This is a genomic window from Myroides sp. C1519, from assembly GCF_038039755.1.
GTDB lineage: Bacteria > Bacteroidota > Bacteroidia > Flavobacteriales > Flavobacteriaceae > Flavobacterium > Flavobacterium phaeum_A.
In genome coordinates, this window is the sequence record NZ_JBBPHM010000002.1 from 1 (window position 1) to 57,671 (window position 57,671).

Consider the following 57,671-nt stretch of genomic DNA (forward strand, 5'->3'; position numbering starts at 1 on the left):
TAGAATACATGCCTGTCACGCATGGGGTCGCGGGTTCGAGTCCCGTCCAGACCGCCAGTAAAAAAGGAGCCTCTCACGTAGTTGAGAGGCTTTTTTTGCCCTCTAATAATTACTTATTTGAGGACTTAAAATTTAGTTGTGTTGTTAAGTGCGTAAGCACTAAGGTTTAGTAGTTAGACCAATGAAAAGCTTTCCTAGTGCGGGAGAGCTTTTTTTATGTGGTATAATTATTTTATTTAGTAATAGAGAAGCATTAATCCGTTTGGATTGATGCTTTTTTTGTTTGTAAGAATTAAAAAAGGGTATTCAATTAGAATACCCTTTTGTTTATTATTTATCGATCTTGTTTACTATTAGATTGTCCATTGTAAAGTATAAAGCGGTATTAGGACCATTTTTACCTTTATCGGTTGTTTCTAAGAAGAATACTAAGTATTTTACTTTTCCTAAAGGAGAAAGGTCTACAGTGTTCCAATTTGTATTAATTTCATTTATACCGTCTCTGAAGTCTACAAAGTAATGCGTTACTGGTTGTTCAGATGTAAGCTTTTTATTTTCATCTGCACCATAGATATGAATAGCAAAGAAATCACCTTTTTTGAAAGCACTTGCATAAGCGTCTCCTTCTAAGATACCATAGTATGGCCAAGGACTAATAGCGAAGTCTGCACTAACAGCGTTGTATTCATTGTTGTCATCTTCTAATGTAACAACAGAAGAGAATCTATCAACAGCAAAGGGTTTGCTTGGATCTAACAGTTTTACATTGGGTTTATGATCTGCATAAGATACTAAGAAAGGTGTTCCTTTTCCTGCTACACCTCCTTGTGGCATAGTTCCCCATTGGTTTTCTAACCAGCCATCTCCTTTTAATTGATTGCTATTATCAGTACTGTTCGATACTGTGAACCCCATCCAAGTGTAGTAATCAGGGAAACCAAGGTGTTTAAAGTTAAAGATTCCACTTTTTAAAACAGCATCTTCTGTATAGGTGTCCTTCCATATTTTACCCCCTGTAGTTACTTGTCCATCGGATAAGTTAAAATCAGATAGATCTAATTTTACATAATTGTAATCATAGCTTTTAGTAACTACTACCTCATAAGTATAATATTTATACGAATTACCATTTTGTTCAGATAACACTAAGTTATAAGTACCTGGTTTATTAAAGGTATGTTTAAGTACTTGTTGTAATGACAGTACTTGTTGCGTTGTATTATTAGTCCATTTGTAAATAGCATTTACATTATTAACTTCAGGATTAATGGTTACTTCTTCAAAAGTTATTGCTTGAACACTTCCATTAAAGGTTGGTGTTGAATAAGGAGCACTATCATCGTTAGAGCAACTTGTAAATGTTGTAGATGTTAATAAAGTTAATCCTATGAAAAGGAAAGAACTTAGTTTAAAAAAATGTTTTTTCACGTTTGTTGAATAATTTATTGTTTGTTGGCTATCATATTTAGAGTGATAGTTTTTTGTTATATGACAGAATAGAACTAATGCTATTATAGGTCATTGCGCAAATATATTATTTTATCAACAAGTTTTTTACTTAGTAAATTAAATTATAAACATCTTGAATATGGGGTATAAGTAAAGTGATAGAGGAGTATAGAAATGAAAAAAGCAATCTATTATAGATTGCTTTTTTATTTTGATTGTTGCTTAAATTATTTTTTAGGTAATTTATGAGCTACTAATTTGTTTATTGTAAAGTAAGCAGGGGTATTGATTCCGTAATCTCCTTTATCAGAAGAATCAGCGTAGAATACTAAATATTTAGCTTCTCCAAGTTTAGAAAGTTCTACTGTTTGCCAATCTTTATTTATAGTGCCAACTCCTTTAGTAAAATCAACTAAATATTTTACGATTGGTTTTTCATTAATAACTTCTTTATTTTCATTTAAAGCAAAAATGTGAATGTTGTAAAAGTCACCTTCTTTAAATTTCTTACCATATCCATCACCTTCAGTTACTGAATAGTAAGTGTAAGGATTAATTGCAATAGATAGTTCTTCAGGTAAAAATTTTTGAGCTAAATCTTTAGCATCTGTTAGTTCAATTACTGTTAGTGTATTATCAATGTCAATTACAGTTCCTTTTTTAATATCAGTAGGCACTGTTTGCGTATTTGCAACGATAAAAGGATTGAAAATTTCTTTACCTTCTTTATTTTTAGATACTGTGTTAGCCATTGTACCATACATATTAGTAGCAAAAGCTTCTTTTTGATTTTCCTTATCTGTACTATTAGAAACAGTGAATCCTGACCAATAGTTTACTCCGTCATAATTAGAAACTAAGTGGTTGAAAATAAAAGGAGAAGTTTCAAGTTTTGTATTTGCTGTAAATGTATTACTCCAAATAGAGCCATCTACTGTAGGAAGTGTTAATTCTATTTTTGATAAATCTAAAACACTATGTAGTTCTTTTCCATAAGATACGGTTGTTGTATAAGAATACATTTCAACTACATCCCCTTTAGTTGTTTTAAGAGATATTCTATAAGTTCCTGGTTTATTGATTTTATACTCTAATACTGGTGCAGTAGAAATAAACTTTTGAGTAGTATTATCGAACCAAGAAAATTTAGTATCTACAGGATCAATTTTAGGATCAATTGTAAAAGGTTTTCTTGCGTCTTGTTTTAATTTAGTGTCATGAATTTCAATAGTAGTATTCGCTGAATCATCGTTAGAACAACTTGTTACAAGTGGTGCAGTTAAGCTTAGTCCTAAAAAGAATAAGAAACTCGTGCGTAAGAATCTGTTTTTCATCGTAAATAAATTTTGTATGTGTATTTTAATGGTGCAAAATTAGTAATTTTTTTGGTTAATATTTTTAAAATTTAGCATTTAAAACAAAAAGACAATACGTGTCATTTTGTTTTTATTAAAAATAGTAACATTTTTTAACAAAAAAGCCTTAGTGTAAATACTAAGGCTTTTTGTTTTATTTGTTTGGGATAAATTCTTTGGTAGAATGTAAGTTTACTATTCCACCAAATTCGGTAGACACTTCTCCTAACCATCCTGCTTGTTGACTTACTCCAGTATATACTTTTATAAAATTTATATGTGGTAATTTTACAGGATTACCTTTTTTATCAACAGCCCAACTAATATCTATGGTGCTATTTTTATTATCATTAGGTAGATTATCTGCATATCCGTACTCATAAGAAGGTAATTTCCAGTGACTATTAGTTCCTTGAATCGCGTGATCAGGAAGTTTAGTCCCTTTAAAAGATATAGATTGTTCCTTTACCCATTCAGGGAAATAACTTTGTGTATGATAGTTTAGTTTTGGTTTCCACCCCTTATTTCCTTGGTTGTCCGACCATTCTACATATTCCTCGAAGTCCCCTGTTTTATTATCTTTATCTTTTTCAGGTTTATAGTATGTAATTTCGTAATTCTGGATCGTACCCATTAATGAATGTCCACTTCCTTTAATTTCATACCACTCATCTTCATTAGGAATTCCATCTCCATTTTTGTCATAAGCTACCATAATTATTCCTGGTTCAGCGTTATTTTCAAAAGCGTTTCCTAAAACTCTAAAATCGCGAAAGCCTTCTACATTTAAGATAGGAGAATCAAACCCTACAACAATATAACCACCGAATGCACCTAAGCTTACTACAGAAGGGTTTTTACCTGAGACATAATTCAATGCCTTTTTTATCATATCCTGCTCTGTATCTCCAGGTTCATATTTAGGTAATTTGTTTGTAAATTGCCCGTAAGCAGGTTTAAATTCAAACACTTTAGTAACGTGACTAAAGTTTGTGACAGGAGCTGTAGGATTAATTGGTACAGAAGGATCTGTTGGAGGAAGAATAGTGTTGTTTGAATCATCACTACTTGAGCAACCACTTGTTGCAAGGACAACAAGTGATAAGCTAAGTATTATTTTACTTTTTAATAACATAAATTAGTTTGTTTTTGTTTTTCTATCTTGTAGGAATAGAAGTTCCTTCTAAATGTAAGTCAATAGCACCACTTACTTCAGTAGAAGTTTCTCCTAACCAGCCAGCTTCTTGATTTAATCCAGTGTAAACTTTAATAAAATCAATTCCTGGTAAGTTTACTTTTTTACCATCTTTATCTACTGCCCAAGAAATATCAATTGCTGATTCGTCATCTTTATTCGGAGCATTATCAGCATATCCATAATCAAAGCTATATAATACCCAATAATTTCCTTGACCACTCTCATCAATTGCATTATTTGGCAATAAGGTTCCTTTAAAAGTGATCTTATCATCTTTTACCCATTCTGGGAAATAGCTTTGCTGATGGAAAGTATTCTTGGGTTTATACCCTTTGTTCCCTTGATTATCTTCCCATCTCATATACTCTAAATCTGTAGCCCAAGTAAGAGCCGGATCTTTTACAGGTTCTTTATTTGCTTCAGGTCTATAGAAAGTGATTTCATAATCCTTTACTGTTTTTGGTTTTGAGTGCTCACTTCCTGCGATTTCATACCATTCATCTTCATCAGGAACACCATTACCATTTTTATCATAAGCAACCATTATCACACCTGGTTCACAACTACCACCTCTTCCACTTGCACCTGCATTAGGGTTTGCATTTGCCCAAAAAGCATTTCCTAAAACTCTAAAATCTCGTTTTCCTGGTACATTTACAACTGTGTGATCAAAACCAAATACAACATAACCACCAAAACCACCTAAGCTAATCATACTTGGTTTTGGTACAGCGATTGCTTTTTCCGCTTTTTCAATCATTATTTCTTTAGTATCTCCCTCTTCGTATTTAGGTAATTTATTTGTAAACTGCCCATATGAAGGTAAGAAATCATATATTTTAAAAATATGATTTTTATAAGCTTCTTTTTCTTTCTCTATTTTAATATCAAAACTGTGAGTTATTTGGTTATTATCGTCTTGTACTTGTACGATTAGATTATAACGTCCTTCTTTTAAAGTAACAAAATATAAGTCATTATCATTACTGATAACTGAGTCTTTAGCTATATTATTGAAACCAATAACTTTCCACGTTACTTTTGGTGAAGTGAATTTTTCAAGATTAGGAATAATCGCAATTGATTGACTTCGGTCTGTGGCATATTCTCCAGATAGTTTTAAATCAGAAGATTCTACTGGAATAACTGGTTTTTCTGGAGCTACTGTAAAAGGAGTTCCATCGTCATTTGAACAACTAAAAAAGAATAAACCTCCAAGGCATATTGCAGCTAATGAGGATAATCTTAATTACTTTTTTTTCATAATTTATATAAGTTGGTTTATTTTTTAATAAAGGCAAAGTGTGCAGGTATATTACCTCCAGTAGTTCGCCATTTTAGTTTTCCTTCAGGGGAATAACAATATACAAATCCAGTACCCACATAATCTTGGGCATCTGTCATATATATATCCTTAGTTTCTGGGTTTACTGCAATTCCATAAGGGATTAATATTTGTCTATCTGTCCCATCCGTTATAATGTTATCTGTGATAATTTGCTTCGTATTTGTATTTAAAATACCATATGAAATAGTATTCTGACCCGTATTGTGTTTATATGACGTTGCGTAATAATACAATTTATCATCATCAATTGTCATATTAGAAATAGGGATGTCTAACTTTTGTTTGACTTTGTCTGTATTAGAGTCAATTACATATAAACTTGGTTCTTCATTGTAATAATCACCACGTGAGCTTACGTATATATCACCATTGCGGTCCATTTGCATACGGTGTAAGTTAATTCCTACATCTATTTTTTTGATTTCAGTAAACGTAGTTAAATCTACTACAGATACAGTAGTGTCGTAGTTTGGTACTCTATATCCACCAGAGTTAGCTACATATAGTTTATTACCTTTTATAACCATTTCCTCAGGTTGGTAACCTACCACTACTTTACGTGTAACCTCTAAGGATAAAGTGTCTATTTCAGCAACAAAGCCAATTTCTGCATTCGGGTTGATTTCAACTTTTCCCGAATAAGAACTCACGTAAGCCTTACCGTCTTTAAATTTTAAATAGCGACAGTTTGGAACGTGAATTTGTTTGATATGTTTTCCTGTTTCAACATCAAATACTTCTACAAAGTTTGAAACGTTTATCGTAGCATAAACCTTCTTACCATAGATTTGGATGTCATTTCCAACATCTCCTAATTCTTTAGTAATGTTAGGGTTTCTCTCAGAAAATATATCTCGTGTATAAACTCCACTATCATATTCAAATAAGTCAATTGAAGCTCTATTCATACCCATATTCCCTTCGTTTAACAGATAGAAACCTCTGTATTGGTCTGAAGGAGTAGGGATAGAAACAGTAGAGCTGTCCGATAAGAATATCATTTCATCTTTTCTACAACTCGTTAATAGAATCAAAGAAAAAAGGAGTAAGTATATATTTTTTAATCTCATAATTCAAAGTTTAAAGTAAAACGAAAGTTGCGCCCTGGCATAGGGAAGTTAGTTACAACTTCATAATATTGATTCGCTATATTGTTAGCTTCTATAGATGCTTTAAAACGGTAGTTATTCCATTTAAAGCTTTTTTGCAATGATAAATCGTGTGTGTACCAAGGTTGTATCTCATTGCGTTTAATGTTGTTTTTATTACCGTTATAACGTTTTCCAACATAGATAAAGCTATAGTTAAATGCCCAATCTTTATAGTCTAATGACACAATTGAAGACCCCGAATGCCAAGGAGCATAAGGAATTTGGTCACCATAATACGAAGGTTGTCCAAATAGGGTAGTACTTTTGTCTTTAGCAACGGTATATTCGTACGTTAGATTTACACCAAGTGTTAGGTCGTCTATAATATTAACTGTTGTTCCTGCCGAAGATTCAATACCGTAGTTTTCAACCTTACCTAAGTTTGTCATCATCCAACGCATCATACTTGAGGTAGGAGAAGCAATGATTTTATCTGTGATATTCGCATAATAAGACTCTACAGATAAATGTACTTCATCAAAGAAACGTGTGTTTAATGGTTTGCTATAAGTAAAACCTACGTTGAATTGTCTTGATACTTCAGGTCGTAAATTAGACGTACCCAATTGTGTATAATACAGATCATTAAAAGTAGGTAGCCTAAAGATGTATTTGTAGAAAGCGTGAACTATAAAGTCTTCACTATCCCAAGGTTTATAGCTCAAGAATAGAGAAGGAGCCCATACAGAACGGTCAGGAGCTTGTAGGTTATGGCGTACTTTTTCTTTAGTAAATGTTCCAAGAATATTCCCTTGAGCTTTTACCTTTCCAAGATTAACAGATGTGGCTAATGATGTCAAGAAAGTATATCTCTCAGGATAAGAAAACAATGTTCCTTGTCCTTTTCGCGTAGCATTTAGTTTGTTGTATTGAATGTCAGTAGCCAAAGATACCTCCCAAATATCGGTTATTTTGTAAAGGTGAGCTGCCGATATATACCAGTCTTGTTGGTAAAAAGTATTGTCGAATTGTGGGTTATACGTAACCTCTTCACCTTCAAAACCTACTGTTTTACGAGATTTATAATGCATCAAATCATAAGCAAACTTCCCTTTTAATAAAAAAGAGTATTTATCAGTTACAAAGCGTGTCCACTCTGCCTGTGCCATAAAGTTTTTGTCTCCTTGGCGTTCATTGATGTTTTCTGTTTCAATAGTAGTATCACTCTTTTTAATCACCGCACCAGGTAATCCTCTGTCTGATTGGTAGTAATACACATTTGCTTGCCAAGTATTCTTATCGTTTTTACCATACCAAGCGTTTTCAATTCGATAAGCTTCAATGTCACTGTTAAGTCTGTGTCCAATTGTATCATAAGCAACCGAACCATTTATGTTGAGTTTTTTTTGTCTGAATTTATAATCCCCATTAGAGTAAATGTACTCAGCACTAATACTGGTACTCACATTGTCATTTACTTTGTATTCCGTTCTAACAGAAGGGTTCACTAACTGAATAGACCCTGCTTTGTACTTAGCAGAAAAGTTATAATCTTTTCCCTCTTTAAAGACAGGTTTTTTAGTTTGAATATAGACAGTAGAAGCAGAAGCGTATTCCTTTGCAGATTGAAAAATAGCACTGCGTTGTCCGTTGTATAGTTTTACAGCTTCTACATTATCTAAAGAGAATTTACCTAAATCTACAATACCATTTTGTGCATTTCCAATTTGAACACCATTGTAAAAAACACCTACGTGATGCGTACCCATATTGCGGACATCCACTGTTTTTAGTCCACCCATTCCTCCATAGTCTTTGATTTTGATACCCGCAAAATAGCGTAAAGCATCAGCAACACTATGGCTGTTTAATCTTTCAAGTTGTTCTCCTTGTAAAGTTTGTACAGGAATAAGGTCTTTAAAAACTTCTTTTTCAATTACAATCTCATTCAGAGAAGTAATCGTATCTTGTTTTTGTTGTGCGAATAGGGAAGTTCCTATCAAACAACATATTCCTAAAGGGAGTAGTTTTAAGTTCATAGTTTAGTCAGCTAACAAAGTTGATGGAAAAGGGAAGAAAGAAACGCATCTAACCTATCGTTAGCAATAAACGAAGAAGTGCGTTCGCTGTTTTATACCCGAAAACATCAAACAATTAAGATAAAACGGCAGGTATTCTGACTTACTCAAAAACAAACATCCTTCCCATTATACAGAGACAACAGTGGATAACGCGGTTTGTTTTCTGGACGAGTTTACAGCAGCGGGTCTGTTTAGGATTTACACCTAATTCCCTTTTAATATCTCGAAAGACAACCATAGTATCGGTTACAAATATATATAAAATAATATCTTAAAAAAGTAATTTAAACAGCATAGTATCAGAATGCTATACTTTTATTAGGGATATCTCGGAATAATTATAGAATTGTAAAAAAGTCTTTATGTTTTTTCTGTGTGTTAATCGCTTGTTTATTGGTCGGAATATCCCAAGTTGGATATACGCGCATACCTCTTTTACCTTGCTTATTGGCTGAAGAAATAATGTTTAAGGTGGCCAATACATTTTTTGGGAAGATAAAATAACCTTTGTTGTTGTTTTCAACACAAGAAATAATCATAAAATCAAAGTCGTCAGCAATGTGATAAGGTTCTGTAATCCCGTGTTCATTCCTTTTCCAGATAGCTACAAAAAGTCCTGTTTTCTTGGGTGTAACCTTAGCTTCTCGGTAAATTATCTTGTAGTTGTTGATTGAAAAAGAACAAGCATTATACTCATTACTTTCAGGGAATAAACAATAATTGGTTACAAAAGAAGCTGTTTGTAATTCTGAAAAATTATTTAATAAAGGAATAAATTGTTCCAACATTTTGATTTTTGTGTAAATATATTTCAAATGAATTGTTTTCTTTGCAAAATCAAATAAATTAAAATCACGCCAATGTTATCAAAACCAAGATTAGCATTATTAATAGGAATCGTGTGTATTTCGATTTTTCCTGTTATCGTAAAATTAGACTTGACACCGCCTCTAATTTCAGCATTTTATCGAATGGCTATTGCAGCTGTATTTGTAGTGCCTTACGCCTTATTTACAAAGCAAATGAAGCTGTACGATTTAAAAACGATGATGCTAATTGTGTTATGTGGTTTTTTCTTTGGTGCAGATATAGGCGTTTGGAACTTTGCTATTCAAGGGTCAACAGCTACTCAAGCTACTTTGCTAACTAATCTTGCACCCGTTTGGGTAGGAATAGGAAGTTATTTCTTCTTGAGTTCAAAACCAAGTATTAATTTTTGGATAGGAACCGTATTTGCTATTACAGGAATGGTTGTTTTAGTTGGTGTAGATGTGTTTATGGACTTGTCTTTTGACTTGCCATTTGCCTTTGGAATTTTGTCAGGTATCTTATATGCGTGTTATATTTTATTCAGTAAAAAGGTTTTAGAAAAAGTAGAGATTATACCATTTATGTCATACAGTTTATTGGTTTCTTCAATCTTTTTAGGAATCACAAACTTTGCAATGGGGTCAGAGTTTTCTGGGTTCAGTAGTATGGGATGGTTAACATTAGTTGTGCAAGGAATTGTATGTCAGTTAATCGCTTGGTTCCTGTTAAGCTTTGCAACAAAGCATATGCGAGCAACGAGAGTTTCACTAAGTTTATTGAGTCAAGCTTTATTAGCAGCCTTTTTAGCTTGGATGTTCTTAAATGAAGAGATTACAATGCAGATGATTTATGGAGGAGCAATTATTCTATTTGGAATTGGGATAACATTTGTTGAAAAGCCAATTATTGGAGGAAAAAAAGAAGTGAGTTTGAAATAGTAAATCACCTGTTAAGAATAAAAAAAAACGTCGTATTAGTGATAATACGACGTTTTTTTTTAGAACCATATACTGGCATTCTTCCAAATTATGCTAATTCCAAGGGCTACAAATACAATAGAAACAACTATTTTCATAAAAGTTGATACTAAAAAACCAAGGAAAGAACCAGAAGCAGCTTTCAGTGCTCGGTTGATATTTTTATAGTCAAATAATAACTCACCTAAAAGTGCCCCAACAAAAGGTCCGATTATAAAACCAAAAGGAATTGGAGCAATTAAACCAACAACCAAACCGATGTTAGTGCCCCATATTCCGTAGGATGAGCCACCAAAACGCTTTGTCCCCTGTGCAGGAATAACGTAGTCTAAAATTGAAATTGCGATGGTAATAACACAAGTAATCCACAAGATATAGTGATTTATTTCAACACCTGTTGTTAGATATAAACACAGTATTCCAAACCAACTTAGGGGTAATCCAGGTAGGGCAGGAAGCACACTTCCGACCACTCCGCCTGCTAATAAAACAAGTGCAACGATTAATAGTAAATATTCCATTCGTATTTTTTGTATTTTTGAGAAATAAAGGTACAATAATCCAAGCTATGAAAAAATCACTGATGTTTATCTTTTTACTGGTTTTAACTGTTTCCTGTCAATTGAAATACAATCAATTGCCAGATGAGGAAGTGTTGCTAAAAGAAGAATTAGATAAAATTGATTGGACTAAAGTTGATACATATCCGACAGTAGATTTGTGTGATTCTTTGTTAGATGACAAGTCTAAAAGGGATTGTTTCTTTTCTTTTATTACCCAGAATTTGCAAGTTCGTTTTAATGCAGATACTATTGAGGGTAATTTTACTCAGCTTGACACCTTAAAAATATTAGTAACAGTTAAGACAGATTCACAGGTAGACTTTGAATTATATGATTTGCCGGAAACGCTAATAGAACAGACAAAAACAATTAATAAGTTCTTACACGAACAAGGGCAAGTATTTTCAGTAGTTCATCCAGCTGTAAAAAGAGGCGTACCAGTTACAAGTCAATTTATTATTCCTGTTGTTTTAAATAAACAATAGTTGTCTTTAAAATAATCTTGGAATTGCGTGTAACGTTATAAATCAGCTTCTTCTTTTTGCTTTACTCTATAAGTCATCACAAATATACTACCGATGCTGATAGGCAATACAATGTTTAGTAACCAAATTAATGTTGCGACCAACGCTACTACCCATTGATTAACTCCTAAAGCGGTGAAAATAAACATAGCAATACTACCTTTTACAGCAAACTCTAAAAACTGAAAGTTAGGAAGTGATGATGCCATTAAATAGATAGCAGAAACTGCACATAACAATTCAAAATAAGGAATGTCAACACCTAATAAGTAGTATAAAATCACATATTGGTGGGTAAAAGAAGCATAGCGAAAGAATGCTAAGATTAAGTTTTTACGATGTTTCTGACGAGGGATTTCATTTATCATTTCGATAAGTGATTTAATAGAGTACCCTTTTATCGTAAAATGACGCAGTGAAAACAAGATTAAAATTACAGTTGCAATTACAGCATAGGCAATAAACAAATAGTAATTCGGAATTATTTCGTGGAATTGATTAAGAATACTTAGTCCTATTAATCCAAATACAATGGCATAAATGACTTGAACGCCATTACAGATCATATTTAAAAAGATAACTCTACTTGCGTCTTTTTTCTCAAAATACAATGCCTTTCCTGCATATTCACCAATACCATTAGGGGTAAAAATACCCAAAGTAAGCGCACTTAACACTTGCTTAGTTGCTTGCCAAACGCTAACTGGTTTGATTAATGATGAGAGATTCTGCCATTTTAAAATTTCAATAAAGCGATTAGAAAAAGTCAAACACGCTAAAATAAAAAGAGCAAAGTAGTTTTCTTTTTTAGCGATTACCTCTAACAACACTTTAAAATCAAGGGTTTTATCATTTGATAATTGATTGTAGATATAATAAAAAGCAGAAGCAACAACTAATATTTTAATTAGAAGTACGAGATATTGCTTAGTTTTGTCTGATAGAATTTTCATCACTGCAAAATAAGATAATATTTTGTTGGGCAGGGATATAAAAGTGTAAAAAAATATTAAATTGACAGTAGATAGAATCATATTAGGTATTGACCCTGGAACCACTATTATGGGGTTTGGGTTGATTAGAGTGGTAAATAAGAAGATGGAGTTTATACAGTTGAATGAGTTGCTATTATCCAAGTATGAGGATCGCTATACGCGTTTGAAGCTTATTTTTGAACGTACAATTGAATTAATAGAAACACATTTGCCAGATGAAATTGCTATTGAAGCACCCTTCTTAGGAAAAAACCCACAATCAATGTTGAAGTTAGGTAGAGCACAAGGTGTTGCAATGGCAGCTGCTTTGTCTCGCAATATTCCTGTTACAGAATACGAGCCTAAGAAAATCAAGATGGCTATTACTGGAAATGGTAACGCAAGTAAAGAACAAGTGGCAAAAATGTTACAACAGTTGTTGGGTTTAAAAGAGTTGCCTAAAAATTTAGATAGTACAGATGGTCTTGCCGCTGCGGTTTGTCATTTCTATAATTCAAATAAGATTGTAACTGGAAAAAGTTATTCTGGATGGGATGCATTCATCAAACAAAATCAAGACCGAGTTAAAAAGTAATGGCAGGTATATATATTCACATTCCCTTTTGCAAGCAAGCTTGTCACTATTGTGACTTTCACTTTTCTACTTCCTTAAAGAAGAAAGAAGAGATGTTGCAAAGTTTGAAACAGGAGTTAGTACTTCGAAAAGAGGAATTGCACAATGAGGTGGTAGAAACCATTTACTTTGGAGGAGGAACCCCAAGTATTTTGGAGGTAGATGAAATAAACGATTTGATACAAGCAGTTTATAACTTGTTTCCCGTTTCAGATAATCCCGAAATAACATTAGAGGCAAATCCTGACGATTTAGACTATACTACAATTCACAAGTTGGCAGCGTCTAAAGTAAATCGCTTAAGCATCGGTATTCAGTCTTTTGGAGAAGAAGACCTGAAAATGATGAATCGTGCACACAATTCTTTAGAGGCTATAAGCTGTTTAGATGAAGCAGTTAAGCATTTTGACAATATTTCTATTGATCTTATCTATGGTATTCCTAATATGAGCAATGAACGTTGGTTGGTTAATGTTCAGCGTATTCTTGATTTGGGAATTCCACATATTTCTTGTTATGCGTTGACAGTTGAAGAACGTACAGCATTGAATAAATTAATCAAAAAAGGTGTAATTCCAAGTCCGAAAGAAGAAGTAGCACATAATCACTTTATGTTGCTAATTGAGACGTTGCGCAAGAATGGCTATATTCATTATGAACTATCCAATTTTGCTAAGCCAGGCTATTATTCAAAGAATAACTCTGCTTATTGGTTGGGTAAAAAGTATTTAGGGATAGGACCGTCTGCTCATAGTTTTGACGGCGTACACCGCAGTTGGAATATCGCTAACAATCCGTTGTACATAAAAGATATCCAATCAGGAAAACTTCCTTTAGAGGTTGAAGAGTTGTCTCTTTCTGATCGCTATAATGAGTATATTATGACTGGATTACGCACGATATGGGGTGTTGATGTTAACCGCGTACACCGTGATTTTGGTCAAGATTTCTATGATTACCTAATACAAGAATCAACTCATTTTATTGCAGATGGCCTAATGCATCGCGAGGGAGATGTACTGACGATTACTGATAAAGGAAAATTCTTAAGTGACGGTATTGCATCTGATTTATTTTGGTTAGATTTGAAATAAAACCGTGATAGCAAGTATAACCTTATCCGATTGCGTATATCAAATTGACTTATCACAGCCAATAGATATATCTATTCCTCTTGTTAATACAGAAAGCAATCCAATTGCGTGGTATTTAGAGAAACCCGATATTTCTCCAGTTGAAATGGGTGATTGGATCGGCAAGGTGAGCGAGGGTAATTCGTCTACGAATTTTAATAATATTACTTTTAATCCTCACGCACACGGTACACATACAGAATGTTTGGGACATATTACTAAAGCTTTTTATAGTGTAAACGACAGTTTAAAAGAGTTTTTCTTTTTTGGGCAGTTAGTTACGATTGAGCCTGAATTACAAGCAAACGGCGACTTTGTAATTACGTTAGAGCAAGTAAAAAAAGTGTGGATTGAACAAGGTCAGAAAGCAATTGTTTTTAGAACATTACCCAATTTAAAAGAAAAAAAATCAGCGAAATATTCACATACGAATCCGCCTTACTTATCGTGGGAAGTATGTGTTTTTTTAAGAGCGAAAGGTGTTGAACATTTATTAATTGATTTGCCAAGTGTGGACAAGGAAAAGGATGAAGGAAAATTACTTGCACACAAAGCATTTTGGAATGTAACGAATGTAAGTCAATTAAATGAGGATGCTCGTTTAAATGCAACTATTACAGAGATGATTTATGTAGCTAATGAGGTAGAAGATGGCTTTTACTTTTTGAACCTGCAGATAGCTTCTTTTGTCAATGATGCCTCACCAAGTAAGCCTGTTTTATATCAACTAATCAAGTAATTTATGGATATTGGAGTTATTTATGACTATTGTTTACACAAAAAAGGGGTAACAGAGGACTTTCCGTTTGATGAAGAAGTACTTACTTTTAAGGTAGGAGGTAAAATATTCTTATTGCTTAATCTTAAGAAGTGGGAGGAAGGAGAGCACAGTTTAAATCTTAAGTGTAATCCTGATCGTGCAGAAGAACTAAGAGGAGAATACACTGAGATTACACCAGGTTACCACATGAGTAAGAAACATTGGAATACCATTGCAGTTAGAGGCTCAGTTAATTGGGTGTTTTTAAAAGAGTTGATAGACCATTCGTATGACTTGGTATTTCAGGGACTAACAAAGAAAATGAAAGAAGAGATTTTAAAGTAAATAAAAAAAGAGAAACTAATCATTAGTTTCTCTTTTTTTATGTGAGAAAAATGGAGTGATTTTTACTTTTTTTGACTCTTTTTTTAGTAAAATAGTGGTTAATAATTACGGTTTTTGTTTAAAAAAGCTTTTTTGTCGCTGTTTTTTCCTTTGAAAAAATGTAATTATTAGTGATGTGTAAACCTGTGGTAGGCCTTATGTTTATTGAGGTTATAGTGTTTTTTTTGTTGTAATTTTGATGTAGATATCATTTACTTTTATAAAGAGATTCTCTGACTTATGTGGGACAATCCTCCGAGAATACTGGGATATAGGGTGTTTTGTCGGAGGATTGTCGGAGAATCCTCAGATTAGTGTCTATGTATTCTGATTTTAAGCTATTGTTTGAAAATAAGAAAGTCTTTGTTTTATTAGGATAAGAGAGAGCTTTTATAAGTTTTACATATCTTTTTAATATGTTAATGTTTCTTGATGTTAGTAATGCTTTATTTTTTATTACTTAAACAGTTATAGCTAACAAAAAACGCCTTGAGAACTCTCAAAGCGTTTTAGTATTGATAGTTAAGGCTATTATCTATTAGTTTTCTTGGTCTATTTTTACTTGAATTTTAATTGGTATTGTGAATTGACTTCTAACTTTTCTACCTTTTAGCTCAGCAGGAGACCATTTAGGCATTGTTTTTAAAATTTGGATTACTTGTTGTCCAATACCATGACCTGGATCTCTGACAACACTTGCATCATAAATAGAACCATCTGCTTCCACGATAAATTGTACAATAGTCATTATAGTTGAATCTGTTATTCCTTTAGGCGTAACAAATTTTGAAATAAAGTCATTGTTAAAGGCATTCATTCCTCCTGGATATTCTGCACGTTTCTCTACTGCTACAAAAACTTCGTTGTCATAAGATTGTGAAGTAGAGGATTGTTTTTTTACTTCTTGTGCTTGTACCGTTGCTACACCAGCTGTTAAGAAAAGGGCAGTAGCAGTAAAGATTGCAAATGCATTTCTATACGGATTGTTTTTCTTTGTAATCATAATAAAACGTTTTTTGGTTAGGTTAAAATTGAATGAATTAGATAAATTAAGTTCACTCTGATTATAAGTTTGGTTTAATAATAGTTGTAAATATTCGTTGGCTTCATCTTTGGAATTGATACTTCCCTGATCAGCTAAGAATTCATGATTTAAAGCAATGCTGTTTTTGTATATGTAAAAAAGTGGGTGAAACCAAAACAATATTTTTAGTACTTCTATGAATAGAATATCATATGTATGTTTTTGTTTAACGTGTATTTGTTCGTGTATTATAATCTTGTTGTCTTTTGATAAGTCTGTTGTTTCTGGCAGGTAAATACATTTGTTGAACGTAAATGGGTTGCTAAGTTTTGAATGTAAAATGTACTTAAATGAATCATTATAAACTACTTTACCTGTTTGCCTTAGTTTTTTAAATTTTAGAAGACTTACGATCATTGTTATGAATGCAATAGTTCCTCCCAGTATGTAAATCCCCAAAAGAACTGTACTTAATTGAATATTGTTATGTTCTTGTTTTGTTTGATTTGGAGAAATGATTACTTCTGTTAACTCGTGCAGTTTAGTATTAATTACTGAAATATTACTTTGTACAGGTAAAGTGATTAATGGAATCACTAAAGCAAGTATTAAGGAGAAAAGAAGATAAAACCTCTTGAATTTATGTGCTTTCGTATCTTCGAGTAATAACTTGTAAACCACTAATGCAATAGAAAGTAGAATAGTTATTTTGGTTAAGTAAAGTATCATAATTTATTTGGTTTTGAGTTGGTCGTCTACTATTTTTTTTAATTCTTCTAATTCCTTTTTACTCATTTTACTTTTTTTAGTAAAAAAAGAAGCGAATTTTAAAGCTGAGTTTTCAAAGAAGTTTTCTACGATGGCATTGATATGATTTTCAAAATAGTCTTCTTTTGCAATTATAGGTGAGTATTCTCTTGAGTTACCATAGGTTTTGTATTTTATAAATCCCTTGTCTGTCAATCGCTTCAATAAGGTTGATATTGTTGTTTGTGCGGGTTTTGGTTCAGGGTATTTATCAATTATATCTTTAGCAAAAGCTTTTTTTGCTTCCCATATATATTCCATTAATTGTTCTTCTGTTTGTGGCAGTTTGATCATAATTATAGTTTTGTATGATGTTCTAATATTCCTTTTTTGTAATGTTTTACATCAGTTAGTTTTCCTTTTTTATCATAAAAGAACCAAGAACCAAAGTAGTAATAGTGTAATTGTTTGTCTGTTTTTTCAAACTTGGTTTGTCCTTTTATTTTTACTTTTCGATTTGGATAGTATTCAGTAGTGATAGCAATGCCATTTTTAAATAATTCTTTTTTATAAAGTACTCCATCATATTTGTAGCGCCAGGTTCCTTTTTGAAAACCATCGTTATTATACCTACCTCTATGAATATCTTTTTTATTATCTATGCTTGTTTTAAATACCCAACGACCTATTTTTTCACCATTTCGTTTTTGGTTGATTTTACAAGAACTAAAGAGAAGTAAAAAGATTAATACGATTGTGGAATGAATAAATCGAGTCTTCATATCTATAGTTGTAAATGTTGCTCTACAAATATAGAATAGTTTTTTGAAACAACTATTTTTTTAAGAAAAATAATGTTAAAATATATTCTTGTTTTAATGGTTTGTAATTTTTATTATTGTAATAAATAGTTATTTTTACTTTAATAAAAATTTTATAGTTATAATATGGATTATTTTGTAAGTGATAATAATATTTCTGTTTCAATAAATGATGTTATAAAGGAAGCAAAAGATTTTGTGTGGTTGATTTCGCCTTATATAAAATTACATCATACATTGAAATCTGCTTTAAACGATTTAAAAGAAAAGCCTAATATTAAATTGGTTGTTGTTTTTGGTAAAAATGAAGAAGATTTCACTAAAAGTTTTTCATCTGATGAAATAGAATACTTTATGTCTTTACCTAATATCCAAATATATTATGAACCTCGTTTGCATGCTAAATATTATGCAAATGAGAGAAGAGGATTGTTAACTTCTATGAATTTATATGCATTTTCCCAAAACGAGAATAAGGAGGTGGGAGTTTTTTTAGATAATTCAGATTTTAAATGTGCTAAAGGTTATTTTGAAGGTTTAATTCGCGATGCTTCTTTAGTATATCATAATGAGTCAAAATTTACAGAAGCAGGGATCTTTAATAAAAGTAAATATATTAAGTCTGAAATAAAATGTAATAAATTACTTGGGATAATAAAAGACTCAGGTTCTATAAATAGTAAGCAAGAGAGTTATTCTAATGATGTAAAGAAGGAAAGAGGTAAAGATAATAGGAAAGTAGAATTTGGTTATTGTATTCGAACAGGTGTTAGAATTGAGTTGAATTATAAAAAGCCTTTTTCTGAAGAAGCTTATAAAAGTTGGCTTAAGTTTCAAAATGAAGAATATAAGGAGAAATATTGTCATTTTTCTGGAGAGGAGTCTTTTGGAGAAACAAGTTTTAAAAAGCCAATTTTAAAGAAACATTGGAGTAAAGTTCCAAAATAATAAAGAGAATGAGAGTGTCCTTTTGGGGCGACCTCATTCTCTTTGTTTATATCAAGTAATTACCCGTGTATTTGTTCACTATTTCCGTAGCTTTGAATAAGTTCTCCTTCAAAGTCTAACCATTCTTTCCAACGTTTATCAACATCAACTTTTTCAGTATATTTTTTCGCAAACTTCAGGAAAGTAGTGTAATGATTTGCTTCAGAAACCATTAAGTCGTAGTAAAACTTTGCTAACTCTTGGTCTTCGATGTTCTGAGATAATGTTCTAAAACGTTCACAACTTCTCGCTTCAATCATCGCAGCAAATAATAATCTGTCTATAAAAGCGTCATTGCGACTACCATCTTTTTTACAGAACTTACTTAGTTTGTTGACATAGTCATCTTTGCGTTCTCGACCTAAAGTATAACCACGTTTTTTAATGATATCGTGTACCATTTTGAAATGTTCCATTTCTTCAATAGCAATATCAGTCATAGCGGTTACTAAATCCTCATGTTCTGAATTATAAGCAATAATCGTAATTGCATTGCTTGCAGCTTTTTGTTCACACCAGCAGTGGTCTGTTAAAATTTCTTCTAAATTACCTTCTGCAATATTAGCCCAACGAGGGTCCGTTAATAATTTTAATCCAAGCATAATTCCTTTTCGTTTTATGCAAAAATAACAATAATTAGATAGATTAAAAATGAGTCTATTACATTTGTGAGAATGCTTATTTTTGTGGTATGGAAAAGGTATTTCAAAATAAACGAATCGTTGTTATTGGTCAGGTTTGGCCTGAATCTAAATCATCTGCTGCAGGAAAGCGAATGTTGCAATTATTAGCTTGTTTTAACCAGTGGGGTATGGATATTTACTTTAGTAGTGCTGCTAAGAAGAGTAACTATAGTGATGATCTGTCTGCGTTGGGAGTTACAGAGTTTGAGATATGGTTGAATGATGAACGTACAGATGAAGCTTTGAAATCTTTGAATCCTGATATTGTTATGTTCGACCGGTTTATGATTGAAGAGCAGTTCGGTTGGCGTGTTGCAGAGCAATTTCCTTCTGCAATGACTGTGTTGGATACAGAAGACCTACATTTCTTGCGCTATGCGAGACAAGAGTTGATTAAAAAAGCGGTTGGAAGTTTAGATGATTATCTTTATTCAGAGCGTACAAAAAGGGAGTTAGCGAGTATAATGCGTTGTGATTTGACTTTGTTGATTTCTAACTATGAAGAGGAGTTGTTAACACAAACATTTGGCATAAGCGATAAATTATTATTGACGTTACCTTTTTTAGAAGATGAGATTACAGCAGAAGAAAAGTCGAATTGGAAAACTTTTGACAACAGAGAGGGCTTTGTTTTTATTGGTAATTTTATTCATGAACCCAATTGGCAGACGGTACTTCGGTTGAAGAAAGAAGTATGGCCTTTGTTGCGCAAGCGATTGCCTAAGGTAAATATGCATATTTATGGAGCCTATCCTTCTCCCAAAGTATTACAATTACACAATGAAAAGGAGCGTTTTCTTGTTCACGGTAGAGCAGAAGATGCTTTGGAGGTAATTAGTGATGCAAGAGTTATGTTGGCTCCGATTACATTTGGAGCGGGAATAAAAGGGAAGTTTGTAGATGCTATTCAAGTGGGAACACCTTCTATTACCACTTCTGTAGGAGTGGAATCAATGAAAGGAGAATTGCCTTGGTGTGGTTTTGTCTGCGATGAGGTTGAGGAAATGGTTGAAAAAGCAGTTTTATTGTATTCAGATGAGTCGGTATGGAAGGACAAGCAGAATTTAGGTGAATCAATCTTACTAACGAATTACGACAAGAAACAGTACGGTGAATTGTTTCTAAAGCGATTAGTAGATTGCTATACGAATCTTGAGAAGCATAGACGTAGTAATTTTTTAGGACAAGTATTTAAGCACCATAGTGCACAAAGTTCTAAGTTTTTTGGTATGTGGATAGAGGCAAAGAATAAAAAATAAAAAAAGGCGAGTTAATTAACTAACTCGCCTTTTGTATTGTAGTGAACTACTATTTTACCATTTCAGTGTAATATTTGTAGAACAAAGGAATAGTTTCAATACCTTTTAAGTAGTTGAATACTCCGAAGTGCTCGTCTGGAGAGTGGATAGCATCTGTATCTAATCCGAATCCCATCATAATAGACTTAGAACCTAATTCTTCTTCAAACAAAGCTACAATTGGAATAGAACCTCCTGAACGCACTGGAATTGGTGTAACACCAAAAGTGTGTTCATAAGCTTTAGCAGCAGCTTTATATCCAACAGAGTCGATAGGAGTTACATATCCTTGTCCTCCGTGGTGAGGTTTAACCTCTACACGTACACCAGCAGGAGCAATGCTCTCGAAGTGTTTTTTGAACAATTCAGTGATTTCTTCCCATTCTTGGTTAGGTACTAAACGCATTGATATTTTTGCGAATGCTTTACTTGCGATAACAGTTTTAGCTCCTTCACCAGTATAACCTCCCCAAATACCGTTTACGTCTAAAGTAGGACGGATAGAGTTACGTTCGTTTGTAGTATATCCTGCTTCACCATAAACATCCTCGATGTCTAATTTCTTTTTGTAGTCATCTAAAGAGAAAGGACGTTTAGCCATTTCATCTCTTTCTTCGCGAGAAAGTTCTTCTACTTTGTCATAGAAACCAGGAACTGTGATATGGTTGTTTTCATCGTGTAATGAAGCAATCATCTTAGTTAATACGTTGATTGGGTTTGCAACCGCACCACCATATAAACCAGAGTGAAGATCTCTATTAGGACCAGTTACTTCTACTTCTACATAGCTTAAACCTCTTAAACCTGTAGTAATAGAAGGTTGCTCGTTAGAAATCATTCCAGTATCAGAGATTAAGATAACGTCGTTTTTAAGTTTCTCTTGGTTTCTTTTCACAAACCAGCTTAAACTTACAGAACCAACTTCTTCTTCTCCTTCAATCATGAATTTCACGTTACAAGGTAAAGCATTGTTAGCGATCATATATTCAAACGCTTTTACGTGCATAAACATTTGACCTTTGTCATCACAAGCTCCACGAGCGAAGATAGCTCCTTCTGGGTGTATGTCTGTTTTTTTGATTACTGGTTCGAATGGAGGAGATGTCCATAATTCGATTGGATCTGCCGGTTGTACGTCGTAGTGACCGTAAACTAATACCGTTGGTAAGGCAGGATCAATGATTTTTTCTGCATAAACAATAGGGTAACCAGGTGTTTCACATAATTCAACAAGGTCACATCCTGCTTCTTCTAAACTTTTTTTTACGTGTTCTGCAGTATTAATTACATCCTGTGAGAAGGCACTGTCAGCACTGATAGAAGGTTTTTTTAATAGTTCAATTAGCTCATCTAAAAGACGTTGCTTGTTTTCTTGAACAAATTGTTTTGAATCTTTCATAGTATATAGGATACATTTACATTATTCCTTACAAACATAAGAATAAAAAAAAAATAAATTTTTTCTTGCACATTAAAAAATGCGTTGTATATTTGCAACGTCTTAAAGGAACAACAGTGACTAACACTGGTTCCAGCCAACAAGCGGGTATGGTGAAATTGGTAGACACGCCAGACTTAGGATCTGGTGCCGCAAGGTGTGAAGGTTCGAGTCCTTTTACCCGCACAACAAAAACCTCTTCATATTTTTGAAGAGGTTTTTTTATTTCTACTACTTTCCTAATCTTCCTTTTTCGTACTTTTTAATTTGGTATATTTAGGTGATCTTTTGCAAGACAAGTGACTTTTGGTTTGGTTATTGTCTTAAGATAGACTGTTAATCCAATTTTTGAGTTAATAATGAATTTAAGAACAATACTTTCTACACTTTTAGAATACGAATTATACGCAAGTAAATCGCTTACAATAACAATTGGAACAATCTTGTTTATTGTATTCACTTTAATGATTACTAAGTATGGATTACGCTTTTTGAAGAAGACGTTTATCAATATGGCTACACCAGATGTAGCTGCACGCTTAAGTAGTGTGTTTAACTTTGTAAATTACTTTATTTACGTCATTATGTTTTTCTTTATCTTAAATGCGATAGGGATCAATATTAGTATGTTTTTGACTACTTCTGCTGCTTTATTTGTTGGTTTAGGTTTGGCGCTTCAATCGATTTTTAGAGACTTAATAGCTGGTATTTATATTTTGTTAGATAAAACGCTAAACGTTGGTGATGTGATTGAAACAGGAGGACACGTTGCAAGAGTTAAGACAATCAGCTTGCGTTGTACCGTTGTAGAGACACGTAATAGAAAAGATTTAGTTATACCAAATAGAAAGTTAATAGATGATGTAGTTTATAACTGGACACACGAAGATCCTGTTATCCGTGCACGAATTGATGTTGGGGCATATATTGGTACTGATGTAGAATTGGTAAAGGCAGTTTTGTTAACTACTGTTGAAAACAATGTTGATGTGTTGAAACATCCACAACCAATTGTTTTTATTAATGAGTTTGGCGAGTCGTCAGTTCGTTTTATTTTATACTACTTTATAGATAATGCTTTTGATAACGATCGTATAGCAAGTGAAATTCGCTTTGAAATAGACAAGAAGTTTAAACTAAATAATATTCAGTTACCAGTACCTGTTTTACGCTTGGATAATACAGGTAAGTAGTTTGTAATTTACTTATATTAAATATCTTTGCCGAACTTTTGAAAGTGCTATGGAACGAACATCAACTAAAAAAAATACATCTAACCCTCGTGAAACCTTAAAACGGTTAAATAAACAACCGAGAAAGGCAACAACATCCAGTAAAAAGAAGAAAACAAAAAGTTCTTCTTCAAATTGGGCAGGGATTAAATGGATAATCATAATCAATGTTTTATTGGGTGGTGGGATATGGTTAGGTATTCACTTTCAAGATGGATTTAAGTACTTTTTTAGTCAAGATAGAAAGAATGCTCCTGAGAAGTCATTATTTGATTTTAGAACGGCTGAGGTGTTAGCACGACACGATAGTAAAATGATTGGATTTGACGTGTCACATTATCAAGGAGTCATTGATTGGGGTAGAGTAGATTCTGTTGCAAGTAAGTCTGCTTTGGAGTTTGTATTTGTACGTGCAACTATGGGCGTTGATGGCGTTGATAGGGCTTATAAGTTAAACTGGAAAGGGGCAGGAGCAAATCATTTTATCAGAGGCGCATATCACTACTATCGACCAGATGAGAATTCAGTTGAGCAAGCGAATAATTTTATAAAAACAGTAAAATTAGCACCTGGAGATTTACCTCCAGTTTTAGATATTGAAGATTTGCCTAAAAAGCAATCAGTAGAAAGTCTTCGTTTAGGATTAAAACGATGGATTGAATTGGTGGAAGAGCACTACAAGGTTAAGCCAATTTTATATTCAGGAGAACATTATTATACGAATCATTTGAAGCAATGGTTTCCGGATCATATATTGTGGATTGCAAACTATAATTTCTTTGTAGAAGAAATAAAGCCTGAATGGCACTTTTGGCAGTTTACAGAAAAAGGAATTGTTAATGGTATTGAGGGAAAAGTAGATTTGAATATCTATAACGGTAATAAAACAGAAATGCGAAAACTACTATTAAAGTAGTCTTCGCATTTTTTTTATAGAGATAAGTTTGAATACTTATTTTTTAACGTCTAAGGCGTCTCGTAAGGCGTTACCGATTAGCATAAAGCTTATCACAAGGATAAACATAGCAAAGCCTGGTAAAAGGGCTAAATAAGGTTTTCCAAGTAAGATGTAATTATAATTCTCTTTAATCATTGCCCCCCAGCTTGGTGTCGGTACTTGTGTTCCCAATCCTAAAAAGCTTAAACCACTTTCCACTAAGATGGCAGAAGCAAAGTTAGCTGCTGAAATTACAATAACAGGTGCCATACAGTTTGGCAAGATGTGTTTAGTAATGATTCTGTAATTATTGTAACCTAATGCTCTGGCAGCTGTTACATATTGTTGTTCTTTAACACTGATAACTTGTCCTCTCACTACACGAGCTACTTCAACCCACATAGTTAGCCCTACGGCTATAAATACTTGCCAAAAACCCTTTCCTAAAGCCAAGGTAATTGCAATTACTAATAACAAAGTAGGGATAGACCAAAATACATTGATTAACCACAGGATTAGAGCATCTATTTTTCCACCGTAATATCCCGCGATTGCTCCTAAAGTAATTCCGATGACTAAAGAGATTAGAACAGCTACAAAACCGATTGAAAGAGATACCCTTGCTCCGATTACTAATCTGCTGAGGTAATCTCTACCTTGGTTATCTGTTCCGAGCCAGTATGTTTTTGTTTGTACAATATCTTTCTCATTAGCACTTTTAAAAAGAGATAGTGGAAGCGCTTTGAATTCTTCTAATTCTGGTTGATTGCTATAAGGTTTATAAAAGATAGAGTCTTGTTGTATATGAAACTCGTTAATTGCGATATGCTGTGTTGCCTGTTCACGTCCAAACCACAATTCACTAAACTTAATCCCTTCGTTTGTAGGAATAACGATAGTTTGTACTTTAAACCCTGGAGATTCAGAACGAAGAGCTAAGTCTCCAGCATTAGCATTTTTTGAATTATCAGGTATAATGAAATAAGCGAAAGCCGCTATAAGAGCAATTACTATAATTATCCAAAAACAGAAAACGCCCCAAAAATCTTTTTTAAATCTTTGGAGCGCAATCTGTGTATATGATTTACTTTTTTGATACATCTTAGTGTTTAGATGATATTCTGTTTTTACTGTCAATTTGTTTATTTGCCGACTTGTTGCCTAAATCTTTAAGGATGTTTACACCTTCTTCGATATACACATCAGAGTTAAGCATTTCGTGCCATCTTTCACGTTTGTTTTCTAAGATAGTATCTTTCTTAATTCTTTCTAATTCACTTGGAAGAGAGCTGAATTTTAAAGTGTTTTTATATTTAGAAATTGCTTTAAATTTCTTAGCCTTTTCCTCCGTTTCTTTTTGTTTGACTTTGTATTTATCAATATTTAGAGAGAACGTCTTTTCATCTTTTCTTTCGTTAATCCACTTCGCGTTTTCATCAATCAAATTGAATTGCTCATTGTTTACAATACGCTTTTTACTCAATTCAATTACGTTAGAGAAATCGTAAGGATAAGCAACATAAGAAGCTCTGTCAATTTTGTCCCAAGGCATTGCATTGTCCATATCTCTTTCTCCCATATCAATATAAGAATAGCGATCTGGTAAAACGATATCACTTAAAACACCTTCTCTTTGTGTAGATCCACCATTGATACGATAGAACTTTTGAAGTGTAATTTTAAGCGCACCTAAATCTCCAAAAGGCTGTTTTCTCAATAACTCGTTTAAGTCAACAAGGTTTTGAACAGTACCTTTACCATACGTATGTTTACTACCAATAATTACCCCTCTTTTGTAATCTTGAATTGCCGCAGCAAAGATTTCAGAAGCAGAAGCAGAGAAGTTATTAACAAGTACAACAAGTGGACCTTCCCAAACGATAGGAGTACCTTTGTCATCTAATACTTGTTGTTTTCCTCTTGACGATTTTACTTGAACAACAGGTCCTTCTTTAGAGAATAGACCAACCATTTCAACAACAGTTTGCAATGAACCACCACCGTTGTTACGCAAGTCCATTATAATACCGTCAATATTTTGTTTTTTAAGTTCTATAATTTCTTTTTCAACATCTGTAAAAGCATTTCTCTTGTCTTTATTTTCAAAGTCAATGTAGAACTTAGGTAAATGAATTAATCCGTATTTTTTATCTCCGTTTTGGATAACACTTGATTTAGCATACGTTTCTTCCATTTCAATCACTTCACGTGTAAGAGGAGTAACTTTTATCGTACCATCAATCTTTTTAAGTGTTAAGTAAACAGTAGTTCCTTTTTTACCTTTGATAAGTTTAACTACGTTATCTAAACGCATTCCAACGATATCAACCGGATCTTCATCTTTTGTTTGTCCAACTTTAAGAATGATATCTCCAACTTCGATTTCTTTACCTCTCCAAGCAGGACCACCAGGTACTAATTCATTGATTTCAACCCCTTCAGATTTTTTTCTTAAAACAGCACCGATTCCTTCAAAACTACCACTCATACTTGCGTCAAACTTCTCTTTGTCTTCTGGTGCAAAGTAGAATGTATGTGGGTCAAAGCGTTCAACAATAGAGTTGATGTAAATAGAGAACCAATCTTTACGTTCTAAATCCGTTAATAATTCGAAATATTCATCTAAAGATTTACCCGCACTTTCACGAGCTTCTTTCTCTAATTGTTCAAAAGTTTTCTTTTCAACAGGTTTTTTGTCGTCAGCTTTTTTCTTTTTAGTCGAATTTTCAATTGGATCACCAAACTCGTCTAACTCTCCCTCATCTTCAGTAACTTCTTTTCCCTCTTGGATTTTTTGGTTATCTGTAATTGTTGAAAGTACATTAAGTTTTAATTGTTTTCTCCAACGGTCTCTCAATTCGTCCTCATCTTTAGCATATCCTAATTTGTCATAATCAGCATCGAAAATTTCGTCTGAATTAAACTCAAAAGGAGTGCTAAGTACATCTGTATAGATTCCTTTAGCTTCTTCCATACGTTTAGTAATACGCTCATAAGTCAAATCAAAGAAAGATAATTCCTTTAACTCGATCATATCGTCGATTAAGTACTCGTATTTAGAAAACTCATCAATATCAGATTGTAAGAAGTATCTTTTCATCGGGTCTAATGCCTTTAGATATTCTTTATAAACTGTAGCTGAGAATTTATCATCAATTTTAGCTGGGTCATAGTGAGTACGTTCCAACAAATAAGTAACCAACTCAAGAAGTAATTGGTCTTTTTCAGGAGTCTCTTTTTCCTTCTTAGGGATAAAGCTCCATAGCAGAGCAGATACTCCGATTAGAAGAAGTATAACCTTATAATTTCTTTTCATAAATAACTTAAAAGTATTCATTAATTAGTTTTCATCTAAAGTAGTTAAAAAAGTGAAGATTTAGATGGTGCCTTCGATAATAATTTGTTAAAACCCTTTTATATAGGGGGTAATGTGTCTTTTTTAGGGTGAAATTGATATTCGAGTATTAATAGAGTTCCCCGAATATTTGTTACTTTAGCGAATGTAAATAAAAAAACGAAATGATGCAAAAACCCTTAATATTAGTTACAAACGATGATGGAATAACTGCTCCAGGTATGAGAGCTTTAATCGCTGTAATGAAAGAAATTGGAGATGTTGTTGTAGTAGCACCAGACAGTGCACAATCAGGAATGGGACACGCTGTAACAATTAATAATACATTGACTTTAGAAAAGGTTACAATAGATAGCGAAATTGAAATGGAATATGCTTGTTCAGGAACACCGGTTGATTGTGTAAAAATAGCGTTAGGCCAAATCTTAGACCGCAAACCAGACTTATGTGTTTCTGGTGTAAATCACGGATCTAATTCATCTATTAATGTTATTTATTCAGGTACGATGAGTGCTGCATTAGAAGCAGGGATGAGTGGAATTCCATCAATTGGTTTTTCATTATTAGACTTTAGTTGGAATGCAGATTTTGAACAAATAAAACCGTTTATAAAGAAAATTACTTTAGAAGCATTAAAGAATGGTATTCCTACTGACGTGGTGTTGAATGTTAACTTCCCAAAATTGGCGACAAAAGACATCAAGGGAATTAGAGTGTGTAGACAGGCAAAAGCTACTTGGATTGAGAATTTTGATAAACGAGTAAGTCCACACGGTAAAGAGTACTATTGGTTAAAAGGAGAGTTTGTTAATCAAGATAAAGGAGAAGATACAGATGAGTGGGCGTTACACAATGGATATGTGTCATTAGTACCAGTTCACTTTGATATGACAGCACATCAAGTTATAAAAAGAATTAATAGTTGGGATCTGTAATGGGTGAGAGGTTAAAACATATATTACTCGGTTTCTTATGTGGGGCTATTGTTACTGTAATAGGTACAGAGCTTTATTTAAGGCTGTTTACAAATTATGATTTATTTGTAGACTTTGACTTTATTCGACGAGCGGGAATGTTTGGCAGGGTTACTGCTATAGGTAGTTTACTAAATCTGTTATTGTTCACATTTTTTATTAATCGCAAGTTAGATTTTTTAGCGAGAGGTTGTATTTTAGCCGTTATTATTTTAACAGTGGTAACATATTTGTTGTAGATGAAGTATTATATCATAGCAGGAGAAGCATCAGGAGATTTGCACGGATCTAATTTAATGAAGTCGATTTATAAAAAAGATCCAGAGGCAGATATACGTTTTTGGGGAGGTGAATTGATGCAAAACGTAGGAGGGAAGTTGGTGAAACATTATAAAGACTTAGCTTTTATGGGCTTTGTTGAGGTTTTACAAAACCTTCGTACAATTCTTCGAAATATATCTTTTTGTAAAAATGACATTGAAGCCTTTAATCCAGATATGTTGATTTTTATTGACTACCCTGGATTTAATATGCGTATAGCTGAATGGGCAAAGAAAAAAGGTATATCAACACACTATTATATTTCTCCACAGATTTGGGCATGGAAAGAGAATCGTATTAAAGCGATTAAACGCGATGTTGATTTTATGTATGTAATTCTTCCATTTGAGAAGGATTTTTATGAGAAGAAACATCAGTTTCCTGTAACGTTTGTTGGCCATCCTTTAATTGATGCAATTGAAGCATATAGAGCAGAAGAGCACGTTGACTTTCGCGCTAAGCACAATTTAGATGACCGACCTGTTATAGCACTATTGCCAGGAAGTAGAAAACAAGAGATTAGTAGATTGCTAAATGAGATGTTGTCTGTAATACATCACTATCCACAATATCAATTTGTGATAGCTGGTGCACCAGGACAAGAAGCGTCTTTTTATGAGCAGTTTATACAAGATAAAAATATATCGTTTGTATTCAATGAAACCTATGCATTGTTGAATATAGCACACGCAGCATTAGTTACGTCAGGTACAGCAACGTTGGAAACAGCCTTGTTTAGAGTTCCTCAAGTTGTATTGTACAAAGGGAACCAGATTTCTTATGAAATTGCGAAGCGAATTATCAAGTTAAAATACATTTCATTAGTTAATTTAATTATGGATGATGATGTAGTTGTAGAGCTAATTCAGAGCGATTGTAATGCAAAAAGAATCGAGTCAGAATTCAGTAAAATAATAAATGGTAAAAAACGCGAAGAAATTTTATTGAAATATGACAAATTAATTTGTACTTTAGGGGGCGGAGGAGCGAGTGATTCTGCAGCAGAAGAAATGATTAAGAATTTTATGAGAAAAAGCAGCTAAAATATTTTGAGTATGAGAAAGTTTACGGTTATACTATTCAGTTTTGTAACGTTTATTAGTTTTAATAAAGTAGAAGGAAAGAACACTAATGTAAAGAACAATAGTGTACTTAATTTTAAGGTGGATGAAACTTCACCTATTAAAAAGAAAAAAACAGCAGTTATAAACGAAAGTAAAAAAGTAGACGATCAAGTTCAAAATGAATTAGATGCCTTGTTAGACGATTTCATGAAAGAAATGGATAACAACAAATTGGAATTCGATAATTTGACAAGTCAAGTAATCAATACTGCTTTTGATTATGAAGGTGTTAGATATAGATTTGGAGGGATGTCTCGTAAAGGGATGGATTGTTCAGGTTTAGTTCAAACTGCTTTTGGAGATACTGAAATTAGCTTACCTCGTAGTTCAAGTGAAATGGCTCAAGTTGGTGAACGTGTGAAACAGAGAGATGCTCAGAAAGGAGATTTAATATTCTTCAAAACACGAGGAAACAGAATTAGTCATGTTGGAATAGTAACTGAAGTATTTGATGATGAAATCAAATTTATTCATTCTTCAACAAGTAGAGGTGTAATTGTATCTTCAACGAAAGAGAATTATTACCAAAGAACTTTTGCTCAAATCAATAGAGTAGTACAATAAAAAGAAACTTTTTCAAAAATATAGTAAAGAATTTTATTCTTTGGAGAGAATTTTGATGCATTCATTTATAAATGAAGACATTAAAATTCTCTTTTTTGTTTTATACCTTATTCCTAATTATCGGAATATTCCTTTATGACTATATACCATTTGTAATAGCACTCCTGTGTATGGGAGGTGCTATTTTTTTTATAGCGTTAAGCTACAAGAATAAGTTTACGTTTTATCCTACTAAATTTTCTTTTATAAGTGATGTTATTGCAATTGGACTGCTTTTTATTTCGTTAGGAGTAAGTATTAAGAAAGGACAAGAGTTTGTTTTTAACAAAGTAAATACGAATGAATTTGTAGCTGGTTTTGTAAAACAATCTGTAAAAGCGGATGTGAGAATAGAAGAGGAAGTGTCTTCAAGTTCAGGAAAGCGTTATATTGTCCAATTACTGCGAATAAACGATTCTGTTGTTCATACAAAAGCTTATTTGACTTTAAAAGAACAGGAGACTTCTTTTATTCCAGGAGATATTATTTCAACCTATACTTTTATTCGGACTATTGAAGCTCCAAGAAATATTGGTCAATTTGATTATCAAAGCTATTCTAAACAGCAAGGTATATACTTTCAACTATATGGGAGTGAGTTTGTACGTGTTGGCCGAGCGAATGGTTTGAAGTATGAGATATTGCGCTGGAGGTTTTATTTAACAGAACAAATAAAGAATAGTGATGTTTTAAGTGACAATGCTAAAGGTTTGTTGAACGCCTTAATATTAGGAAAGCGGAGTGATATTGATAAAGTTGTTTTAGCCCAGTTTAAAGAACTTGGTGTAATGCATATCTTGGCTATTTCCGGATTACACGTTGGTCTAATCTATCTGATGTTATTAACTGCTTTCGGTTTTCTTAAACCTATTAGTAAACAAGTGGTCGTAGTTTTGTTATTATGGCTTTTCGTCTTTTTATCCGGTTTTTCTCCTTCTGTATTTAGAGCGGTGTTTATGTTTACTATTTTTTCAGTGGCTCGTATAATTCGCAGAGAACAATCGTTAGAGCACAACGTAGGTCTTGCGTTGTTTTTTAGTTTGTTCTTTTATCCTAATTGGGTTACTGATATTGGTTTTCAATTGAGTTATTTAGCTGTAGTAAGCATCGTTTATATCTTGCCTTTGTTTGCAAATTGGTATAGTACTAATCGCATAGTAAAATACATACAAGGCATTGTATATGTGTCATTAAGTGTTCAAGTAGGTTTAATGGCAATACAACTCTATTATTTTAAGCAGTTTTCTTTACTGTTTTTAATAGGAAACCTAATCGTGATTCCTTTTGTAACGGTTTTGATTGTTTTAGGCGTTCTTTATTTTATGACGCTTTTTATACCGTTTTTAAATCAGTTGATAGGGATTGTATTTAATCTATTGACAGATATGATGTACAAAAGTGTTTCCCTTTTAGCTCAGTTTGATGAAATGGTTATTAAGAATGTACAGTTTAGTAAAACACAAGTATTTGTTTTTTTAACCTTGCTTACCTGCTTGTTATTATTTTATTATCGAAAATCGCGTGTATGGGTCTTGAGTAGCTTTGTATTGTTTTTTACGTTACAAGTTGTGCCATATCTAAGAAGGTATTCAGAAGATAAAAGAAGTGAACTTATTATTCCATATTCACAAAATAGAGAACAAATTAGTTTGTGGTATAAAAAGGGGAGTCACTTGTTGAATGGTGCAAGAGAGCCTCAAGGAGATGGTAGTTACTCAACAGAATTGACTGCTCTGAATAGTACAATAAGTAATATGACTATGCAGAGTATAGAATTAAAACCGCTTATGCCTATAGGGGAGCAGTTTTTATTAGTTTTAAGCGACTCACTTACGATTTACGACATTGGGTTTCAAGTGGACGTTATATTGCTTACAAAGCATCCTAAAGTTAATATAGCACGTGTATTGAGTTATCATCAACCTAAAGAAGTAGTGTTACATAATTCAATGCCATTGTGGTTTAAAGAGAAGTGCATTGAAACTTGTATAAAAAACAATATCCCTTTTCACGATATATCAGAAAAGGGATATTGGTCTAAATTATTTAAAAGCGATTAAAGCTGTTCTAACAATTGTTGAGGAGTTTTATATCCAACGATTACATTAGAAACTTCACCTTTAGCATCGAAGATTACCATAGAAGGATATCCTGGGATTCTCAAAAACATAGTAAAGTCGTGTGTAGCATTTCTACCTTTTCTATTGCTATTGTATCCAGGGTTAGTATATTTTTTCCCTTTATAGCTGATTTCTTCATTACCTTCAGAATCAAACTTAACAGCATAATAATTCTTGTTGATATGTTCAATCACCTTACTATCTGTAAAAGTGTTTTTATCTAACATTTTACAAGGACCACACCAATCAGTGAATGCGTCCATAAAGATAGGTTTAGCCTCTTTTTTTTGCGCAGCTACTGCTTCATTAAAAGTCATCCATTTAATTTCTTGAGCATTCATAGAAAAGCTCAATAAAGCGATAGTGAATAAGAAAAACAGTTTTTTCATGTATAAAGTTGTAATTAGATTTTATAAATTATTTTACTCCGTGCATTAATTTCTTCATCAGCGGATTAAGCGCAATAACTAAAATACCTGCAATAATTGGTACAATAGTGAAGATTAAGAAGAAAGTAGACAATGAATACTTCTCTGTAATTACTTCAATTTGTCCTCCAAGTTTTGCAGCTAAGTTGTTACCAATAGCGATTGCAAGATACCACATTCCAAACATAAGTGCAATCATTCTTGCAGGCACTAATTTAGAAACATAAGAAAGTCCCACTGGAGAAGAGAACAACTCTCCGAGTGTATGGAATAAGTAACCAAATACTAACCACATCATAGAAACTCTTGTTCCTTCTGTGATACCGTGTGCTCCATAAGCTAATACTCCAAATCCGATAGCCATAATAATAAGACCTAAACCGTATTTAATAGCAGCAGGAGGATTGTATTTAGAATCCCATAGTTTAGAAACAACAGAAGCAAAAGCAATGATGAAGAAAGAGTTTAAGATTGAGAACCAAGAAGCAGTAATCTCCACTTGATTATCTTTAATTTCTTTTACTTCAGCGTGTACAACGTGAATTTCTTTTTGACTTTCAATGTCTGTAATTTGATTGTATGCTTGTAATTCTCCTTTTAACTTTTCTTCAGCTTTAGCATCAAGGATATTGTATTTACCAAGTTCTTCGTATATTTTTAGTTTAGAACCTTTTTCTAAACTAACCAATTCAGAAATAATAGTTGTTTGTTCCACCACTACATCTCCATCTTTAGCAGGAGCTGATTCTGATACAGGAACGTAAGTAAACATTAAATTATTGTTGTTGTCTTTCTTTTGAGCGCCAGTTTCATCTAATACTGGTTTTTCAATAGCACTATAACGAACCTCATACGCGTGAGAAGACCAGTCTCTGTTTAACATCCAGATAGCAGCTCCCCAAACTCCAATAAACGTAATAGCTAAAACGATATTAGAAACCAATGCCTTTTTATATGTTCTTTTTGCCAATAAAATAAGTACCCAAGAAACAATAAGTAAAGGAATAACAGTCAACAATAAGTTGAATATATTAAACAATAAAGCCTTGTTTCCAGACAAAATTCTTTGCGTATTATCTCTTGCAAAAATCACTAAAGAAGTAGCTCCTTGTTCAAAAGACATCCAGAAGAAAATAGTGAAGAAAGCAAAAATGATTACCGCAATCATTCTATCTCTTACAATCTTCGTATATCTCATAATACGAGAAATAACTAAGTATAAGAAAATAAGAAGACCACCTACAATAACAACAGTTTTACCATCCATTCCAAAAAGAGTAGTTGGGAATAACTGCATATTTCCGATGATTCTAAACGGATCATCAAAAGCATATAAGAATCCAACGATAGTAGAAATAACGATTAAGATATAGTCAACTTTCGTAAAAGGATTAGGTTTTAAAGAATCTTTTTCTTCTTGAGTTAATGTTTGAGCATTTACAATATCCTCAGGTTTAATCTCAATACTCTTGTTAGGAACGTCACCAATATTTCCAAAGATTGGCTTTGCTAACCAGAATTGTAACGTACCTAAAAGCATAAAAATACCAGCTAAACCAAAACCATAGTGCCATCCAATACGCTCACCAATGTAACCACAAAGCATCATTCCGAAGAAAGCACCAGTGTTTACACCCATATAGAAAATAGTATAAGCACCATCTTTCTTTTCAGGGAAAGCCTTGTACATTTCAGATAAGATAGAAGTCATATTAGGTTTAAAGAAACCAGTACCTACAACAAGACAAACAAGTCCTAAGTACATAAAGAATTCGGTTTCAAAAGTCATCGCAGCGTGTCCCAACGTCATAATTAAGGAACCTACTACAACAGCCCATCGGTAACCGATATATTTATCAGCTATGATACCACCGAAGATTGGTGTAATGTAAAGTAGCATAGCATAAGTTGCAAAAATTGCCCCTGCGTTAGCAGTAGTCATCTCCCAGCCTGGGTTTAGTCCAATTACAGACATTGTTAAGAACTGAATTAAAAGAACACGCATTCCGTAAAAAGAGAAGCGTTCCCACATTTCAGTAAAGAACAGAACAAATAACCCCGCCGGGTGTCCCAGGACCTTTGTGTCAAAGAAATTCGGCTGCGCCGTAGTGTCAGTTTTCATTATATTTATAAAGTTTGGTGTTGTCAGTTTATTAATGTTGTGTTTACATAAGCGTTAAAAGTAATAAAATAAAGTCATAAATAATTCCCTTTGAAAAAAAATACTATATATCTGTAGAATGTTTTATCTCTTTGGTTGATTATTAGTAATAATCTAAACCGTGAATTAACTTTAGAATACACGATAAAAAAAGCACTATGGTTTTCTCCATAGTGCTTTTTTGTAATTTATAATTTAATATCAATTATGCTTTTTTATTTTCTAAAGGACGAATAACTAAACGGTCATAAATCACTAAAGTAATAACAGAAAAGATTCCGATACCACATACTACGTACCATATCTTATTAGGATTATATGTGCTCCAAAGCATATCTACCATTTCCCAATGAGACATTCCTAACTTTTGTTCTGCTAAAGTAAAATACTCATTCTTAGAGAAAGGGAAGTGAACTTGGCTAATATCTATATTTTTTGATGTAGCGAAGTCAACAAATGATTGCTTAACAACTGCCCAGTCAACAGAATCTGCTTTTAGATTAAATTGTTTCTCAAAAGCAGACAAAGACATATTTAAGGTCTTAGAACCTTGTTCAATGAACTGTTCGTGACTTACTACTTCAGGCATCGCTATATCTCGTGTAGACATTTCTGTTTTTAACAATGATAATTTGTCTGACCACGCTTGGTATAAGTCTCCAGAGATGTATTTCGTAACAAAGTAACTCGCTGCTACTGGTAAGAAGTATGTACCTTGATAAAGCCCTTCTTTTCCTTTAGGAGTAATTAATGCGATAAAAGATGAAACTGTTGGACTTGACATCATTTCTCCAATAGAGAAAATCATTGTTCCAATAATAGTAAATATTGGGTTATGTGTATAGAAAGTTAATCCAACCCCAATACTTGCAATTACAGCACCTCTAATTACAGCATTGATATGACGCATTTTGGTTACGAAGTACGAGATTGATACTTGACATAAGATAATCATCAATGAGTCAATATTGGTAAACCACTCTGGTTTTACTTGTCCATCTTGTGTTAGTAACGGACCTAAAAACGATACATTTTCATTAATCCAATTACTCAAGACAGAAGAGTTTACCCAATCTTCAATAAAGTTTGGCAAGGTATTGAACAGCTGATTAAACATTGTCCAGAATCCGATCATTAATAACAATAAAATTCCTAAACGAACATCTTTCAAGGCTTCAAAAATTCCTAATATAGAATCTTTGATTGCTTTTCCAATCGAGTCTTTTGGCTTTTCTACTTTTGGTTCTTTGTAAAACAACAATAAGATTAACAGGTTGATACCAATAACAATTGCTGCTTGTATGAAAATGATTTTCCATCCATAAGTTGTACGTAATCCTGACGACATAGCAGGTCCGATAAACCCACCAATATTCACCATCATATAGAAAATACCGAAACCAAGAGTTCCTGTCGATTCATCTGTATTACGTGCGATTATAGCAGAAGCAACAGGTTTAAAGAAAGCAGCTCCAATAGCTACTAACAAGAATACCGCGTATACATTGTTGTAAGCAGTTACTTCTCCCAACAAATAATATCCGGTAATCATTATGATAAACGCGATAATCAAGGATAGTTTATAACCAATTCGGTCAGCAATAACACCAAAGAAAAGCGGTAAGAAGTATAAAATTCCTACAATACCTCCCATGATACTCCCTTTCTGTATGTGATCAAAGCCCAGACCTCCAGTGTCCGTTGAGCCTACTAAGTATAGTCCTAACAGCGTGTAGATACCATACCACGCCCACCGTTCCATAAGCTCCATAAAACTGGCTATCCAAAAGTTTTTATTGAACGATTTTATCGTTTGTCCAAAAGTTTTATTGTTCTGCGACATGGTAATTGGTTATTTATATATTTAAGGAGGTTAAGTTAAGCTGTAAATTTTATTTAGCAATGAATAACAGAAAAATATTTGCAGAAACAGTGTAAATATACTGTTGTTTAACTGCAAGAATCCCTTGTTTAAGTTTAAAGCAAAAAAAAGCGCCTTAGAATCCTAAGGCGCTTTATATTATAATAAGAAGATGAAATTATCTTACATCTTGCATTAACTTTTTAATTACTGGAGAAAGTGCCATTAACACAATACCAGCTACTACAGCATAAAGACCTAAATCTTTGTACCCATCAGTATAAGAAATCAAGGCGTCGTAGTTTGTTGCATTTGCTGTATCAGTAGTTGACATACCAGCACCGATAATACCAGCAACATACTGTCCGTACGCACTTGCTAAGAACCAAAGTCCCATCATCATTCCTTGTAAATTAGGCGTTGCTAATTTTGTCATAATTGAAAGACCAATAGGTGATAAACACAACTCTCCTAATGTGATTATTAATAGGGCAAATGTGAAGAAGTCTAACGAAGTCATCCCTTGTAAGTCAGCGAATAATCTTGTAGCAAATAATGCGTAATATCCAGCACCTAAAAGTACAAACCCTAAACCAAATTTAATAATTGTGTTTGGCTCAATCCCTTTTTTAGCTAACCAAATCCAAAGCAACCCTAATACAGGAGCAATGAAGATGATAAAGAAAGCCCCTCCAGAGTTGTTCACTCCATTAGGATCTAAGTGCATACCTAAAAGGTCTGAGTTCAAGTTTTTCGCAGCGAAAATACTCAATGATCCTCCAGCTTGTTCGTAGATACCAAAGAATAGAATAGAGAACAAGATAAAGATTAATGCAGCAATAATTTTCTTACGTTCAGACGAGTTCAATTTAGACATTTCGTAGAACAAGTAAATTAAAGCTAACGGACCAACAGTCATCATGAAATAATCAGTATAAGCTGTATTGTCAATCATTAATACGATCAAAGGAATCATTGCAAAAGTACCTACATACGTAAGGATCTCTTTCCAAAGAGCCATTCTTTTTTCAGTACCATCAGCAGCAACTTCAGTTGGTTGAATACCAATTGGACCTAAGTGTCTTTTTGTAAATGTAAAGTTGATTAAACTCACAAGCATTACAAAAGCAGCAAGACCAAAAGCAACATTCCAACGGTGTGCTTGATCAATCGTTTCAGCGAAGATGTGTCCTTTACCAATAGCAATACATAAGTAACCTCCAATTAAGGCACCTAAGTTAATACCAGCATAGAATAAAGAGAAACCAGCATCCGTACGACTATCTCCTTTTTTGTATAAGTATCCTACCATAGTAGAGATATTTGGTTTAAAGAAACCAGTACCAATTACTGTAAAAGCAATCCCTTCAAAAAAGTAAGTATGAGGTTCGTATGCTAAGATTAAACTTCCCACGATCATCATGGAGCCACCCCAGAATAGAGATTTTCGGAAACCTAAAATTTTATCTGCAAAAATACCTCCTAAGAAAGTGAATGCATAAACGAAAGCTTGAGTAGCTCCGTATTGTAAGTTAGCTTGTGCTTCCGCAAAGTTAAGTTGGTCAATCATAAAGAATACCAACATCCCTCTCATTCCGTAGAAACTGAAACGTTCCCACATTTCTGAGAAGAATAAACTCCAGATTTGTTTCGGGTATTTACCCGAAAAACTCTGAATCTCTTCTAATGTCTGTGTCTGACTCATTTTAATTAATAATTTTTATTATCGTATAATACACGATACCTAACGGATACCGTGCATGAATTTTTTCAATATTGGGTTTATTAACATTACCAGTATTCCGGCTGCTGCAGGAATTAATGTGAATAGGAAGAAGAAGTGACTTAATGAGTAGTCATTTTTGATAACTTCAATTTGACCTCCTAAAATAGCAGCGAATTTCTGTGCAATTGCAAGTGCCAAGTACCACATACCAAACATAAATGCAAGCATTTTTCCTGGTACAAGTTTAGATACATAAGACAGACCTACTGGCGAAATAAATAATTCACCTAAGGTATGGAATAAGTATGTTAATATTAGGAATATCATCGACATTTTTACGCCTTCAGAACTTCCCATTGATCCAAGACCAAGAATTAAGAAACCGATAGCTACTAAAATAAGCCCAATTCCGTACTTAAATGCAGCAGGTGGGTTGTATTTAGAATCCCATAATTTTGACACAGATGAAGCAAAAGAAATGATAAAGAAAGAATTTAAGATTGAGAACCAAGAAACTGTAATTTCTGATGATTCTTTTGAAAATTCATTTGATAACATCCAGATAGCTGCTGCCCAAATTGCCGCAAAACAGATGAATAACATTAAGTTAGATAAAGCAATTTTTTTCCAAGTAGCTTTAGCTAACATAATTAATACTCCAGTAATAATGATTAAAGGAATAATTGTCAAACAAGTATTTACGATATTAAAAATCAATAATGATGTTCCCTCTAAAGATCTATCTACGTAGTCTCTCGCTACCAATACAAGTGAAGTAGCTCCTTGTTCAAAACTCATAAAGAAGAACATTAAGAAGAAAGCTAATAGAATTACAGCAAACATTCTGTCTCTAATAATCTTTCCATAACGTAAAATTCTTGAGATTACTAAGTATAAGAAACCGATTAAAGCAACAATTGCCATAATGTTTTGACCTCTTAATGCGTCAGTATCTAAGAATTTGAACATATCATAAACCCCATTTTTAGATAAAGGGTCATTGAATGCGTACAATAAACCGATGATAGAAACAAATGCAATTAACACATAGTCGATAGAAGTATAAGGATTTCTTGTTTCCTCTTCTTCTTTAACCTCTTCTTGTGTTTTTTGTACTGCTGTATCAACTTTTTTAAGTTCTCCTACATTACCAAATAAAGGTTTCGCTAACCAGAATTGTACAGTTCCTAAGAACATAAAGATTCCAGCTAAAGTAAATCCAAAATGCCATCCTTGTGTTTCAGCAATATATCCACAAAGCATCATACCAAAGAAAGCTCCTGAGTTTACTCCCATATAGAAGATTGTATATGCAGCATCTTTTTTCTCTGGAAGATATTTGTACATCTCACCAAGCATAGAAGGCATATTAGGTTTAAAGAAACCAGTACCAATAACTAAACAAGCAAGTCCCATAAAGAACATCGCTTTAGAGTCAAATCCCATTGCAGCGTGTCCTATTGTCATGATAATAGCACCAACAATAACCGCCCAACGCGATCCGATATATTTATCAGCGATAACTCCACCAAGAATAGGAGTTAAATAAAGCAACATTGCGTAAGTACCATATAAAGCACCAGCTTGTTCTGCGGACCATCCCCAGCCTGAGAAAGGATCATCAAATAAGACTTTTGCAGTCAAGAATTGAATTAACAATACTCTCATTCCGTAGAAAGAGAATCGTTCCCACATTTCAGTAAAGAATAGAACGAAAAGACCTGCAGGGTGTCCGAGCACCTTTGATTTAAAGAGGTCTGAATTAGTAGCTGTTTCTGCTGCCATTGTAATTTTATTAGTTTGTTTTAAGTTAGTACGTGATTGTATACTGTTGTTTGGTGTAGGTATTATAAATTGTTTAAAATGAAGTTTGTCATTTTAGTGTACAATTGTAATCTTGTGTTTCCGCCGTAAATACCGTGGTTTCTATCTGGATAGATCAGCCAATCAAAATCTTTGTTCTTTTGAACTAAAGTTTCAATCATTGCCATAGCATTTTGTACGTGAACGTTGTCATCTGCCGTACCGTGGATTAATAAGTAACGCCCTTTAAGCTTGTCAGCGTGAGTAAAAGGAGAGTTATCATCGTACCCTGTAGGGTTTTCTTGCGGTGTTGTCATATATCTTTCTGTGTAGATACTATCGTAATATCTCCAGTTGATAACTGGGGCAACAGCAATAGCCATTTTGAAAACGTCATTTCCTTTAAGCAATGAATTAGACGACATAAAGCCTCCATAACTCCATCCCCAAATACCAATTCTACTTGCATCAACATAACTTTGTGCGCCTAAGTATTTAGCAGCAATAATTTGGTCTTCTACCTCGTATTTACCTAATTGAAGTTGGGTTGTTTTCTTAAACTCCGCTCCTCTAAATCCAGTTCCTCTACCGTCAACTGTTACTACAATGTATCCTTTTTGAGTAAGCATTGCGTGCCAGTAATCATTAGAGTCAAACCATTTGTCAGCTACTTGTTGTGAACCTGGTCCGCTGTATTGATACATAAAAACAGGGTATTGTTTATTAGCATCAAAATCAGCTGGTTTCATCATCCAAGCGTTTAGTTGTAAACCGTTTACTGTAGGAATTTGAATAAACTCTTTTGTCGGTAGTTGGTAAGCTGTTAGTTTTTGTTCTAACTCTTTATTGTTTAAAATCTCTTTTACCACTTTACCATTCTTAGAATTATTTAAAGTGTATGTAGGAGCATTTTTACTTGAAGAGTAGATATTGATAAACAAGTCAAATTGAGGACTAAACACAGCTGTATTAGTTCCTAAATTGTCAGTTAATCTCGTTTTGTTTTTTCCGTTTAAATCAATTGCGTATATATCGCGGTAGATAGATCCTCGTTCTACAGACTGATAAAATAGCTTTTTCGCTTTTGTATCAATTCCGTAATAATCCGTTACTTCCCAGTTACCTTTAGTTATTTGGTTAATTAACTTCCCGTCTTTGTTATAGTAGTATAAATGGTTGAAACCATCGCGTTCGCTTAACCAAACAAAACTATTGTCTTGTAAAAAGTTAACCGTAGCTACATCAACATAAGCTTTATCCGTTTCGTTTAAGATTAGTTTTTTAGTCAATGTTTTACCATCGATAAAGAATAATTTTAAATCATTTTGGTGTCTGTTGATAACCTGAGCACTTAAAAGATTGTTGTCATTTGTCCACTTAATTCTCGGAATATAGAAATCGTTGAATTCAGACAAATCAACTTGTGCTGTAGAATTTTGTTTTAAATCGTAGATGTGAATAGAAACCAAAGAGTTGTTTTCACCTGCCTTAGGATATTTGAATTTATCTTGCGTAGGGTATAAACCTGTTCCGTAAACATCCATTGAATATTCAGGAACGTCAGTTTCGTCAAACTTAACATAAGCTAATTTATCACCATCTTTATTCCAGTCGAACATACGAACAATGCTGAACTCTTCTTCATAAACCCAATCAGAAATACCATTAATAACGTGATTTTTTTCTCCGTCATTTGTTATTTGCTGTGTTTTTTGAGAAGTTATGTCGTAAATAAACAAGTTGTTTTTGTATGCATAAGCAATTTTAGACCCATCGTTAGAAAAAGTAGGTTCTAAGATTTTGTGGTCTGCAATTTTGACAAGTGTATTTTTTGTAGGATTAAACAAATAATAATCAGCCAAAGCCGAACGGCGATAGATTGGCGTAGAATTCGTTCCGATTAACAATTGTTCCTCTTTATGGTCAAACACATAAGTATCAATAGAAGTTATGTCTTTAAAATCACTTGTAGAGAAGATTGTCTTAACCTTTTGTAGTGTTTGGAAACTGTATAGGTTAATTTCTTGCATATCTTTATTAACGCGCTCAATACGTGAGTATTGGTTGGAGTTTTCCATGGCGTTGACGGATTGCATTACTTTTGTTTTGAAAGAACCGTTCCAAATTTCTTCCTGTTCAATTTGTTTTTGAGCAAACCCAAATTGTGATGCAATAATGCAAAATAGTAGGGTAATCTTAAGGTGTTTCATTATATATTTAATCGAAAAAACTTCCAATTTTAATGAAAAAATATGATTTACACCAATTTATTTTTCGGAATAGGCAATAAAAGCTTAAATCTATTGACGCAATTTTGCCAAAGAAAGTCATAATAAATTAAACAAAAATGAGTGTTTGTTGATTTTTTAGTTTTTTTAACCTTGTAAGAATGAGTTATCTTTGTCGCTTAAATAAAAATTATGAAGGCAGGTAATATTAATGGTTTTTCTAAGTTAAGTAAACGTGACAAAATCAATTGGATAGCTCAGACGTATTTTTCAAACCCTGAAGATGTAGTTGAATTAATCGAGCAATATTGGAATTCAGACGAGGAGTTACAAAAACTTCACGATGAGTTTATCGAGAATACAATTACGAATTTTTATTTACCATTTGGTGTAGCTCCTAACTTTCTTATCAATGACAAGTGGTACACAATTCCTATGGTAATTGAGGAGAGCTCAGTTGTAGCCGCTGCATCTAAAGCTGCAAAGTTTTGGTCTGAAAGAGGTGGGTTTAAAACGACTATTTTAGGTACAGAAAAAATAGGTCAAGTACACTTTATCTACAAAGGAGATAAACAAAAACTGGAAGCATTTATTGCAAATACACAACAAGCATTTTTAGACGATACTTTTTCAATTACTCAGAATATGCAAAAGCGTGGAGGAGGAATTCAAAAAATCGAATTAAGAGATAAGACTTCTGATATTCCGAATTACTATCAACTACACGTTACTTTTGAAACGAAAGATAGTATGGGAGCTAATTTTATCAACTCGTGTTTAGAGCAAATAGCTTCTACTTTAAAAGCAAAAGCAATTGCTAATACAACTTTTACAGAAGAGGAAAAGCAAATAGATGTAGTGATGAGTATTTTATCTAACTACGTTCCTAATTGTGTTGTTCGCGCTGAGGTTAGTTGTCCGGTTGAAGATTTGAAATCAGCGGATATTAAAGACCCTATTTTATTTGCAGAGAAGTTTGTACAAGCTGTTCGCATTGCAGAAGTAGAGCCTTTTAGAGCAGTAACGCATAATAAAGGAGTGATGAATGGTGTAGATGCAGTTGTTGTTGCTACGGGTAATGATTTCCGCGCTATTGAAGCAGGAGTTCACGCCTATGCAGCTCGCAGCGGACAATATAGTAGTTTATCACACGCTTCCTTAGAGAATGGTATTTTTAAATTTTGGATTGATTTACCATTAGCTTTGGGAACAGTAGGAGGATTGACTTCATTACACCCAATGGTGAAAGTTGCTTTACAAATGTTGCAAAAACCTTCAGCTACTGAGTTAATGCAAGTAATTGCAGTTGCCGGAATAGCACAGAACTTTGCAGCTGTTAAATCGCTTACAACTACGGGAATTCAACAAGGACATATGAAAATGCACTTGATGAATATCTTAAATCAATTTAAAGCAACAGATGCTGAGCGTGTAAAAGTAGTAGCACATTTTGAAAAGAATGTTGTTTCACATAGCGCAGTAGTTGAATTATTAGAAAGCCTTAGAAAATAATGCAGACACAAAAGTTTTATAGTAACGGAAAATTACTTCTAACAGGAGAGTACTTGGTTTTAGATGGTGTACGTGCATTCGCTGTGCCTACTCGTTTTGGACAATCTATGGAAGTAACAGAAACATCAACAGGACTAATTCGTTGGACTAATTTTGATGCAGATGGATCGATGTGGATGCAAGAGGAAGTTACTATTGACGAAATAATTAATGCTAATAAACAGGATACTTCCACATTTCGCGGCGTATTGATAGATGTTTTAAGCGCAGCACATAAACAAAATGAGGTGTTGTTAAATAAGGCACAAGGCTTTGATGTTACTTGTGAATTAACTTTTCCTCGTATTTGGGGATTGGGAACATCATCAACGTGGATTAACAATGTTGCTCAATGGTTTGGAATTAACGGTTTTCAATTGTTAGAAGAATCATTTGGAGGTAGTGGTTATGACATAGCGTGTGCACAATATGACAAACCAATTTTTTATAGAAGACAAGGCAACTCGCCAGAAATTACAGCGGTTACTTTTTCGCCAAACTTTACAGAACACTTGTATTTTGTTTACTTAAATCAAAAGAAGAGTAGTAAAGAAGCAATTGCCAATTACCGCAAGAAGAAAAACGCTTTAGGAGATATTGGAAATCGCATTGAAGAATTAGGAAAAGAAATGCAAGCGTGTGTAAGTTTTGAATCTTTTTGCGATTTGATCAAAGAACACGAGTCATTGATGAGTGCTGTACTTGAACAAGAAACCGTGAAACAGCGCTTGTTTGCTGATTTTAATGGAGAAGTTAAAAGTCTTGGTGCTTGGGGAGGAGATTTTGTCTTAGTAGCATCAAAAGAAAACCCATCTACCTATTTTGAAACAAAAGGGTATACGACTATCGTACCATATAAAAAAATGATTGCTTTTTAGTAGATAAAATTCTATTTGTAATCATAATAGAGTATATTGCTTCCGATTAAGAATAACATAGTGCTATGTTATCAAAGTTTTGATAGTTTAGTTTTTTATGAGCAAATTGGGAGATTAAACTATTGTAAAAGGGTGTCCGTAAAGGACACCCTTTTTTGTTTGATGACACGTACTGTTTTTTTACAAATTGAGAACTAATAGTAGTTTCTTTTCAATTGAGTTAAGCGTTGGGATAGGGATGTTAAAACAAGGTCATTACACTATTTTTTACAATTCATTTAAAGGGTGCTTGTATACTGTATGTATAGTGTATGTATACCCGTTGTATACTTTTTATGTAAAAATATACAAGCATCCTACATACATTACACATAAAATATACAGACAGACAGCATAAAACTTGTCTATTTCTTCTATAGCTGTACAGTTATAGTTGATAATCCTCTTTTGTATAGAGGAGATGAAGTTGTCGTTGTCAAAAGGGAAGGGAAACTTGATAAAGGAACTTTGAGTAAGCCTATTATAAAGCAAGATGAAGATACTAAACGTGTTTTCGTAAAAGCAGCAGAAGAGGTTTAGAAGACCAATGCAAAAAGATTTTAATAGTAATAGACGTGTTTGCTGTTACGAATTATTTCGTTTTGAAGATAATTAAGTAAAGTGGCTATTAATGTTTGTGTATCTTTAAAGTAAAAAGTTAGTTTTATGAGTAAGACAGAAGAGATAATAGCTCATCAATCGCATCGCCCTTGGGATATGCCAGAAGGTGATTGGGTTTATTATCAAGAGTGGAATAGGTTAATATTTTTACATTTTGAAGTTTCTTTTGAAGAGTTACGTGTCCTTGTACCCAGTTCTATGGAGCTTGATACTTTTGAAGGGAAGTGTTATATTTCTGTTGTGCCTTTCACGATGGAGAAGATTCGACCAAGGATTTTACCAGCAGTTGGTTTTGTTTCTAATTTTGAAGAATTAAATGTACGAACGTATGTAAAAGTAGATGGAAAACCAGGTGTTTATTTTTTAAATATAGAAGCAGGAAATAGCTTGTCAGCTTTTGTATCGCGTACTTTATCAGGATTGCCTTATGAAAAAGCAAGAATGAAGAGAGAGCAGGGATTGTACTATTCATTGAATAAGAAGAAAAAGTTTTTCTTAAAAGCGGAGTTTCAAGTTGGAGCGATAGTTCAGGAGAAAACGGAATTACAAAAATGGTTGACTGAGCGCTACTGCTTGTATGTTGACTTAGACGAAGATTTATATCGCTATGAAATTCACCACAAAGAATGGGAGGTTAGAGAGATTTCATTTGACGTGTTAGAATTGGATTATCGCTTTGGAAATATTCATTTGACAGAGGATAAGGTAATATGCCCGAATTACTCGATAGGAATAGAAGTAGTTTCTTGGGGAAGGGAAATAGTAAATAGGTAGTTAGTACGAGTTGTATCATTTTAGTAGGAAATAGATACTTATCATAGTAAGATTAATGTACTAAAGTGAAGAAGTGAAAAGGGGACAAATAGTTTATCAAAAGAGAATATAGTTAAAATAAAAAGCCTTTATATTTGATATAAAGGCTTTTATTTATTTGATCAATTCTTCTTTTAGTTGATGTATCTTTTGGATTCTATTCCAGTCAAAGGTTTTTGATTCTTCCGATACGTAGCTAAGCAAGAGAAAAGCTTTTTGTTTGTAGGCTAAGTGTTTTTCTGGATTTATCTTAACGATTTTATTGCTTGTTGTAGTAAGAATATCAGCTAATAATTCCAAGTTATCCAAGTCAAAGTTTTTGGTTTCTTTGAGATACTCAATGGCAGCTTTGTCATCTGTCATAGCAATAAAATCATCCAATTGGAGAAGGTTTTCTTCAGAAAGTTTTTTGCTCATTGCTTGGAGCTCATCTTCTGATTCAAACTCTTCAAGAGGGAGTGAATTAAAAACGGCTCTTAGTAACAGAGCCGCTTGTTGTATCATTCGAAGGACCATATCCCTTTTTTCCACTATTTAACAGGTCTTAATGTGTTGCTGAAAGTAACTTTAAAAGGAATTTCTTTATTCGCATTGTTTTTCATTACATAAATGAATTTAAACATTTTTGCGTGATCAGCCTCAATTGTTAACTCACCTCCTGTAAAGCTATCTGCTATAATAACATCTTGTTCGTTTTCAATACGAATAGATTTAGCGATTCCAGATTTCAGGTCACTCATTGTCATTCCTCTAAAAAATGATTTGCTGTCATTCTTGACTGTGATATTCTCTCCTTTGAATCCTTTTGTTAGGATAATAACAGAATATTTATCTTCAGAAGCTCTCATTCCTTTTAGATAGTTGTCTCTTGTTTGGTCAGATACAGAGCGGAAATCATCTCTCACTTGTGCGTATTCTGGTAAGTCAACAACATCTTTTTCGATAGGAAGCCTTTCTTCCTCTTTGATTTTTTCTATCTTTTCTTCAATAGTAAGTTCCTTTTTAGGTGTAAAAACAGACGAACCTGATTTACACATTGAGAACAAAACGATTAATGCTAAGAAGGGTAATTTTTTCATATTCTTAATTTAACGATGATAAGTATGCGATCGTAAGTAAGTATCTTTGTGGCGGTAAAGATAATTTTTTACAATAGAATAAAAAAATTGTAAAAGTTGCGAATAATGTTAAAACTGTATTTTTAAATGAATTACGACGTCATATTAGTAGGAGGAGGAGCCGCTGGATTTTTTACAGCAATCAATCTTGCAGAGAGAAAAAAAGGGCTTAAAATAGCAATATTAGAAAGAGGGAAAGAGGTTCTTTCAAAAGTTAGAATTTCAGGTGGAGGACGTTGTAATGTAACTCACGCATGCTTTGATCCTAAAGAGCTTACACAGTTTTATCCGAGAGGAGCAAAAGAGTTATTAGGACCATTTCACCAGTTTTGTGCAGGAGATACAATAGCTTGGTTTGAAGATCATGGTGTAACTTTAAAGATTGAAGAAGACGGTAGAATGTTTCCTGATACAGATTCATCACAGACTATTATTGACTGTTTTTTAAAGGCAGCAAAACAATTGAAAATTGATGTTTTAACAGGAACAAGTGTGCAAAGTGTGTTTAAAAAAGAGAATTCTTGGAAGTTAGATACGACAAATGGAGGATATGAGTGCTCTCATTTAGTGATGACAACAGGAAGTAATCCAAAAATATGGGGATTAATCAATGAGCTTGGACATAAAATTGTAGAGCCTGTGCCGTCATTGTTTACATTTAATATCAAAGATAAACGCATTAAAGATTTAATGGGAGTAGCAACTCCTGCTGAGGTAAAAGTAAAAGGAACAAAGTTAGAAGCAAGTGGTCCGTTATTGATTACACATTGGGGAATGAGTGGTCCTGGTATTTTGCGTTTGTCAGCTTGGGGAGCTCGTATTTTAGCAGATAAAAATTATCAGTTTCAGATTAATGTGAATTGGTTGCCAAATCACGATTTTGAGTCTGTGATGGAATTATTGCAAACAATACGCAAAGAACACGCTAAGAAAACTGTAATCAAAAGGGTAGAAATTGATTTGCCTAATCGTTTATGGGAAAGAATTGTTGAGGTATCTGGATTTGCAAACGACGTAAAGTGGGCTGATGTTACTAATAAGCAATTAGAAGTATTAGCTGCTGAACTAACTAAGGCAGAAATGCAAGTTAATGGAAAGAGTACATTTAAAGACGAATTTGTAACCGCTGGAGGAATTGATTTAAAGGAAATTAATTTTAAAACAATGGAGAGTAAAATCAATACAGATTTGTATTTTGCAGGAGAAGTTGTAAACATAGACGCTATTACAGGAGGGTTCAACTTTCAGAATGCGTGGACAACAGGATTCATAGCTGCAAATGCTATTTGTGATAAAATAGAAAACCAATAAGTATGAAGTTTAACTACTACAACGTATCCAGTAGAATATTGCTATTTCTAATTTGTATAGGACCCTTTTTAGGTTCTGCCCTTTTCTTTTTGAGTGTAGGAAATGTGTTGACGATTATTTTGAGTGTGGTAATGCTATTCTTATTTGTCGTGTTTTTATACAAAAGTAGCTTTATGAATGTGACTATTGATGAAAAAGGAGTCTTATATAAAAGCTTATTTCAAGAAAAAGCACTGCAATGGGAAGAAATAAAAGATGTATTAATCGTTGTACGAGAGCGACGTTCTATTCCTGATTACTATAAGTTAGACGAGTGGTTGGAAGCAGGTAAGTTAGGTAAAAGTTATTTTATTCTATTTAGAACAACAGAAGGTTTTCCTGAAAACCCAATGTTTATGTTTAGTGCGCCAGTTGGAAGAGAGTATATAAGTGTACAGTTTAGAAAAGGAGTAGAGCAGGCCATTAGAAAGAATTATTTGAAGCTATAATGTGGGTTTTTATAGGTTGATAATTTAGGAGTTATCTGTAAATTAGAAAAAGGTCTTTTAGATGAAAATTCCTATGATAAGGACATTTAAGATAAAAGATAGTATTTTTGTTTAAAGAAGAAGAAGTAAAAATGACAATAAAAGATTTTATATTTGATAGAGAAGTTGACTTGACAAGTGTTGTTCAAGGAACTTTTTCGTGGAGTTCGCCAAGTAATATTGCTTTGGTGAAATATTGGGGAAAGAAGGATAATCAGATTCCTGCTAATCCATCGTTGAGTTTTACATTGAGTAATTGTAAAACAATTACTTCTTTGGAATATAAAGTAAAGACAAAAAAGGGAATAAGCTTTGATTTGTTGTTTGAAGGAAAACCAAAAGAAGACTTTAAACCGAAAGTGCAAAAGTTCTTTGAGCGAATTTTGTCTTATTGTCCTTATATAGAAGATTATCACTTTGTAATAGATACAGAAAATACCTTTCCGCATAGTTCAGGAATTGCATCATCAGCATCAGGAATGGCGGCTATGGCAGTAAATGTAATGTCGTTAGAGAAAGCATTATTTCCAGAGATGACAGACGAATATTTTGATAAGAAGGCATCTTTCTTAGCGAGATTAGGTTCGGGAAGTGCTTGTAGAAGTATTGTCGGAAGTGTAGTTGTTTGGGGAGAACACAAGGATATTGCAGATAGTTCAGATTTATACGGGGTTGCTTTTCCAGAAGAAGTACACGAAGTATTTAAAGATTACTGTGATGTGATTTTATTAGTTGACAAAGGAGAGAAGAAGGTATCAAGTACAGTAGGACACGATTTGATGCACAATCATCCCTTTGCCAAAGAGAGATTTGCACAAGCTCATACAAACTTAGCTAAGTTGAAAAATATTTTAGTTGAGGGTAATTTAGAAGAATTTATTTCGTTAGTAGAAAGTGAAGCTTTGACATTGCACGCAATGATGATGACTTCAATGCCTTATTTTATTTTAATGAAGCCTAAGACTTTGAAAATTATCGAGAAGATTTGGAACTTTAGAGAGCAGACAAAAATCCCTGTGTGTTTTACATTAGATGCTGGGGCAAATGTCCACTTATTGTTTCCAAAACAAGATAAAGACTTTGTTATGACATTTATACGTCAAGAATTAGCAGAGCATTGTCAGGGAAAACACTTCATAGAAGATCAAATAGGCTTTGGTTCTGAGAGAATTAAATAAAAAGTTGTAAATTTATAGTATGGTATGCATATTGCATGTTAAACACTTAAAATTTGTAAATATGAAAAAGTTATTATCAATTTTGGGATTAGTATTAAGTAGTTTGTTTGGATTTCAAAGTGCTTATGCTCAAGAATTAGTTGAAGATCAAAACCCTAATTATAAAGCGAGTTTGTCTAAGTATATGGCTGCGAAAGATTCGTTGACTGCAACACTTAGTACAACTGTACAAGACACGTACAAAGCATATGATTGGTATGAAGCAAAACAAGAGCGCAAAGCTCAGAAAAGAGAATATCGCCACGAAGAGCGAATGGCTCGTGCTAAAAACCGTTCATATAATAATGGGTATTACAACAATGGTTACTATGGTAATGGGTATTATGGTAGTAGCTATTACAACAACAGTTGGAATTGGTTACCGCGAATTGGATACCGCACAGGAAACTGGATGTTTTCTATCTAATTGATCGCAAAGTAAAATAGAACAAAGTAAAAATAATAAGAGGAAGATTATGCAAATTAAACGTATTGCGTTAGCTACAATATTGGCTGCATCAGGAATATTTATCACGTCATGTGGACGTCAAGTAACAAGAGTAGGAATTGAAGAAACTATTGATATTAGCGGTAGATGGAACAATACAGACTCAAGAGAAGTTGCTGAGCAAATGACAAGCCAAATCTTAAGCGGATCTTGGATTGGAGATCACCAAGAAAGCAATGCTGGAAAAAAACCAGTTGTAATTGTTGGTATGGTTCAAAATAAAAGTCACGAGCATATTGATGCAGAAACATTCGTAAAAGATGTTGAAAGATCTTTTATTCAATCACAAAGAGTACGTTTAGTTCAAGGAGGTGCAAAAAGAGAAGAATTGAGAGCTGAAAGAGCTGATCAACAAACAAACTCTTCTGTTTCTACGATGAAGAAATTCGGATTAGAGAACGGAGCAGATTACATTCTTCAAGGTTCTATCAACTCAATTGTTGACTCTCACAAAAAGAAAAAAGTAGTTTACTACCAAGTGAATTTAGAATTAACAAACATTCAATCTGGAGAAGTTGTTTGGATTGGAGAGAAGAAAATTGCTAAATACGTAAAGAACTAATTTAAAATATTATAGATGGTTTCATACAAAACCATATATTCTTTCACAAAAACATCAGTGCTATTTGCACTGATGTTTTTCGTGTTTGGATGTGCTTCTTATCACGATAGGATAACAGATTATTATCAGAAACTTGGTTCGTCTCAATTTGAAGAGGCTGAGAAAGCTTTGGACAAAAATGCATTGTTGCAAAAGTCGAGAAACAAGTTGTTGTTTTATATGGAGAAAGGCCGTGTAGCTCATTTAAAAGGAGATTATGCGAGTAGTAATAAGTACCTTAATGAAGCCGATCTATTAGTTGAAGATGGTTTAAAAAGTACTGGTGATGTGGCAGTAGGATTGTTTTTAAACTCAATGTCTCAAAATTACAAAGGAGAGGAGTTTGAAATTTTTATGTTACATTATTACAAAGCTTTAAACTATTTGTACTTAGGTCAGTTTGATGAAGCTATTGTTGAGGCTCGTCGTATTACACTACAGAATTATGCACAAGGCGACAAGTATAAAGAGAAAAGTACTCGTTATTCAAAAGATGCGTTTTCATTGACCTTGCAAGGGTTGATTTATGAAGCAAGTGGAAATTATAACGATGCGTTTATCGCTTATCGAAATGCAGTTGAGGTATATCAGAATGCAAAAGGCGGACTTTACTATGGAGTAGCAATGCCTGAGAATCTTAAATACGATGTTATGAGAATGGCTTCGCGTATGGGATTCAAAAGTGAGTTGGATAAGTTTGAACGCGATTTTAAAATGAAGTTCAAAGATTATCAACCTACTGCAGGTGGAGAATTAGTTGTCTTTTGGGAGAATGGTAGAGCGCCAATTAAAGAACAAGAAAACGTATTTTTCTCTTTAGTAAAAGGAGAAGATGGAGGTGTGTTCTTTACGAATGCTTTAGGGATTATGATTCCAATAGACTTTGGAATAGCAGGAAAGACAAGCTTGAATGATGTTCATAGTTTGAATATTGCTTACCCGAAATATATTGTTCAGAAACCACCTTATACCTTTGCGACAATAAAAACAAGTTCAGCTGATAAATATAGATTTGAAAAAGTTGAAGATATTGATGTTTTAGCTGTGAAAACATTAGATGAACGCGCAGGTAAAGAATTAAGTAAGATATTAACTCGTGTAGCTGTAAAGAAATCAGCTGAGTATGCGTTAAAATCAGCTGCTCGTTCAAATGGTAAAAACGGAGATAATAATGCTTTGTTAGAGGGACTTGGTTTAGGAGTACAGTTATTTAATATGTTCTCCGAAAAAGCAGACACTCGTAACTGGCAGACATTACCAGCTCAGATTAACTATGTTCGTGTTCCTCTTCAAACAGGTATGAATAAATTGACAATTGAACTTGAGCGTCCAACAGGTCAACGTACAGAACAAACGATTGAAGTGGAGGCAAACGGTAAGATGAGGTTTTATAATTTTGCAACAATGCGATAAGTTATGACTAAGAACAAAGTATGTACACATTGTAAAGCACCTATTGATTGTAAAACAGAAGATATTGCTCATTGTGCGTGTAGTGAAGTAACAATTTCTAATGCTACAAGAGCTTTTTTGGGAAGTTCATATCATAAATGTCTTTGTAATGATTGTTTAGTTAAGTTTAACGAGATGATTGAACTTGCTAAAGGCAAAGAATTTCCAAAGCGAAGAAGTGAGATGGAGGAAGGAGTGCATTATTATATGGAAAATGAGTATTTTGTATTTACAGAATTGTATCATTTGATGAAAGGACAATGTTGTCAGAATGGTTGTAGACATTGTGTTTATAGCTTTAAAAACAGGTATTTATAAAAAAATATATAGGAAAGAAAGGCCTGTGAGGATATAATATGTATTTTTGCAGGGTGAATTCACTTTTATAGCTATGAAAGGACCATTATTTTATTCGAAGATTCTTCTTTTTGGAGAATATGGAATCATTAGAGATTCAAAAGGTTTATCGATTCCTTATAATTTTTATAAGGGAGCTTTGAAAATTGCAGACAAATTAGAGGGTGTTGCATTAAAATCAAATGAGAGTTTGAAAAATTTTGCTGCTTATTTAAGAGATTTGCAAGAGACAGAACCAACATTAGTACAATTTGATTTAGATCGTTTAAATAACGAGATTGAGGAAGGGTTGTATTTTGACTCGAGTATTCCACAAGGATATGGTGTGGGAAGTAGTGGTGCATTAGTTGCTGCTATTTATGACCAATATGCTTTTGAGAAGATAACAGTATTGGAAAACTTGACGAAAGACAAGTTACTTGTGTTGAAAGGTATCTTTGGAAAAATGGAAGCATTTTTTCACGGTACAAGTTCAGGGTTAGATCCATTAAACAGTTATTTAAGCCTGCCAATATTGATTAATTCAAAAGACAATATTGAACCAGCAGGTATTCCTTCACAAAGTGTAGATGGTAAAGGAGGAGTTTTCTTGATAGATTCTGGTATTGTTGGAGAAACAGCTCCAATGATTACTATATTTATGGAGAACTTAAAAGACCAAGGTTTCCGTCAGATGTTGAAAGAGCAGTTTGTAAAACATACAGATGCTTGTGTTGAAAACTTCTTGAAAGGAGATGTTAAGTCTTTATTTAGTAATACAAAACAATTATCTAAAGTAGTATTGAATCATTTTAAACCAATGATTCCGGAGCAATTCCACAATGTTTGGCAAAAGGGAATTGAGACAAATGATTACTACTTGAAGCTATGTGGATCTGGAGGTGGAGGATACATCTTAGGTTTTACAGCAGATATTGAAAAAGCGAAAGAATCTCTTAAAGATTATAAATTAGAAGTTGTATATCAATTCTAATTAGATAGTAGAAATGTTATAACCTTTCGCTTAGGCGAATAAATTTAGATACAAGAAAGAAATGTTATCTAGGAAAAATAAATTACTCTTAGCTAAGATATTCAGCTTGTTCTCTGTAGTGAGAGGTTATAATATTTTTATCATTGTAATGGCGCAATACTTAGCGTCTATATTTATATTTGCCCCTCAGAAAAGAGCACTTGATGTCGTATTAGATTGGCGTTTGTTTTTGATTATATTCGCTTCTTCGTTAGCCATTGCAGGAGGTTATATTATTAATAACTTCTACGATGCTGAAAAAGATTTGATCAATCGACCTGCGAAGTCTATGTTGGATAAGTTGGTTAGTCAAGCGACAAAGTTACGTGTGTATTTTACACTTAACTTCTTGTCTGTATTGATTGTACTACCTGTATCTTTCCATGTTTCTTTATTCTTTTCGGGTTATATATTTTTGTTGTGGTTCTATTCACACAAACTAAAGAAATATCCAATTATTGGTAATTTAACAGCATCGTTACTTGCCATATTGCCCTTCTTTAGTATCCTTATGCATTTTAAATTTTTCTACTCAACAATATTTTTGCATGCTTCTTTTTTGTATTTGATTATTCTAATACGCGAGTTGATTAAAGACATGGAAAATATTAAGGGAGATTTTGCTAATAATTACCAAACTATTCCGGTTCGGTTTGGAGAACAGAAAGCAAAACAAATAATCACAGCAGTTACTGTATTAACGCTTGTACCAATCTATTTGATCGTGAGTGATCACGCTTTAGAAGTTGGATATATGGTCTATTACTTTTATATGAGTATAGGTGTATTGATCTTATTTTTGTACAAGTTATGGAAATCAGGTGCCATCAGTGAATACCATAGCCTGCATGTGAGTTTAAAGTTGCTAATACTATTAGGTGTGTTTTCAATTATATTGATTAATCCAGAGGTAGTAGTAAGCGGTAAGATTCTACTTAAAGAATCTTTATAGTAATAAAAGTTTTGTAAACTTTTATTGTAATGTTAATTAAAGCAGAGAATATCTATCTTTGCAAAAATCTTTTTGATATGAATAACGGTAAGTCGAATTCAAGAAATAATAATTCAAGTCGCTCAGGGAGTAAGAGTGGAGCGGGTAAAAAGCCTTTTGGGAAAAGTGGTAATGGTGCTAAGAAATCTTTTAGTAAGAGTGGAGATGGTGCTAAAAAGTCTTTTGCGAAAAGCAATGATGGAAAAAGTACAGATTTAAAGAGAATTCAAGCGAATACTACTGCTTCAAAAGCTTTTGATAAAAAGCCAAAAGCAAAGTCTTCTTCTAAAGATTCTGATGAAATTCGTCTAAATAAATATATTGGTAATTCGGGAGCTTGTTCTCGTCGTGATGCAGATTTATACATTGTGTCTGGTAACGTAAAAGTAAACGGAGAAGTGGTAACTGAATTAGGGTACAGAGTTAAACCTACTGATGTTGTAAACTTTGATGGAACTGTTCTTACACCAGAGAAAAAAATCTATGTGTTATTGAATAAACCAAAAGGTTTTTCAAGTATTAACGAGCCAGTAATTAGTCCAGAAAACATTTTGAGTTTAATTAAAGGATCGTCAAAGTATCCATTAACTCCGATTGGTCGTATGGATAAAACAACGATGGGATTAATGTTATTTACAAATGACAGTGATTTAATTCAGAAGTTGAATAAAACAGAACAACGTTCTTCTAAATTATACCACGTTTCTTTAGATAAGAATTTAAAGTATGAAGATTTAGAGAAAATTAAAAAAGGTGTGTACATTGACGAGCGTCGTGTATTTGCAGAAGATGTTGCTTATGTTGATGACCAACCAAAAACAGAGGTGGGTATTAAATTAAAAGCATCAAACGTGAAGTTAGTACGTGCTATTTTTGAGTCATTAAAATACAATGTAATCAAATTAGACCGTGTAATGTACGGAGGATTGACTAAATGGAATTTACCAAGAGGTAAATGGAGATTCTTAACAGAAGAAGAAGTACGTAATTTAAAAAACGGAAATTAATATAAAAGGCTCATCAATTGATGAGCCTTTTTTTTATTGTAAATATTCAGGTAATTCCATCGGAACTTCCATTACTAAGATGTGACTATTTTCGTGTGCGTGAACCGTAAAGTTAGGTTGATTCCAAAAACCGATTGCATCTCTTTTGTCAAGCGTAATATCGTCGATTGTAATTTGTCCTTCTAAGACAAAAAGGAAGATACCATTGCTTTTATCTTTAAGATCATACGTTAATTCTTTACCAGTATCTAAATCAGCCATATGAAACCAAGCGTTTTGATTAATCCAAACACCTTTGTCCTCTTGGTTAGGAGATAAGATTTGGTCCCATTTGTTATGACGATCCTCTTTGTTTATTTGGATCTGGTCATATCTTGGTTTAACGTTTAATTTATTAGGAAATAACCATATTTGTAAGAATTTACTCTCCTCTGTTTCACTTGGGTTAAACTCACTGTGTTGTACACCCGTTCCTGCACTCATTGCTTGTATTTCTCCTTGGCGAATTATAGTGCC

At 33.3% G+C, this 57,671-nt stretch carries 54 protein-coding genes, 1 tRNA gene and 1 riboswitch (1 of these 56 running past the window's edge); of the genes, 30 read left to right on the forward strand and 25 right to left on the reverse strand.

Features of this window, described 5'->3' with window-relative positions; genetic code table 11:
• Window positions 1–330 precede the first annotated feature (330 nt).
• The 4 genes from AABL81_RS01395 to AABL81_RS01410 form a co-directional block, all read right to left on the reverse strand.
• Window positions 331–1,428, reverse strand: a complete 1,098-nt coding sequence (locus AABL81_RS01395) for a DUF4465 domain-containing protein (protein WP_341340190.1) — start codon at window positions 1,426–1,428, stop codon at window positions 331–333.
• Window positions 1,429–1,676: 248 nt separating this feature from the next.
• Window positions 1,677–2,783 (reverse strand): DUF4465 domain-containing protein, encoded by a 1,107-nt coding sequence (locus tag AABL81_RS01400; protein ID WP_341340191.1) that lies wholly within the window; start codon window positions 2,781–2,783, stop codon window positions 1,677–1,679.
• Window positions 2,784–2,958: 175 nt separating this feature from the next.
• Window positions 2,959–3,939, reverse strand: coding sequence for a PKD domain-containing protein (locus tag AABL81_RS01405; RefSeq protein WP_158209560.1), 981 nt, complete (start codon window positions 3,937–3,939; stop codon window positions 2,959–2,961).
• A gap of 22 nt (window positions 3,940–3,961) precedes the next feature.
• Entirely contained in the window at window positions 3,962–4,762 is an 801-nt protein-coding gene (locus AABL81_RS01410; RefSeq protein WP_341340192.1) for a PKD domain-containing protein, read from the reverse strand.
• Between the two features lie 337 nt (window positions 4,763–5,099).
• Here AABL81_RS01410 and AABL81_RS01415 point away from each other — a divergent pair, with 337 nt between their 5' ends.
• Entirely contained in the window at window positions 5,100–5,294 is a 195-nt protein-coding gene (locus tag AABL81_RS01415) for a hypothetical protein (RefSeq protein ID WP_341340193.1), read from the forward strand.
• Here AABL81_RS01415 and AABL81_RS01420 read toward each other — a convergent pair.
• The 3 genes from AABL81_RS01420 to AABL81_RS01430 form a co-directional block, all read right to left on the reverse strand.
• Window positions 5,284–6,420, reverse strand: coding sequence for a YncE family protein (locus tag AABL81_RS01420; protein WP_158209558.1), 1,137 nt, complete (start codon window positions 6,418–6,420; stop codon window positions 5,284–5,286). The genes AABL81_RS01415 and AABL81_RS01420 overlap by 11 nt on opposite strands.
• On the reverse strand, window positions 6,417–8,480 hold the full coding sequence (locus tag AABL81_RS01425) for a TonB-dependent receptor (protein ID WP_341340194.1): 2,064 nt from the start codon (window positions 8,478–8,480) through the stop codon (window positions 6,417–6,419). Before AABL81_RS01425 ends, AABL81_RS01420 begins: the two co-directional genes overlap by 4 nt.
• Window positions 8,481–8,590: 110 nt before the next feature.
• Window positions 8,591–8,776, reverse strand: a riboswitch (cobalamin riboswitch).
• 84 nt (window positions 8,777–8,860) lie between these two features.
• Window positions 8,861–9,310: a MepB family protein gene (locus AABL81_RS01430; protein WP_341340195.1), complete on the reverse strand. Its 450-nt coding sequence runs from the start codon at window positions 9,308–9,310 to the stop codon at window positions 8,861–8,863.
• Window positions 9,311–9,382: 72 nt separating this feature from the next.
• Between AABL81_RS01430 and AABL81_RS01435 the strand changes: the two genes are divergently transcribed.
• Window positions 9,383–10,270, forward strand: coding sequence for a DMT family transporter (locus AABL81_RS01435; RefSeq protein ID WP_158209555.1), 888 nt, complete (start codon window positions 9,383–9,385; stop codon window positions 10,268–10,270).
• A gap of 59 nt (window positions 10,271–10,329) precedes the next feature.
• On the opposite strand, the gene AABL81_RS01440 is transcribed toward AABL81_RS01435, so the two are convergent.
• A complete protein-coding gene (locus AABL81_RS01440) occupies window positions 10,330–10,830 on the reverse strand; it encodes a DUF456 domain-containing protein (RefSeq protein WP_341340196.1) in 501 nt (166 codons plus the stop codon).
• A gap of 47 nt (window positions 10,831–10,877) precedes the next feature.
• On the opposite strand from AABL81_RS01440, the gene AABL81_RS01445 reads away from it, so the two are divergent.
• Window positions 10,878–11,357 carry a hypothetical protein gene (locus AABL81_RS01445; protein WP_341340197.1) on the forward strand — a complete coding sequence of 160 codons (480 nt, stop codon included), beginning with the start codon at window positions 10,878–10,880 and terminating at the stop codon, window positions 11,355–11,357.
• A gap of 35 nt (window positions 11,358–11,392) precedes the next feature.
• Here the strand turns inward: AABL81_RS01445 and AABL81_RS01450 are convergent, their stop codons facing one another.
• Window positions 11,393–12,349, reverse strand: coding sequence for a hypothetical protein (locus AABL81_RS01450; protein WP_158209552.1), 957 nt, complete (start codon window positions 12,347–12,349; stop codon window positions 11,393–11,395).
• Between the two features lie 61 nt (window positions 12,350–12,410).
• Between AABL81_RS01450 and ruvC the strand changes: the two genes are divergently transcribed.
• From ruvC to AABL81_RS01470, 4 genes are read left to right on the forward strand one after another with little or no spacing between them, the layout of a single operon-like run.
• The gene (ruvC, locus tag AABL81_RS01455; protein WP_090410468.1) at window positions 12,411–12,965 is read left to right on the forward strand and encodes a crossover junction endodeoxyribonuclease RuvC; all 555 of its coding nucleotides are present in this window, start codon (window positions 12,411–12,413) and stop codon (window positions 12,963–12,965) included.
• On the forward strand, window positions 12,965–14,098 hold the full coding sequence (gene hemW / locus AABL81_RS01460; protein WP_341340198.1) for a radical SAM family heme chaperone HemW: 1,134 nt from the start codon (window positions 12,965–12,967) through the stop codon (window positions 14,096–14,098). Before ruvC ends, hemW begins: the two co-directional genes overlap by 1 nt.
• Window positions 14,099–14,102: 4 nt before the next feature.
• Entirely contained in the window at window positions 14,103–14,876 is a 774-nt protein-coding gene (locus AABL81_RS01465) for a cyclase family protein (RefSeq protein ID WP_341340199.1), read from the forward strand.
• A 3-nt stretch (window positions 14,877–14,879) separates the two neighbouring features.
• Window positions 14,880–15,242: an MmcQ/YjbR family DNA-binding protein gene (locus tag AABL81_RS01470; RefSeq protein WP_341340200.1), complete on the forward strand. Its 363-nt coding sequence runs from the start codon at window positions 14,880–14,882 to the stop codon at window positions 15,240–15,242.
• Between the two features lie 577 nt (window positions 15,243–15,819).
• Here AABL81_RS01470 and AABL81_RS01475 read toward each other — a convergent pair.
• Genes AABL81_RS01475 through AABL81_RS01485 form a run of 3 tightly spaced genes read right to left on the reverse strand, consistent with a single transcriptional unit; the run spans window position 15,820 to window position 17,834 of the window.
• Window positions 15,820–17,034 (reverse strand): M56 family metallopeptidase, encoded by a 1,215-nt coding sequence (locus AABL81_RS01475; RefSeq protein ID WP_341340201.1) that lies wholly within the window; start codon window positions 17,032–17,034, stop codon window positions 15,820–15,822.
• 3 nt (window positions 17,035–17,037) lie between these two features.
• A complete protein-coding gene (locus tag AABL81_RS01480) occupies window positions 17,038–17,406 on the reverse strand; it encodes a BlaI/MecI/CopY family transcriptional regulator (protein WP_341340202.1) in 369 nt (122 codons plus the stop codon).
• Between the two features lie 2 nt (window positions 17,407–17,408).
• Window positions 17,409–17,834 (reverse strand): hypothetical protein, encoded by a 426-nt coding sequence (locus AABL81_RS01485; protein WP_341340203.1) that lies wholly within the window; start codon window positions 17,832–17,834, stop codon window positions 17,409–17,411.
• Between the two features lie 165 nt (window positions 17,835–17,999).
• Here AABL81_RS01485 and AABL81_RS01490 point away from each other — a divergent pair, with 165 nt between their 5' ends.
• Window positions 18,000–18,821 (forward strand): phospholipase D family protein, encoded by an 822-nt coding sequence (locus tag AABL81_RS01490; protein ID WP_341340204.1) that lies wholly within the window; start codon window positions 18,000–18,002, stop codon window positions 18,819–18,821.
• Window positions 18,822–18,880: 59 nt separating this feature from the next.
• Here AABL81_RS01490 and AABL81_RS01495 read toward each other — a convergent pair whose 3' ends face one another.
• Window positions 18,881–19,462: a tRNA-(ms[2]io[6]A)-hydroxylase gene (locus AABL81_RS01495; protein WP_158209547.1), complete on the reverse strand. Its 582-nt coding sequence runs from the start codon at window positions 19,460–19,462 to the stop codon at window positions 18,881–18,883.
• A gap of 89 nt (window positions 19,463–19,551) precedes the next feature.
• Here AABL81_RS01495 and AABL81_RS01500 point away from each other — a divergent pair, with 89 nt between their 5' ends.
• A complete protein-coding gene (locus AABL81_RS01500; RefSeq protein ID WP_341340205.1) occupies window positions 19,552–20,802 on the forward strand; it encodes a glycosyltransferase in 1,251 nt (416 codons plus the stop codon).
• A gap of 49 nt (window positions 20,803–20,851) precedes the next feature.
• Here AABL81_RS01500 and AABL81_RS01505 read toward each other — a convergent pair whose 3' ends face one another.
• Window positions 20,852–22,240, reverse strand: a complete 1,389-nt coding sequence (locus tag AABL81_RS01505) for a dipeptidase (protein WP_158209545.1) — start codon at window positions 22,238–22,240, stop codon at window positions 20,852–20,854.
• 143 nt (window positions 22,241–22,383) lie between these two features.
• On the opposite strand from AABL81_RS01505, the gene AABL81_RS01510 reads away from it, so the two are divergent.
• The 3 genes from AABL81_RS01510 (at window position 22,384) to AABL81_RS01520 (ending at window position 24,427) form a co-directional block, all read left to right on the forward strand.
• Window positions 22,384–22,465: transfer RNA gene (locus AABL81_RS01510), tRNA-Leu, on the forward strand.
• Window positions 22,466–22,638: 173 nt separating this feature from the next.
• The gene (locus AABL81_RS01515) at window positions 22,639–23,472 is read left to right on the forward strand and encodes a mechanosensitive ion channel family protein (RefSeq protein ID WP_341340206.1); all 834 of its coding nucleotides are present in this window, start codon (window positions 22,639–22,641) and stop codon (window positions 23,470–23,472) included.
• 49 nt (window positions 23,473–23,521) lie between these two features.
• Window positions 23,522–24,427 (forward strand): glycoside hydrolase family 25 protein, encoded by a 906-nt coding sequence (locus AABL81_RS01520; protein ID WP_341340207.1) that lies wholly within the window; start codon window positions 23,522–23,524, stop codon window positions 24,425–24,427.
• A gap of 36 nt (window positions 24,428–24,463) precedes the next feature.
• Here AABL81_RS01520 and AABL81_RS01525 read toward each other — a convergent pair whose 3' ends face one another.
• Together AABL81_RS01525 and AABL81_RS01530 are read right to left on the reverse strand one after the other, a co-directional pair.
• Window positions 24,464–25,549 carry an ABC transporter permease gene (locus tag AABL81_RS01525; protein WP_158209542.1) on the reverse strand — a complete coding sequence of 362 codons (1,086 nt, stop codon included), beginning with the start codon at window positions 25,547–25,549 and terminating at the stop codon, window positions 24,464–24,466.
• Between the two features lies 1 nt (window position 25,550).
• Window positions 25,551–27,785 (reverse strand): carboxy terminal-processing peptidase, encoded by a 2,235-nt coding sequence (locus AABL81_RS01530; protein WP_341340208.1) that lies wholly within the window; start codon window positions 27,783–27,785, stop codon window positions 25,551–25,553.
• A 185-nt stretch (window positions 27,786–27,970) separates the two neighbouring features.
• Here AABL81_RS01530 and surE point away from each other — a divergent pair, with 185 nt between their 5' ends.
• The 4 genes from surE (at window position 27,971) to AABL81_RS01550 (ending at window position 32,885) form a co-directional block, all read left to right on the forward strand.
• A complete protein-coding gene (gene surE, locus AABL81_RS01535) occupies window positions 27,971–28,738 on the forward strand; it encodes a 5'/3'-nucleotidase SurE (protein ID WP_158211317.1) in 768 nt (255 codons plus the stop codon).
• Between the two features lie 278 nt (window positions 28,739–29,016).
• Window positions 29,017–30,141: a lipid-A-disaccharide synthase gene (gene lpxB, locus AABL81_RS01540; RefSeq protein WP_341340209.1), complete on the forward strand. Its 1,125-nt coding sequence runs from the start codon at window positions 29,017–29,019 to the stop codon at window positions 30,139–30,141.
• A gap of 12 nt (window positions 30,142–30,153) precedes the next feature.
• Window positions 30,154–30,786, forward strand: a complete 633-nt coding sequence (locus AABL81_RS01545; RefSeq protein ID WP_341340210.1) for a C40 family peptidase — start codon at window positions 30,154–30,156, stop codon at window positions 30,784–30,786.
• A gap of 71 nt (window positions 30,787–30,857) precedes the next feature.
• Window positions 30,858–32,885 carry a ComEC/Rec2 family competence protein gene (locus AABL81_RS01550; RefSeq protein WP_341340211.1) on the forward strand — a complete coding sequence of 676 codons (2,028 nt, stop codon included), beginning with the start codon at window positions 30,858–30,860 and terminating at the stop codon, window positions 32,883–32,885.
• On the opposite strand, the gene AABL81_RS01555 is transcribed toward AABL81_RS01550, so the two are convergent.
• The 6 genes from AABL81_RS01555 to AABL81_RS01580 form a co-directional block, all read right to left on the reverse strand.
• Window positions 32,882–33,334: a thioredoxin family protein gene (locus tag AABL81_RS01555; RefSeq protein ID WP_158209537.1), complete on the reverse strand. Its 453-nt coding sequence runs from the start codon at window positions 33,332–33,334 to the stop codon at window positions 32,882–32,884. The two genes, AABL81_RS01550 and AABL81_RS01555, sit on opposite strands and share 4 nt — an antisense overlap.
• Before the next feature lie 28 nt (window positions 33,335–33,362).
• Entirely contained in the window at window positions 33,363–35,495 is a 2,133-nt protein-coding gene (locus AABL81_RS01560) for a peptide MFS transporter (RefSeq protein ID WP_158209536.1), read from the reverse strand.
• A gap of 244 nt (window positions 35,496–35,739) precedes the next feature.
• Window positions 35,740–37,377 carry an MFS transporter gene (locus tag AABL81_RS01565; protein WP_341340212.1) on the reverse strand — a complete coding sequence of 546 codons (1,638 nt, stop codon included), beginning with the start codon at window positions 37,375–37,377 and terminating at the stop codon, window positions 35,740–35,742.
• 196 nt (window positions 37,378–37,573) lie between these two features.
• Window positions 37,574–39,100 carry a peptide MFS transporter gene (locus AABL81_RS01570; RefSeq protein WP_158209534.1) on the reverse strand — a complete coding sequence of 509 codons (1,527 nt, stop codon included), beginning with the start codon at window positions 39,098–39,100 and terminating at the stop codon, window positions 37,574–37,576.
• Window positions 39,101–39,139: 39 nt separating this feature from the next.
• Window positions 39,140–40,906 (reverse strand): peptide MFS transporter, encoded by a 1,767-nt coding sequence (locus tag AABL81_RS01575; RefSeq protein WP_341340213.1) that lies wholly within the window; start codon window positions 40,904–40,906, stop codon window positions 39,140–39,142.
• Between the two features lie 62 nt (window positions 40,907–40,968).
• Complete coding sequence (locus tag AABL81_RS01580; RefSeq protein ID WP_341340214.1) at window positions 40,969–43,134, reverse strand: S9 family peptidase; 2,166 nt, start codon at window positions 43,132–43,134, stop codon at window positions 40,969–40,971.
• Window positions 43,135–43,344: 210 nt separating this feature from the next.
• On the opposite strand from AABL81_RS01580, the gene AABL81_RS01585 reads away from it, so the two are divergent.
• From AABL81_RS01585 to AABL81_RS01600, 4 genes are all read left to right on the forward strand, one after another.
• Window positions 43,345–44,664 carry a hydroxymethylglutaryl-CoA reductase, degradative gene (locus tag AABL81_RS01585; protein WP_158209531.1) on the forward strand — a complete coding sequence of 440 codons (1,320 nt, stop codon included), beginning with the start codon at window positions 43,345–43,347 and terminating at the stop codon, window positions 44,662–44,664.
• A complete protein-coding gene (locus tag AABL81_RS01590) occupies window positions 44,664–45,581 on the forward strand; it encodes a GYDIA family GHMP kinase (protein ID WP_341340215.1) in 918 nt (305 codons plus the stop codon). The genes AABL81_RS01585 and AABL81_RS01590 overlap by 1 nt, the downstream gene beginning before the upstream one ends.
• 447 nt (window positions 45,582–46,028) lie before the next feature.
• A complete protein-coding gene (locus AABL81_RS01595; protein WP_262885454.1) occupies window positions 46,029–46,160 on the forward strand; it encodes a hypothetical protein in 132 nt (43 codons plus the stop codon).
• Window positions 46,161–46,286: 126 nt separating this feature from the next.
• Window positions 46,287–47,015 (forward strand): YqjF family protein, encoded by a 729-nt coding sequence (locus tag AABL81_RS01600; protein ID WP_158209528.1) that lies wholly within the window; start codon window positions 46,287–46,289, stop codon window positions 47,013–47,015.
• Window positions 47,016–47,168: 153 nt separating this feature from the next.
• Here AABL81_RS01600 and AABL81_RS01605 read toward each other — a convergent pair whose 3' ends face one another.
• Window positions 47,169–47,558, reverse strand: a complete 390-nt coding sequence (locus AABL81_RS01605; RefSeq protein WP_341340216.1) for a hypothetical protein — start codon at window positions 47,556–47,558, stop codon at window positions 47,169–47,171.
• A 26-nt stretch (window positions 47,559–47,584) separates the two neighbouring features.
• Window positions 47,585–48,133 carry a hypothetical protein gene (locus AABL81_RS01610; protein ID WP_158209526.1) on the reverse strand — a complete coding sequence of 183 codons (549 nt, stop codon included), beginning with the start codon at window positions 48,131–48,133 and terminating at the stop codon, window positions 47,585–47,587.
• Between the two features lie 126 nt (window positions 48,134–48,259).
• Between AABL81_RS01610 and AABL81_RS01615 the strand changes: the two genes are divergently transcribed.
• The 10 genes from AABL81_RS01615 (at window position 48,260) to AABL81_RS01660 (ending at window position 57,155) form a co-directional block, all read left to right on the forward strand.
• Entirely contained in the window at window positions 48,260–49,483 is a 1,224-nt protein-coding gene (locus tag AABL81_RS01615; protein WP_341340217.1) for an NAD(P)/FAD-dependent oxidoreductase, read from the forward strand.
• A gap of 2 nt (window positions 49,484–49,485) precedes the next feature.
• Window positions 49,486–49,971, forward strand: a complete 486-nt coding sequence (locus tag AABL81_RS01620; RefSeq protein WP_341340218.1) for a PH domain-containing protein — start codon at window positions 49,486–49,488, stop codon at window positions 49,969–49,971.
• Window positions 49,972–50,102: 131 nt separating this feature from the next.
• Window positions 50,103–51,188, forward strand: a complete 1,086-nt coding sequence (locus tag AABL81_RS01625) for a diphosphomevalonate/mevalonate 3,5-bisphosphate decarboxylase family protein (protein ID WP_158211315.1) — start codon at window positions 50,103–50,105, stop codon at window positions 51,186–51,188.
• Window positions 51,189–51,249: 61 nt separating this feature from the next.
• A complete protein-coding gene (locus tag AABL81_RS01630) occupies window positions 51,250–51,654 on the forward strand; it encodes a hypothetical protein (protein ID WP_090404924.1) in 405 nt (134 codons plus the stop codon).
• A gap of 49 nt (window positions 51,655–51,703) precedes the next feature.
• A complete protein-coding gene (locus AABL81_RS01635; protein WP_090405375.1) occupies window positions 51,704–52,297 on the forward strand; it encodes a penicillin-binding protein activator LpoB in 594 nt (197 codons plus the stop codon).
• A 15-nt stretch (window positions 52,298–52,312) separates the two neighbouring features.
• On the forward strand, window positions 52,313–53,749 hold the full coding sequence (locus tag AABL81_RS01640; RefSeq protein ID WP_158209523.1) for a COG3014 family protein: 1,437 nt from the start codon (window positions 52,313–52,315) through the stop codon (window positions 53,747–53,749).
• Window positions 53,750–53,752: 3 nt separating this feature from the next.
• Complete coding sequence (locus AABL81_RS01645) at window positions 53,753–54,106, forward strand: cysteine-rich CWC family protein (protein WP_341340219.1); 354 nt, start codon at window positions 53,753–53,755, stop codon at window positions 54,104–54,106.
• Window positions 54,107–54,179: 73 nt separating this feature from the next.
• Window positions 54,180–55,118 carry a mevalonate kinase family protein gene (locus tag AABL81_RS01650; RefSeq protein ID WP_341340220.1) on the forward strand — a complete coding sequence of 313 codons (939 nt, stop codon included), beginning with the start codon at window positions 54,180–54,182 and terminating at the stop codon, window positions 55,116–55,118.
• Window positions 55,119–55,179: 61 nt separating this feature from the next.
• Window positions 55,180–56,109 carry a geranylgeranylglycerol-phosphate geranylgeranyltransferase gene (locus AABL81_RS01655; RefSeq protein ID WP_341340221.1) on the forward strand — a complete coding sequence of 310 codons (930 nt, stop codon included), beginning with the start codon at window positions 55,180–55,182 and terminating at the stop codon, window positions 56,107–56,109.
• A 77-nt stretch (window positions 56,110–56,186) separates the two neighbouring features.
• A complete protein-coding gene (locus tag AABL81_RS01660) occupies window positions 56,187–57,155 on the forward strand; it encodes a pseudouridine synthase (protein ID WP_158209520.1) in 969 nt (322 codons plus the stop codon).
• Between the two features lie 33 nt (window positions 57,156–57,188).
• On the opposite strand, the gene AABL81_RS01665 is transcribed toward AABL81_RS01660, so the two are convergent.
• Window positions 57,189–57,671, reverse strand: the 3' portion of a protein-coding gene (locus AABL81_RS01665) for a pirin family protein (protein WP_341340222.1). 249 nt of this gene lie beyond the right edge of the window; 483 of the gene's 732 nt are visible here — the last part of the coding sequence; the start codon falls outside the window, past its right edge; the stop codon is at window positions 57,189–57,191.

What these genes read in the sequence shown, in the direction of transcription:
- AABL81_RS01505 (WP_158209545.1), bottom strand. Translation starts at nt 22,240, where the DNA reads ATGAAAGATTCAAAACAATTTGTTCAAGAAAACAAGCAACGTCTTTTA.
- AABL81_RS01425 (WP_341340194.1), bottom strand. Translation starts at nt 8,480, where the DNA reads ATGAACTTAAAACTACTCCCTTTAGGAATATGTTGTTTGATAGGAACT.
- AABL81_RS01600 (WP_158209528.1), top strand. Translation starts at nt 46,287, where the DNA reads ATGAGTAAGACAGAAGAGATAATAGCTCATCAATCGCATCGCCCTTGG.
- AABL81_RS01490 (WP_341340204.1), top strand. Translation starts at nt 18,000, where the DNA reads ATGGATTATTTTGTAAGTGATAATAATATTTCTGTTTCAATAAATGAT.
- AABL81_RS01620 (WP_341340218.1), top strand. Translation starts at nt 49,486, where the DNA reads ATGAAGTTTAACTACTACAACGTATCCAGTAGAATATTGCTATTTCTA.
- AABL81_RS01655 (WP_341340221.1), top strand. Translation starts at nt 55,180, where the DNA reads ATGTTATCTAGGAAAAATAAATTACTCTTAGCTAAGATATTCAGCTTG.
- AABL81_RS01610 (WP_158209526.1), bottom strand. Translation starts at nt 48,133, where the DNA reads ATGAAAAAATTACCCTTCTTAGCATTAATCGTTTTGTTCTCAATGTGT.
- AABL81_RS01420 (WP_158209558.1), bottom strand. Translation starts at nt 6,420, where the DNA reads ATGAGATTAAAAAATATATACTTACTCCTTTTTTCTTTGATTCTATTA.
- AABL81_RS01575 (WP_341340213.1), bottom strand. Translation starts at nt 40,906, where the DNA reads ATGGCAGCAGAAACAGCTACTAATTCAGACCTCTTTAAATCAAAGGTG.
- AABL81_RS01430 (WP_341340195.1), bottom strand. Translation starts at nt 9,310, where the DNA reads ATGTTGGAACAATTTATTCCTTTATTAAATAATTTTTCAGAATTACAA.
- AABL81_RS01405 (WP_158209560.1), bottom strand. Translation starts at nt 3,939, where the DNA reads ATGTTATTAAAAAGTAAAATAATACTTAGCTTATCACTTGTTGTCCTT.
- AABL81_RS01660 (WP_158209520.1), top strand. Translation starts at nt 56,187, where the DNA reads ATGAATAACGGTAAGTCGAATTCAAGAAATAATAATTCAAGTCGCTCA.
- AABL81_RS01440 (WP_341340196.1), bottom strand. Translation starts at nt 10,830, where the DNA reads ATGGAATATTTACTATTAATCGTTGCACTTGTTTTATTAGCAGGCGGA.
- AABL81_RS01495 (WP_158209547.1), bottom strand. Translation starts at nt 19,462, where the DNA reads ATGCTTGGATTAAAATTATTAACGGACCCTCGTTGGGCTAATATTGCA.
- AABL81_RS01525 (WP_158209542.1), bottom strand. Translation starts at nt 25,549, where the DNA reads ATGTATCAAAAAAGTAAATCATATACACAGATTGCGCTCCAAAGATTT.
- AABL81_RS01645 (WP_341340219.1), top strand. Translation starts at nt 53,753, where the DNA reads ATGACTAAGAACAAAGTATGTACACATTGTAAAGCACCTATTGATTGT.
- AABL81_RS01475 (WP_341340201.1), bottom strand. Translation starts at nt 17,034, where the DNA reads ATGATACTTTACTTAACCAAAATAACTATTCTACTTTCTATTGCATTA.
- AABL81_RS01480 (WP_341340202.1), bottom strand. Translation starts at nt 17,406, where the DNA reads ATGATCAAACTGCCACAAACAGAAGAACAATTAATGGAATATATATGG.
- AABL81_RS01515 (WP_341340206.1), top strand. Translation starts at nt 22,639, where the DNA reads ATGAATTTAAGAACAATACTTTCTACACTTTTAGAATACGAATTATAC.
- AABL81_RS01400 (WP_341340191.1), bottom strand. Translation starts at nt 2,783, where the DNA reads ATGAAAAACAGATTCTTACGCACGAGTTTCTTATTCTTTTTAGGACTA.
- AABL81_RS01615 (WP_341340217.1), top strand. Translation starts at nt 48,260, where the DNA reads ATGAATTACGACGTCATATTAGTAGGAGGAGGAGCCGCTGGATTTTTT.
- AABL81_RS01445 (WP_341340197.1), top strand. Translation starts at nt 10,878, where the DNA reads ATGAAAAAATCACTGATGTTTATCTTTTTACTGGTTTTAACTGTTTCC.
- AABL81_RS01585 (WP_158209531.1), top strand. Translation starts at nt 43,345, where the DNA reads ATGAAGGCAGGTAATATTAATGGTTTTTCTAAGTTAAGTAAACGTGAC.
- surE (WP_158211317.1), top strand. Translation starts at nt 27,971, where the DNA reads ATGCAAAAACCCTTAATATTAGTTACAAACGATGATGGAATAACTGCT.
- AABL81_RS01635 (WP_090405375.1), top strand. Translation starts at nt 51,704, where the DNA reads ATGCAAATTAAACGTATTGCGTTAGCTACAATATTGGCTGCATCAGGA.
- AABL81_RS01625 (WP_158211315.1), top strand. Translation starts at nt 50,103, where the DNA reads ATGACAATAAAAGATTTTATATTTGATAGAGAAGTTGACTTGACAAGT.
- AABL81_RS01550 (WP_341340211.1), top strand. Translation starts at nt 30,858, where the DNA reads ATGAAGACATTAAAATTCTCTTTTTTGTTTTATACCTTATTCCTAATT.
- lpxB (WP_341340209.1), top strand. Translation starts at nt 29,017, where the DNA reads ATGAAGTATTATATCATAGCAGGAGAAGCATCAGGAGATTTGCACGGA.
- AABL81_RS01520 (WP_341340207.1), top strand. Translation starts at nt 23,522, where the DNA reads ATGGAACGAACATCAACTAAAAAAAATACATCTAACCCTCGTGAAACC.
- AABL81_RS01580 (WP_341340214.1), bottom strand. Translation starts at nt 43,134, where the DNA reads ATGAAACACCTTAAGATTACCCTACTATTTTGCATTATTGCATCACAA.
- AABL81_RS01530 (WP_341340208.1), bottom strand. Translation starts at nt 27,785, where the DNA reads ATGAATACTTTTAAGTTATTTATGAAAAGAAATTATAAGGTTATACTT.
- AABL81_RS01500 (WP_341340205.1), top strand. Translation starts at nt 19,552, where the DNA reads ATGGAAAAGGTATTTCAAAATAAACGAATCGTTGTTATTGGTCAGGTT.
- AABL81_RS01410 (WP_341340192.1), bottom strand. Translation starts at nt 4,762, where the DNA reads ATGATTGAAAAAGCGGAAAAAGCAATCGCTGTACCAAAACCAAGTATG.
- AABL81_RS01435 (WP_158209555.1), top strand. Translation starts at nt 9,383, where the DNA reads ATGTTATCAAAACCAAGATTAGCATTATTAATAGGAATCGTGTGTATT.
- AABL81_RS01650 (WP_341340220.1), top strand. Translation starts at nt 54,180, where the DNA reads ATGAAAGGACCATTATTTTATTCGAAGATTCTTCTTTTTGGAGAATAT.
- AABL81_RS01630 (WP_090404924.1), top strand. Translation starts at nt 51,250, where the DNA reads ATGAAAAAGTTATTATCAATTTTGGGATTAGTATTAAGTAGTTTGTTT.
- AABL81_RS01470 (WP_341340200.1), top strand. Translation starts at nt 14,880, where the DNA reads ATGGATATTGGAGTTATTTATGACTATTGTTTACACAAAAAAGGGGTA.
- AABL81_RS01450 (WP_158209552.1), bottom strand. Translation starts at nt 12,349, where the DNA reads ATGAAAATTCTATCAGACAAAACTAAGCAATATCTCGTACTTCTAATT.
- AABL81_RS01560 (WP_158209536.1), bottom strand. Translation starts at nt 35,495, where the DNA reads ATGAAAACTGACACTACGGCGCAGCCGAATTTCTTTGACACAAAGGTC.
- AABL81_RS01570 (WP_158209534.1), bottom strand. Translation starts at nt 39,100, where the DNA reads ATGAGTCAGACACAGACATTAGAAGAGATTCAGAGTTTTTCGGGTAAA.
- hemW (WP_341340198.1), top strand. Translation starts at nt 12,965, where the DNA reads ATGGCAGGTATATATATTCACATTCCCTTTTGCAAGCAAGCTTGTCAC.
- AABL81_RS01640 (WP_158209523.1), top strand. Translation starts at nt 52,313, where the DNA reads ATGGTTTCATACAAAACCATATATTCTTTCACAAAAACATCAGTGCTA.
- AABL81_RS01565 (WP_341340212.1), bottom strand. Translation starts at nt 37,377, where the DNA reads ATGTCGCAGAACAATAAAACTTTTGGACAAACGATAAAATCGTTCAAT.
- AABL81_RS01590 (WP_341340215.1), top strand. Translation starts at nt 44,664, where the DNA reads ATGCAGACACAAAAGTTTTATAGTAACGGAAAATTACTTCTAACAGGA.
- AABL81_RS01545 (WP_341340210.1), top strand. Translation starts at nt 30,154, where the DNA reads ATGAGAAAGTTTACGGTTATACTATTCAGTTTTGTAACGTTTATTAGT.
- AABL81_RS01605 (WP_341340216.1), bottom strand. Translation starts at nt 47,558, where the DNA reads ATGATACAACAAGCGGCTCTGTTACTAAGAGCCGTTTTTAATTCACTC.
- AABL81_RS01485 (WP_341340203.1), bottom strand. Translation starts at nt 17,834, where the DNA reads ATGAAGACTCGATTTATTCATTCCACAATCGTATTAATCTTTTTACTT.
- AABL81_RS01555 (WP_158209537.1), bottom strand. Translation starts at nt 33,334, where the DNA reads ATGAAAAAACTGTTTTTCTTATTCACTATCGCTTTATTGAGCTTTTCT.